Source organism: Ensifer oleiphilus (genome assembly GCF_013371465.1).
In the GTDB taxonomy this organism is placed as follows: Bacteria; Pseudomonadota; Alphaproteobacteria; order Rhizobiales; family Rhizobiaceae; genus Ensifer; species Ensifer oleiphilus.
The window spans coordinates 115,343-173,013 of record NZ_JABWDU010000010.1 but is presented as its reverse complement, the minus strand read 5'-3'; the positions used below and the strand labels follow the sequence as shown (position 1 = coordinate 173,013).

Genomic DNA, 57,671 nt, shown 5'->3' with positions numbered 1-57,671 from the left:
CTTGAGAACGTCGAAGTCGCCGACCTGAGGGATTTCGCCCAGAACTCCGATATCGGCCTCATAGGCGTGCAGGCTGGTAATGACTGTCTCGGTGTTGCCGGCGTCGATTGACACCTGAACGGTCGGGTAGGCGCGCCGGAAGGCGGCCAGGATGTGCAGCAGATGGTGCGCGGCGTCGGCGACGATCCGGAGCTTTCCGGCTCTCAACGCGCGTGATTCCGAAAGAAGATCTAGCGCTTGCTGCTCGACATCGAACATCCGGCGAGTGACTTCCAGAAGCTGCTGGCCGGCATGCGTCAGCGTCACCTGCTTCTTGTTGCGGTTGAAGAGCAGGACGTCATACTCCTCCTCCAGCTTGCGCACCTGGTCGGAGACGGCGGGCTGGGTCAGAAACAGCGCCTCGGCTGCCCGCGAGAAGCCGCCGTGAATGGCCACATTGTGGAAGGCACGGAGCTGGACATAGCGCACGGTAACACCCTCAAAAGATAAGTTCTGTCGATGGAACCATCAGAACGAACGATTTGATTTATGTAAAGAGGCAAAAGATAGTTTCCGGAGCCAACCTTTTCCGGAGCGCGCCCATGAACCTCTCGGCTGTCGCCCTCGAGCTTGCCGCAGCAACAGTCCTGCTGCTTTACGCTGTCAGTCTCGTCAAGAAGGGTGTCGAGGCCGCCTGTGGCGATGTCGTCACCCGGGCCGTCGGCGGTGCCGGCGGTAGACCGCGCGCAGCAGCTTACGGCTGTCTGATCGCGATCGCACTGCAGAGTTCGACGGCGGTCGCCATGCTCGCCGCGGGCTTTGCCGTAAGCGGCGCGCTGGCGCTCGATGTCGGCCTGGCGGTGCTTCTCGGCGCTGACCTCGGCTCGGCGCTCGTCGTGAAAATCTTGAGTTTCGATCTGCACTGGCTTGCGCCGCTCTTGATCGCCGGCGGCGGCCTCCTGCATCTCAAGGCGCGGGGCCGCAAGCCGGTCGAGGCGGGACGTGCGGTTCTCGGCATTGGCCTGTTGCTGCTGTCGCTTCAGATGATCGGGCACGCTACCCTCCCACTCGGCCAGAGCCCGCTCCTGCCGGCGGCGATCGAGATGCTGAGCAAGGACGCACTGACGGTGATGATCGTTGCCGCGCTCTTCACCTGGGGGCTGCATTCCAGTGTCGCGGCGATCCTTCTGATTCTGACCTTTGCGGCCAAGGGCCTGCTGCCGCTCGACGTCGGCATCCCGCTCGTTCTTGGCGTCAATCTCGGCGGCGGGCTGATCGCTCTGTGGTTGACGCGCGGTCTGCCGGTGGACGGCAGGCGGCTGCCACTTGGAAATCTGATCTTTAGGGCGCTGTTCAGTGCGGCGGTCTTCGCGCTGTTTTCCCTGCAAGTGTCTTTTGCATGGCTGCCCGGTGCGACGGTCGCCGCCAAGCTCGTCAATCTGCATGTGCTGTTCAATGCAGCATTGGTGCTCCTGGGGCTCGCGTCGTGTGGCCTGATGGCGCGCTTCATTCGTCTGCTCACCCCGCAAAACGGCGCGGAAAAAGAAGCCAGCCTCCTGGCGCATGTCAGCGCGCTGGACCGGTCTCTGATCGACAAGCCAGCTCAGGCCTTGGCGGCCGCCGCACGGGAAGTGCTGCATATGGGAAACCTGATCACGCGCATGCTCGAACCGGTCATGGAGGTGATCGCCTCGCCGACGCCCGAGACCGTCGAAGCGCTGCGTCGCATTGATGCAGACATCCATCGCGCCCATAGCGAGATCAAGCTCTTCATCGCCGAAGTCAACCGGGGCATCCTGACAGAGGAGCAATCGCGGCGCGGCATCGAACTCACCGAGGCAGCCATTCATCTGGAATATGCCGGCGACGTCGTGTCGAAGAGCCTGCTGCGCATGGCAGAGGAGCGACTGGAGGGTGCCGGCGCCTTTTCGCCAGCGGGTTGGCACGAATTGATGGCGCTGCATGTTGCCGTGTTTTCGAACGTGAAGCTTGCCGCCAGTCTGCTCGTTTCACCCGAACCGGTGATTGCCCGAGAGATGGTGCGTCAGAAGGAACATGTCCGCCGCCTGGTGCAGGAAAGCAGCCAGAGCCACCTCGAGCGGCTCAGGCAGGGAATATCCGCAAGTATCCAGTCGAGCGACATGCATCTGGAGATCGTGCGCGCGCTGAAGGAACTCAATTCGCTGGTCACGACCATGGCCTATCCACGCCTTCGCGAGACCGGGGATCTGCTCGAAAGTCGTCTCGTGTCGGCAGCATAGCAGTATAAGTCAAATCGATAGATTCATACAAAAGAACGATTTTACATATATATCAAGCCGCCGCATTGTCATTCCCGGAGACGCCAACGTGAGGACGGACAATGCCAAACACCGCTTCTGACAGAACCATCGCACCACTGGAAACGCCAAGACTGGGCGAACCCTATCTGCTCACGCCCGGCCCGCTGACGACGGCCTATGAAGTCAAGGAGGCTATGCTCCGCGACTGGGGCTCGTGGGATGGCGACTTTCGCGCGATGACGGCGGAACTGCGCCGCCAGCTTCTCGACATTGCCGGCGATGCCAAGGGCGAGTTCGACTGCGTTCCGATGCAGGGTAGCGGCTCGTTCTCGGTCGAGGCCATGCTCGGCAGCTTCGTTCCGCGCGACGGCAAGGTCCTGGTGCTTATCAACGGTGCCTACGGCAAGCGCATCGCACAGACGCTCACCTATCTCGGCCGCGACCATGTGACGATCGACAAAGGCGATTACATGCCGCCCCGCGGCCCCGAAGTCGCCGCAGCGCTCAATGCGGATCCGGATATCACCCATGTCATCGTCGTTCATTGCGAGACCAGCTCCGGCATCCTCAATCCGCTGAAGGAAATCTCCGAGGTCGTTTATGCTAACGGGCGCAAGTTGCTGGTCGACTCCATGAGCGCCTTCGGCGCCGTTCCGGCCGGAATTGCCGATCTGCGCTACGAGGCGATCGTTTCGTCCGCCAACAAATGCATCGAAGGCGTGCCCGGATTCGGCTTCGTCATCGCCCGCAAGACCGAGCTGGAGGCCGCCAAGGGTCGCAGCCATTCGCTCAGCCTCGATGTGCACGCGCAGTGGGACGCCATGAACAAGACTGGCCAGTGGCGTTTCACGCCGCCGACCCACGTTGTCGCTGCGTTCCTGGAGGCGCTGCGGCTGCACCGTGAGGAAGGCGGCGTTGCCGCCCGCGGCGCCCGCTATGCCCGCAACCGCGACGTCATGGTCGCCGGCATGCGCGAGGCAGGCTTCGAAACGCTGCTTGCCGACCGCTGGCTGTCGCCGATCATCGTCACCTTCTTCAGCCCGGCCGATCCGGCTTTCGCCTTCGATCGCTTTTACGAGCTGATGAAGGAGAAGGGTTTCATCATCTATCCCGGCAAGCTGACGGTCGTCGACAGCTTCCGCATCGGCTGCATCGGCCGCATGGATGAACATGTGATGCGCCGCGTGGTCGAGGCCGCGCGCACATCCCTCACCGAAATGGGGGTTGCCAGCGCCGCCCCGCCGGCGGTCGCCCTTGCCGAACGCAGCCGTCTCGCCGCCTGAATGAACGATAGGATTTTCCCGATGAACCAGATGTCCAAGATCAACGTTGCCGTCACCGCCAACCGGCGCAGCTATCCCTGGCCGAACGTCCCGGCCATCGCCATCTGCCTCGACGGCTGCGAGCCGGCCTATCTCGACGAGGCCATCAAGGCCGGACTGATGCCGACGCTTGCCCGCATGCGCCAGACCGGCACCGAGCGCACGGCGCTCAGCGTCATCCCGAGCTTCACCAACCCCAACAACCTGTCGATTGCAACCGGTCGTCCGCCGGCCATTCACGGCATCTGCGGCAACTACCTCTACGAACCGCAGACCGGCAAGGAAGTGATGATGAACGATCCGCGCTTCCTGCGCGCTCCGACCATCTTCAAGGCGTTCTACGATGCCGGAGCCAAGGTCGCCGTGGTTACCGCCAAGGACAAGCTGCGTGCGCTTCTTGGTGACGGGCTCAAATTCGATGAGGGCAGGGCGATCTGCTTCTCGTCCGAAAAGGCGGACAAATCGACCAAGGCAGAACATGGCATCGACAATGCCTCGGCCTGGCTGGGCCGGCCGGTGCCGGAAGTCTACTCGGCGGAACTGTCGGAATTCGTCTTTGCCGCCGGTGTGAAGCTCTTGAAGGAGTTTTCTCCCGACGTCATGTACCTCACGACGACCGATTACGTGCAGCATAAATATGCGCCCGGCGTTCCCCAGGCGAACGCGTTCTACGAGATGTTCGACAAGTATCTGACCGAACTCGACGCGCTGGGAGCGGCGATCATCGTGACGGCCGACCACGGCATGAAGCCGAAGCACAAGGCAGACGGTTCGCCCGATGTCATCTACGTGCAGGACGTGCTCGACGAATGGCTCGGCAAGGATGCCGCGCGCGTCATCCTGCCGATCACCGACCCTTACGTCGTGCATCACGGCGCACTGGGTTCGTTCGCAACTGCCTATCTGCCGGAACGCGCCGACAAGGAAGAGATCATCGAGCGGCTCGCGGCGATCGACGGCATCGATGTCGTACTTTCGCGACCCGAGGCCTGCATTCGCTTCGAACTGCCTGATGATCGCATCGGCGATATCGTGCTCATCTCCTCGGAGAACAAGACGCTCGGCACCAGCGAGCATCGCCACGACCTCGCCGCGCTGAACGAGCCGCTTCGGTCGCACGGCGGCCTCACCGAACAACAGGTGCCTTTCATCTCCAACCGCAAGCTTCCCGAGCTGACCTCCGCCGCTTCCCTGCGCAACTTCGACGCCTTCTATTATGCGCTGGTCGCCGCAGCGCAGCCGGCAAATTGAGGAGCGGATGATGACCAAGGTGGAAACGACATTTGCTTTGCGCCACGAGCCCATGCGCATTGCCGGCAAAACGGTCGATGCCGAGGGCGTGATCGAGGTGCACTATCCTTGGAACGATGCCGTCATCGGCACGGTTCCAGCGGGTAATGCCGAGCATGCGCGCAAGGCCTTCGAGATCGCGGCGGCCTATCAGCCGAAGCTGACCCGGTACGAGCGCCAGCGCATCCTCTTGAAGGCGGCCGAGATACTGGTCGCCCGCAAGGAGGAGATCTCCGATATAATCACGCTGGAACTCGGCATATCGAAGCAGGATTCGCTCTACGAAGTCGGGCGCGCCTTCGACGTTTTGACGTTGTCGGGCCAGATGTGTATCCACGATGACGGCGAGATTTTCTCCTGCGATCTCACCCCGCATGGCAAGGCGCGCAAGATCTTCACGATGCGCGAGCCGCTGACCGCCATTTCAGCGATCACGCCATTCAACCATCCGCTCAACATGGTGGCGCACAAGGTGGCGCCTGCGATCGCCACCAACAACTGCGTGGTGCTAAAGCCGACGGAGCTGACGCCGATGACGGCGCTCGTCTTCGCCGACATTCTCTACGAGGCCGGATTGCCGCCGGAAATGCTGTCGGTGGTCACCGGCTGGCCGGCGGATATCGGCATGGAGATGATGACCAACCCGAACTTCGACCTCATCACCTTCACCGGCAGCGTGCCGGTGGGCAAGTTGATCGCGGCCAACGCGCACTACAAGCGCCAGATCCTTGAGCTCGGCGGCAACGATCCGCTGATCATTCTCAACGACCTGTCGGACGACGACCTGGCAAAGGCGGCGGACCTGGCGGTTGCCGGCGCGACGAAGAACTCCGGCCAGCGCTGCACGGCCGTCAAGCGTATCCTGTGCCAGGAGAGTGTCGCCGACCGCTTCGTGCCGCTGGTGCTGGAGCGGGCCAAGAAGCTGCGCTTCGGCGACCCGATGGATCGGTCGACCGAACTGGGTACTGTGGTACATGCCCGTGCCGCCGAAATCTTCGAGCGTCGTGTGCACAAGGCGGCCGAAGAGGGCGCGGAGATCCTCTACGATCCCGGCCGCCGCGGCGCCCTGCTTCCGCCGATCGTGGTCGATCGTGTGCCGCATTCGAGCGAACTGGTGATGGAGGAAACCTTCGCGCCGATCATTCCGATCGTGCGGGCGTCCGACGATGACGATGCGCTGATCGCGCTTTCCAACTCGACCGCCTTCGGCCTGTCGTCGGGGGTCTGCACCAACGATTTCCGCCGGATGCAGAAGTATATCGCCGGGCTCAGGGTCGGCACGGTCAACATCTGGGAAGTGCCCGGCTACCGAATCGAAATGTCTCCCTTCGGCGGCATCAAGGATTCTGGCAACGGCTACAAGGAAGGTGTGATCGAAGCCATGAAGAGCTTTACCAACGTCAAGACGTTTTCCCTGCCCTGGTGAGTTGGGTCCCGGTGATCCGGGTGTCCCCTGCCTGGCCACCATATCTGGGAGCTGCCGATCGGCAGCTCCCTTTTTTCTTGGTCTGTTGCAGCCCTTTTTGGCAAATGCCGCCGGATGATGCAGCCGGTGGCGGTTTCATCATCGATTGCTCCGCAGGTGCCGAATAAAGCGGCAGCAGATCCATAGTTTTTACTTTGCCAACGATAAGAATAATAAATTTTACTAATTGAAATCACCCACGCAGAATGCCTCCTGAAGCGTGCAAGACAAGGGCAGCGACAGATTGCCAGCCATGCTTCCCGGAATTTTTTCCAGGCCTCCAGAGGAGATTTTCAGCATGAACAGACACATGTTTTTTATGCTTGCCGGCGCCATGTCCGTGGTGCTTCCTGCCATTGCTTCCGCCCAGACAGAACTCACCGTTTACACCGCTGTCGAGGCTGTCGACCTTGATCGCTACAAGGCGACGTTCGAGAAGTCGCACCCCGATATCAAGATCAACTGGGTCCGGGATTCGACCGGCGTGATGACGGCCAAGCTGCTTGCCGAAAAGGACAATCCGCAAGCCGATGTCGTCTGGGGGCTTGCCGCAACATCGCTGCTGCTCCTGAAAACGGAGGGCATGCTGGAAGCATACCAGCCGAAGGGCGTCGAGGCGCTCGACAAGAAATTCGTCGACAAGGACAACCCGCCGAGCTGGGTCGGCATGGACGCCTATGTCGCGGCCCTTTGCTACAACACGGTGGAGGGCGAAAAGCTGGGCCTGAAGGCTCCCAAGAGCTGGGATGACCTGACAAAGCCCGAGTACAAGGGGCATGTCGTCATGCCGAACCCGGCCTCATCCGGCACAGGGTTCCTCGACGTGTCGGGCTGGATGCAGATGTGGGGCGAGGAGAAGGCCTGGTCCTTCATGGACAAGCTGCACGAGAACATCTCCGCCTATACGCATTCCGGCTCGAAGCCGTGCAAGATGGCAGGCGCCGGCGAGGCCGTGATCGGTGTTTCCTTCGAGTTCCCCGGCGCCAAGGCCAAGAGCGCCGGCGCGCCGATCGACATCATCTTCCCGACGGAAGGTTCCGGCTGGGAAGCGGAGGCAACGGCGATCATCGCCGGCACGGCCAACCTTGAGGCTGCAAAGACCCTGGTCGACTGGTCGGTCACCAAGGAGGCCAACGAAATGTACAATGCCGGCTATGCTGTGGTCGCCTATCCGGGTGTCGCCAAGCCGGTCGAGCATCTGCCCTCCGACATCGCTGCAAAGATGATCGACAACGACTTCGAATGGGCCGCGAACAATCGCGCCACCATCCTGAAGGAATGGCAGAAGCGTTACGACGCCAAGTCGGAACCGAAGAGCTGACATCGATCGCCCGGGCGGGGTGCTTCGCGCTCCCCGCCCATCGCATTCTCGAAAATTGCCTGACAGCCAGCGGAGCTTGCAGATGAGACATGCCTTGTCGATCGAACCGACGCCTACGGGCATTGCCCGTGCCCCGGAAGTGGCGGCGCCCTATCTGGAAATCTCCGATCTCTGGAAAAGCTATGGCGACTTCGTCGCCCTTCGTGACATATCGCTGAGCATAGCCAAGGGGGAATTCATCTGTTTCCTTGGTCCCTCGGGTTGTGGCAAGACGACCCTCCTGCGGGCGATCGCCGGCCTCGACCTTCAGTCCGCTGGCAGGATCCTGCAGGGCGGCCGCAACATCTCGACACTGCCTGCCTCCAACCGGGACTACGGCATTGTCTTCCAGTCCTATGCGCTCTTTCCCAATCTCACCATAGAGCAGAACATCGCCTTCGGTCTTGAAAACACCGGCCGCTCAAGAGCCGAGATTGCCACGCGCGTCACCGAGCTTCTGGCAACGGTCGGACTTTCTGAACAGAGCAAGAAATATCCGGCCCAGCTTTCCGGCGGCCAGCAGCAGCGCATCGCCCTTGCACGCGCTATCGCGATATCGCCTGGCCTGCTTCTGTTGGACGAGCCGCTGTCCGCCCTCGACGCCAAGGTGCGGGTGCACTTGCGCCATGAAATCAAGTCGCTGCAGCGAAAGCTCGGTGTTACCACCATCATGGTAACGCACGACCAGGAAGAGGCGCTGGCGATGGCGGACCGGATCGTGGTGATGAATCACGGTGTTATCGAGCAGGTCGGATCACCGACCGAAATCTACAGCCACCCGAAAACCCTCTTCGTTGCCGACTTCATCGGCGAAACCAACCAATTCCCTGCAATGGTGTTGAAGGACGGGGCGGTCGAGATTGGCCACTCGGCCTTCGATTGTTCAACGAAAGATCTTGCAGCGGGCGCTACGGCGACGGCGGTGGTGCGCCCGGTCGACATCATTCCGCATGGGGCCCATGCCCACGTCGTTAGTGCCGTCGATCGGCCTGCGACGCCACAAAACCTTATCGATGCCGAAGTACGGGAGATGGAGTTCCTGGGCATGTTCTGGCGCACGCGCCTGACGGCGCCGCGGCTTGGCGAGCGCACGCTGGTTGCCGACTTCTCCGTCAATGCGGTGCGCCGACTGAACATAGAGACGGGCGGGGTGATCCAGGTGGAAATCCCGCGCGATCGTCTGCTGCTCTTTCCAAGGAGTGCCTGAGGATGAACATCACCCTCGAAGCACCATACCTGCCGCTGACCGGCAAGCGACTGCGGCAGGAAACGTCCCGCGACGACCGCATCAAGTTTGGCCTCATGGCCGTCATCGGGCTCTACCTGATCGTCGCCCTGGGGGCGCCGCTTTTCGTCATGTTGTCGAAGTCGCTGTCGACCTATCGCTTCGATCTCGCGGCCTTCGAGTTCCAGGTCAGCGACGAAACGCGCACGAAATGGGGGCGGGTCGTCACGGGAGATGCCCTCAACAGGACGCTTGCCGCCGTGGCGGAAGCTGACCTTGCGAGCAGCACCGATGGCCGGCTTGCAGCCACAAAATTCTTCCCGGACTTCAGCTTCCGCAGCCCGGTCCACTACCGTATTCGTGGCACCACGGATGATGCGGCCTTTCTCGTCGGTTCGACGCTGGAGAAAGGCACCGAATGGCGTGAATATGATTCCGGCACCTTCAGGCGCATCATGCTGCGGCCGGCACGAACGCTCGGCCTCGACAATTTCAAGACTTATTTTTCGACGCCGGCACTTGCCCGCTCGATCTATAACTCGGTGCTGATGGCGGCGATCAGTACGGTGGTGACGATCTCCATCGCCTTCGCTCTCGCCTATGGGCTGACGCGCAGTTGCATGCCGCTCAAAGGCCTGTTCCGCGGCATCCTCGCCATCCCGATCCTCGTGCCGTCGCTCTTGCCTGGCATCGCGCTCGTCTACCTCTTCGGCAACCAGGGTATCTTCAAGGATTGGCTTCTCGGCTACTCGATCTACGGCCCGATCGGCATCGTCATCGGCTCGGTGTTTTTTACCTTGCCGCATGCCTTTCTGATTATCTTGACCGCACTCTCCATCGCAGACGCCCGCCACTACGAAGCTGCCGCATCGCTCAAGGCCAGCAAGTGGCGCACGTTCACGACCGTCACCTTGCCAGGCGCCCGCTTTGGCATCGTCTCGGCCGCCTTCGTCGTCTTCACGCTTGTCATCACGGATTTCGGGTTGCCCAAGGTGATCGGCGGACAATACGGCATGCTCGCCGTCGATATCTACAAGCAGGTGATCGGCCAGCAGAATTTCGAGATGGGCGCGGTCGTTTCGGTCATCCTGCTGGTGCCCGCCATCCTCGCCTTCGCCGTCGACCGCCGCATGCAGAAGCGCCAGGTGGCGCTGCTTTCGGCGCGGGCGGTGCCCTATGTGCCCAAGCCCAATGCCCGCATGGACGGCATCTGTTTTGCCTTCGCATGCCTCGTCAGCTTCTTCATCCTCGGCATGATCGCCATGTGCCAGATCGCAGCGGTCGTGAAATTCTGGCCCTACGATCTGACGTTGACCGCGAAGAATTTCGCCTTTGACCTGATGGACGGCGGCGGCTGGTCTGCTTATGCCAACTCGATCAGGCTTGCGCTGCTGACAGCGTTGTTCGGTTCGGTGATCGTCTTCGCCGGCGCCTATATGGTGGAGAAGGCGGATGCTTTCCGCTTCGGCCGGAACGTCTTCCATTTTCTGGCGATGATGCCGATGGCCGTGCCGGGCATGGTGCTCGGACTTGCCTACATCTTCTTCTTCAACAATCCGGCCAATCCGCTCAACGCCATCTACGGGACGATGACGATCCTCGTCGTCTCGACGGTCACGCACTTCTACACCGTCGCGCATCTGACGGCGCTCACGGCGCTGAAGCAGATGGATCCGGAGTTCGAATCCGTCGCGGCTTCGCTAAAGCAGCCCTTCCACCGGCTGTTCTTCCGGGTCACTTTGCCGGTCTGTCTGCCGGCGATCCTCAACATCGCAATCTATCTCTTCGTCAACGCCATGACGACGGTCTCGGCGGTGGTCTTCCTCTATGCTTCCGATACCAAGCTTGCATCGGTCGCCGTGCTCAACATGGATGATGCGGGCGACATCGCACCGGCGGCAGCCATGGGCATGATGATCTTCTATACCAACGTCGCCGCCAAGCTCATCCATGCGCTGCTCGCCCGTGGTCTGCTGGCCCGTACGCAGGCGTGGCGATAGGCCGACACATCGCGGGCGGAGGTTTCCCCCTTCGCCGGCGTGCCGCCGCCTCTGGTAAGTCAAACGTGTTGGATTGAGACTGATACGTCGGTCACACGAATTGATGTGATGTTGTTAGTGGAGAACCGAACGAGGGCATCGTCCGGCAGATCCGTGGTGATTGGCCTCGCAGTGATAGCACTCGCGATTGTTCTCGACGACCATCTTCCAATTCACTTCAAGTTCGCTGTCGCGGATCAGGGCTAGCTTGGCCCTTGCCATGCCCTGCGACTTCAGGATCGGTGACAGGTGGTCGCGTGCCGAATTCCTCGCCCATGATCGGCGCGCCGATGAGCCATCCATCATGTCGTCTTGCTCGGCCGTGCAGCACTTGTCGAGCGTGAACTTTCGAGCGGCTTGCTGGTGGAGCCTTTCGGCGACCGGCTTCAAGCCGCCGGGTCATACTGGTTCCTGACGTCGGGGCCCAAGGCGAAACTGCCGAAAGTCAGGGCATTTCGGGATTGGCTGTCCGAAATGACCGCGACGTAGGAGACCTCAAGGAAGTTGGCTGTGACGCGCTTGGCGCGTCAACGACCGAGCGGTTGCGAAGAACGCCTGGATTGACTTGCTGTTGCGACGATCTTTCAGGCAGATCAGCTTCTCATGCATCGAAAGAGGCTGGTGTTCGAGCGCGATTTTTACCAGCCGCGGGTCGTTGTCGAACTCTGCCTCGGAAACGATCCCAAGACCCCCGCCGGCGGCAACGATCCGCCGGACCGCTTCGCGGCCTTCGGCCTCAATGGCAAAGCACAGTGGCACGCCTTGTGCCTCGGCGAGCTTCTCGAACATCTGCCTGGTGCGTGAACCCTGCTCACGCATGACCAAAGGCCATGCGCTCAACGCTTCGAGGGGAACGCTCTGCTGCGTCGCAAGGGGATGAGAGCGTGCGGCGAAGAGGACAACCGGGGAGACATTGAGCGAAAAAACGTCGAACGGGCGCTCGTCGGGCAGCTCGCCGAGGACGCCGACATCCACATCATAGGCAAGCAGAGCTTCCACGATGCTGTGAGAGTTGCCGCCTACGACCTTGATCTGGATGCCGGGAAACCGCTCCCGGAAAACGGTAAGGACGTCCAGCACATGATCGACCGAATCGGCGGCAATCCTGAGCGCGCCCGCCCGCAGCGACCGTTCCTCCTGCAGGACATCGAGCGCCTCGCCTTCCGCATCGAAGAGGCGACGGGTCGTGACAAGAAGCCGGGAGCCCGCGGGTGTCAGCTCGATTTGCCGACGTTTTCGCACAAACAGGGCAACGTCATATTCCTCTTCCAGCCAGCGGACCTGGTCCGAGATGGCAGGTTGCGTGAGGTGCAAGGCGCGCGCGGCCAGTGAAAAGCTGCCGGTGAGAGCCACGTGGTGGAAAGCCCGAAGCTGGACATAACGCATGAGAGGACGAGACCGTTGGTGTGAGATTTCCTTGTATCGAGAGAATCTTAATTCGTCGCTATAATATCGATTTTGTTCCTCTTCCGATAGGTGCGATAGGTTACGCGTCCAAGCACGATATCGCGTCGATCGGAGAGAAGATGAGAGCCACAGCATCCGCACTGGTTCACACGGAGGGCGAAGCCAACACCACGGCAGCCAGGGGAACGTGGAACGCTCGGGCGAACGATGCGCGGACGAGATCCCTGGTGGAGCGGGACGCAGATGCGTTTCTCCACCAGAGCCTTTCCAGCCCTTGCCTGACGGCCATCGCCAAGGCGGAAGGCATATGGATCGAGGATACCGCCGGCCGCCGCTACATGGACTTCCACGGTAACAGCGTTCACCATATCGGCTACGGGCATCCACGGCTGAAACAGGCGATCAAGGCCCAGATCGACGACTTGTGTTTCGCGCCGCGCCGTTTCACCTGCGAACCCGCCGTCGAGCTTGCAGAAACGTTGGGCCGACTGGCGCCAGGCGATCTCGGCAAGGTGCTGTTCACCACCGGCGGTTCCGATGCGATCGAGGTCGCACTGCGACTGGCGCGCGCTGCGACAGGCCGCTTCAAAACTCTCTCCTTTTGGGATGCCTTCCACGGTGCCGGTTTCGGCGCATCGAGCGTCGGCGGTGAGGCCACCTTCCGCTCCGGGATCGCCGGACCGCTGCTGCCGGGCGCCGAACACGTCGCGCCCTGGGCCAGCCGCCATTGCGCCTATGGCCAGGACACGCTCGAAGCTTCTGCCCGCGCCTGCGCCAGCATGGTCTCCTATGTGCTGGCCCGCGAAGGCGATTTTGCCGCGCTGGTTGCCGAGCCAATGCGGGCAACGCCCAATCCGCCGGCGCCGGGCTTCTGGAAACAGGTACGCGAGGCTTGCGATCGGCACGGAACCCTGCTGATTTTCGACGAAATTCCGACGGGGCTCGGCAAAACCGGGCGCTTTTTCGCCTGCGACCATGACGACGTCGTCCCCGATATACTCGTACTCGGCAAGGCACTCGGCGGCGGTATCCTGCCGATCGCCAGCGTGGTCGCCCGGCGCGATCTCGACGTAGCGGGCGACTATGCCATCGGCCACTACACGCATGAAAAGAACCCGGTGACGACGCGCGCGGCACTGACCACCATTTCGATCATCATCGAGGAGGGCCTTGCGGAGAGGGCAGCGGAACTCGGGAGCTATGCGATGGAGCGGCTCAGCGCATTCGGCGAACGCTGCGCGGCCATTGGCGATGTCCGCGGCCGCGGCCTGCTCTTCGGTGTCGAGATCGTTCGCGACCGCACAGACTTTGCGCCCGACAATGCGCTGGCCGAACGCGCCTATTATCGCTGCCTGGAGGCGGGGTTGAGCCTGAAGATCAGCGGGGGGAACGTCATGACGCTCTCGCCACCCCTGGTGATCTCGCGCCAGGAGCTCGACCGGGCACTGGCGATCGTCGAGCAATCGATCCTGGCGGGTTGAATTGACCGCTATGGGACGCATCAGGAGCAATGCAATGAAAGCCGTTCGGACGGACCAGGAAATCGAATGTCCGGAAATCGAAGTTGGGCTTCGGGCGCGCGGCGTGGACCTCGTCACTTTGCCCGACGGCGTTTCGCAGGACGCGCTGATGCGCGAGGCGGCGGACGCCGATCTGCTGTTGACGTGCTACACACCGATCACTGCCGCAATAGTCGCTAAGTCAAAGCGCCTGAGGGGCATTGTCAAATATGGCGTCGGTATCGACGCAATCGACATATCGGCCGCTATGGCCCGCGGCATACCTGTCGTCAACGTGCCAGACTACGCTGAGGAGACCGTCGCCGAAGGCGCCTTTGCGCTGATGATCGCGCTTGCCCGGCGCCTGCCGGAGGTCGGTCGGGCCATGGAGCGCGACGGCTGGATCTGGCCCGAACGGCGTTGGCTCGGACGCGATATCGCGGGCGCGACCATCGGGTTGGTCGGAACCGGAAGGATCGGCCGTAGAATGGCGCGCATGGCGGGCGCCGGGTTCCGGGCGCGTGTTCTCGGCTACGACCCGCATGTCGATGCGTCGGTAATGGCAGGATACGGAATCGAGAAGGTCGACGATCTTCACGCGATGCTGCGGCAAAGCGCTTTCGTTTCGCTGCACACCGTCTTGAACGCGTCGACGCGTCATCTGATCGGCAGGGCGGAGCTTGCCTGCATGAAATCTTCGGCAGTGCTGGTCAACGTTTCACGCGGAGCGCTCATCGACGAGGCGGCGCTGGTCGAAGCGGTGCTGGCAGGCCGTCTCGGAGGCGTCGCGCTGGACGTCTATGGCCAGGAACCGCTGGCGAAAGAAGGCCATGCCCTCAGCGCCCTCTTCGGACGTCCCGACGTTATCCTCTTTCCGCACCTGGCATTCTTCACCGGCGAGGCGATGCATCGGCTTTCGCAGGAGACGCTGGCCCGTTGCTTCGAACTCCTGGAAGGTCGGCCTGTGACAATCCGGTCGCACGACCCACGCCTGCGTGCACAGGAACGTAACGTCCTGTTCGTTTGATCTATCCTTGCATGTCGTCTCTCGCCTCTGCCCAAGGACATGGCAGCGGTCGATTGTGATGCGTCGGATGCGGTGTCGACGCCGGATATCAGGCGACGCGACGCTCCTGCAGGACCGTCCGGCCCATTTCCTTGCCGTCCGAAGGCAGGCGGCGGCGCTCCAGTTCTGCCGTACGCGTGTGCTGCGGCGTGCAGCCATATATCTCCCTGTAGGTCCGGGAGAAATGCGAAGCCGAGGAAAATCCGCAGGCCACCGCGATCTCGAAGACCGGAAGCGTTGAATTGACGAGAAACAGGTTCGCGCGCTCCAACCGCATCTGGAGATAGTAGCGTTTGGGAGAGCGCCCCATCTCCCGCTTGAACAGGCGTTCGACCTGACGGCGCGAAAGGCCCGTCGATGGGGTCATTTCGGCCAGTTTCAATGGTTCGGCTATGTTCGCCTCCATCTGCTCGATGATGTCGATCAGCAGTCGGTTGTCGATGCCGACGCGGGTCTGAAGCGGCAGCCGCTGGCGTTCTCCGGCCTCGCGCACCCGCTCCGACAGCGCCACTTCGCAAACGCGGTTTGCCACGTCGCGGCCAAGGTCGTCTTCGACGATGCGCAGGAACATGTCGAACGGGGCATTGCCGCCGGCGCAGGTATAGAGTTCACCGTCGATCTCGAATGCCGTCTGGCGGGCTTTCGTTTCGAAGAACCGCTCGGAGAAATCAGGAAAGTGTTCCCAATGGACGGCACAGCGACGCCCGTCGAGCACGCCGGAGCGCGCAAGGCTGTAGAGGCCGCCTGCGAGCCCGGCGATGGGGACCCGGCCTCGCCGCGACATCCGCAGCCAGCCTTCGGCCTTTCCGTCCGCCGGAGGAACAGCACTGCCGCCGCAGACAACGGTCATGTGAGGACGATCTAGCTCCTGCAGTCCGTCCTGCTCCGAGGCGAGCGCGCCATCGGCCGCCATGCGCATTCCGCAGCTTGACCGCGCCGGTTGGCCGTCGCGTGTCAGCAGTCGCCAGCTGTAGTAGGGCCGGCCCATCACGGCATTGGCGAGCCGCAGCGGCTCGAGCGCTGAGCTGAATGCGTGCTGGGTGTAGCCGTCGAGAAGGTAGAAGGTAAACCGGCGACCTTGTGCGCATGCCTTTTGCACTGCTCTGCCTCCTTTTGAGTTCATCAGCGCTCGGCACATGATGCAAATAATAGTTACATTATGCAACATAAATGGACTTATCAGTGCGCGATTTTGCGCGACCGTGCGATGTGGCAGGCTTCCCTGCGCGAAATACGAAGCAATCAAGATGGTGGCAGGTCCCGAGATGCGCATCTTGTCAAAAGGCCAGAAATGGTCGCAGATAGCGACATGTCAGATAGTCAAAGCGCTCGCGCCCTCGCTCCCCGCCGCCATGGCGAAATCCTCCGCCGCCTGGCTGCGGATGGCACCGTCAGCATTACCGAGCTTGCCGTCCACTTCGATGTATCGCGGCAGACGATCCGCCGCGACCTGAAGCAACTGGCGGACCGTGGGCAGCTTGAGCTCGTCCACGGCGGGGCGACGTTGTTTGAGCCGACCGAAGCGGCCTTCACCGAAAGACGAGGTGAGAACGCGGCGGCTAAGGCATCGATCGGCCGGGCGGCGGCGGCTCTCGTGCGCGACGGCATGGTGGTGTTTCTCGATTCGGGGACCACCACGCTTGCTGTGGCACATGCGCTGGCGGACCGGAAAGATCTAACGATTTGTACAACTTCGCTGTCGATAGCGCTGCAGATGTGCCGCCAGCCGCAGGTGCGGGTGCATATGCTCGGAGGCGAGATCGATCCGGCGGAAGAGGCGGCCGTCGGTATCGACGCGTTGGAGGCAATCAGCCACTTCCGGGTGGATGTTGCGTTCCTCGGTGGCGGCGGATTGTCTCCTGATGGTGACGTGACGGACTTTACCCGCAACGGCGCCGAGCAGCGCTCGCGCATGGTAGCGACAGCGGGCAAGGCATATTTCGTGCTCGACAGCTCGAAGTTCGGCCGGCTGACACCGCTGCGGATTCCAAGATTCGAACTTGCAGCCGGAGTGATCGTCGACCGGCGCCCACAGGAGGCGATATGTGAGGCGCTGAAGCGCAAGGGCCCCGCCGTGATTGTCGCAGAGTGATCGAATGTAATTTTTTGTAACATTTTGTCTTGTTATCCGCTCTCCTGTTGTTATGCTGTGGCCTTCCATGGTTTCGGGAGGTTGCTTCATGGCGCAGAATTTTCCAACGCAGGCACAGGTCGTCATCATTGGTGGCGGCATTATCGGTTGTTCGGTCGCCTATCATCTGACCAAGCTCGGCTGGACGGATGTCGTACTCCTGGAGCAGGGGCAGTTGAGCGGCGGCACCACCTGGCACGCGGCGGGCCTTGTCGGCCAGTTGCGAAGCCATGCCAACATGACGAGCCTCATCAAATATTCGACCCAGCTCTATAGCGAGCTGGAGGCAGAAACTGGGCTTGCGACCGGCTGGAAGAACTGCGGTTCCGTTTCGGTGGCAAGGTCTGCCGATCGCATGACGGTGCTGAAGCGGACTGCCGCATCCGCCCGCGCCCAGGGCGTCGCGATCGAGGTGATCTCGCCGAAGGAGGCTCAGGATCTCTGGCCGGTGATGGCGATCGACGATCTGGCAGGCGCCGTATGGCTGCCCGGCGACGGCAAGGCCAACCCGACCGACCTGACCCAGTCGCTGGCAAAGGGCGCGCGCAACCGCGGTGCTCGCATCATCGAGCGCGTCCGCGTCACCGGGATTTCTGTTGCCGGTGGCGTCGTGACCGCCGTCGAGACTGACCAGGGTAGGATCTCAGCCGAGATCGTCGTCAATTGCGCCGGCCAATGGGCGCGCAAGGTCGGGCAGATGTGCGGCGTCTCGGTGCCGCTGCATTCTGCCGAGCACATGTACATCGTCACTGGCAGGATCGAAGGCGTGCATCCGGACCTGCCGGTCATGCGCGATCCCGACGGCTATATCTACTTCAAGGAAGAGGTAGGGGGCCTGGTCATGGGCGGTTTCGAGCCTGAGGCGAAACCCTGGGGCATGAAGGGCATTCCCGACGATTTCGAATTCGCCTTGCTGCCCGACGACTGGGACCAGTTCGAAATCCTGATGCAGAGCGCCCTGCAGCGCGTGCCGCAGCTGGCGACAGCAGAAGTGAAGAAGTTTTACAATGGGCCTGAAAGCTTCACCCCCGACAACAACTTCATGCTTGGCGAGGCGCCGGAGCTGAAGAATTTCTACGTCGGCACCGGCTTCAACTCGATGGGCATTGCCAGTGCCGGGGGCGCCGGCCGGGCGCTGGCCGAATGGATCGTCAACGGCGCGCCGACCATGGACCTCTGGCCGGTCGATATCCGACGCTTTGCAAACTTCAACAACAATCCGCGCTGGCTGCATGACCGCGTCAAGGAGACGCTCGGGCTGCACTACGCCATGCCCTGGCCCAACCGCGAGCTGGATACGGCGCGGCCCTTCCGCCGGTCGCCGCTCTATGACCGGCTTGCGGCCAAGGGCGCCTGCTTCGGTTCGAAGATGGGCTGGGAGCGCGCCAACTGGTTTGCGGCCGACGGCGAAAAGCCGGTCACGGACTATGCCTTCGGCCGGCAGAACTGGCACGAGGCGGTCAAGCGCGAGATGAAGGCGACACGCGAGGCGGCCGGCATCTTCGATCAGACCTCCTTTGCCAAACTGCTCGTCCAAGGTCGCGATGCCGCATCCGCCCTCAACCGCATTTGCGCCGCCGATATCGACGTTGCCATCGGCCGGTCCATCTATACCGGGCTCCTGAACGGTCGCGGCGGCTACGAGAGCGACCTGACGGTCATGCGTCTTGCGACCGACCGCTTTCTTCTCGTCACCGGTTCGGCGCAAGCGGTGCACGACGCGGACTGGATCCGCAAGAACCTGCCGAAAGACGCCCATGTGACGCTAACCGACGTGACCTCGGCCTATTCGGTCCTGGCGCTGATGGGGCCGAAGTCCCGCGATATTCTCAGCCGTCTGACCTCTGCCGACCTTTCCAACGAAGGCTTCCCCTTTGCCACGATCCGCGAAATCGATATCGGCTACGCCACGGCCTACGCCAACCGCATGACCTATGTCGGCGAACTCGGCTGGGAACTGATCGTGCCGACGGAATTCGCCGTCGGCGTCTACGAGGCGCTGCACGAGGTCGGGCGCGATTTCGAGCTGACCGATTGCGGCTACTACGCGCTGGAGGCAATGCGACTGGAAAAGGGATATCGCGCCTGGAGCCGCGAGCTGACGCCGGATATCACGCCTTATGAGGCCGGTCTCGGCTTTGCCGTGTCGCTCGACAAGCCTGATGGTTTCATCGGCCGGGATGCGCTCGTGGCGGCAAAGGCTAAGGGAACGTCGTCCAAGCGTATCGTGCAATTCACCGTGGACGATCCTTTGCCGATGCTTTGGGGCGGCGAACTGATCCTGCGTGATGGCCAGCCGATCGGGGAAGTCCGCTCGGCCGCCTACGCACATACGCTCGGCCGCTCCGTTGCCCTCGCGCTTGTCGACAATCCTGCAGGCGTGGACCGGGCGTTCCTGGAAGCCGGCCGTTTCGAGGTTGAACTGGCCGGAGATCGGTTCCCTGCAACGGTGCATCTTTCCCCCGCGTATGACCCGAAAGGTCTGAGGGTGAAGGTGTAGAGCTAACCGAAGCCGTCCATGCCTTGGTATCGACGTGAAGAGTCGAAGGGATTGCCGCCGGCGCGGCATCCCACCATCGATGGAGACGCGAGGCTCCGGAAGAAGTGCTGAGCCGGACTGCGCACGCCACGAAGGACACCATCGGTATCGTGGCGCTCGGCATGAGCCAAATCGCTGGCTGCGGCGCCTTCGCTGGAAACATACAGCAATTCAGAGCACGACAGGGCCATTCGCGGTGGCGGCAACGATGGATCGGCGCGGTAGAAGTGCTTTTTCACCGTCGTCGCGGCGACGAAGCAAGTCTCTTCGTCGTCCTCAGATTGCCAAACTAGCCTGTGGGCTGCCGCTTTGGCAGCAGCCCAATGATGAGGACCAGCCTGCGCCGGGAAGGGCGGTGTTGCCATCCGTGGCGCCGGCCCGCACGTGACCTGTTCTACGGGCGGATGCGCCCGCCGGACGGATCATAGGCGCAGCGTTCGACGATTGTCGCCCTACAGCGGCGGCCGAACCTTCGACTTCGATTTCACGGAGCGCCATGTCATCGCCATTGAGATATCCGAAGACGAGCGAAGCGCCGACGGTGTATCCGAAATCGCTACTTGTGGTCATGCCGACGATGCGGCCGTCCACCGCGCGGCGTTTCAGACGTCCGCCTGGGGTGGTGGCCAATCAGGGCAGACGGGCCAGATGGCCGACTGCGCCGGCGTCTGTCAGTTCCGACAGGGCCAGCGACTGGTCCAGATGCCGCGCGCGCCAGGCTAGGAGCCGCTCTGCGCATTCGAGCCGAACGGACAGCCAGGCTGGGTCGTTGGCGAGGTTGCACGTCTCGCCAGGATCATTGGCGAGATCGTAGAGCAATGGCGGCAGCCCGGCGCCGAAGTGCACGTATTTGACCGTCTCGGTGCGGACCACAGCCAGGTTGAGGGCACGTGAGTCCAAGCCGAAATGGGCCTCGGCTGCCCCCTTGGCAATCGAGCGGAAGTCGTATTCCCAGAACGCGGCGTCGCGCCAGGTATCGGGTTCTGCGTTCTCGAGGAAGGGCTTCAGCGACTGGCCATCGAGATGCGGCAGGGCCTTGCCCCCGATAAGGTCGAGCAAGGTTGGCATAATGTCCACCGCACTGGTGAAGCGATCGACTTTCGTGCCAGCAGCCTGAGCGTGCCCGGGCGCTTTGATGATGAGGGGGATGTGGTAGCTGCCGTCGAACCACCCGCCCTTTCCGAGCATGAAGTGGTCGCCCATCATCTCCGCATGGTCCGAGGTGAGGATGATGATGGTATCGTCCCAGGCGCCTTTGTCCTTTATGCCTTTCCACATGCGACCGAGCTGAGTATCGACCTCCGATATCATGCCGTAGTAGAGGACGCGGATCTTGCGAAATTCGTCCTCGGTCCAGTCGGCGACCTTGCCGACAGCGCCAGGAATGAATCCCGACTTGTTCTGGTTGTGCTCGAGCTGATAGGCGAGGAAAGGGTGGTGTGCCTTCTCCGCGTCGACCGTGGAAGCGCGATGATAGCCTGGCCCTTCTGACGGGTCGTACATCGTGTTGAACGGCTCTGGCACGATGAACGGCGGATGCGGGCTGAGGAACGAGACGTGGGCGAACCAAGGCTCGCCTTCATCCTGCTCACCCAGCCAGCGCAGGAATTCGCCGGCAAGGAAAGCCGTGGGTGTCTCTTCCTTGGAGTAGGCGGGAACGGCAATACTGACCTCGGGCGCATCTGATGCAACCGGCCGATGGATAGCGGGGAAGCCGGCGCTGGAATCGATGCCCCGTGCCACCAGCCAGGATAGCCAGGCCTTCTGATGCTCGGGCAAAAGCTGGCGGGTGGTGAAGCCGGGCAGAACTCCCTCATAGGTGCGCAGAAACGGGTCGGCGGACGCGTGGTTGCGCGGGTCGGGCGAAACATCCGTATAGCCGAAAAGCGTTGGGTCATAGCCCACTCTGCGCGCAGCGCGGGCAATGTTGTCGTGGCGGTCGTCGAGAGGCGTGCCGTTGCGGCAGACACGATTGTTCATCTGGTAGAGGCCGGTGTAGAGGCAAGCACGCGCCGGTGAGCAGGGTGCGGTGCCCGCATAGTGCCGCTGAAACAGCACGCCCTCTTGGCCCAACGCATCGGCATTGGGCGTTCTTACGACGGGATGGCCAACTGCGGACAGGCTATCGCCGCGCCATTGGTCGCACGTAATAAGAAGTATGTTCGGCCGTCCAGCTTTGTTTGCCACGCGCGCTCTCTGGAAATTGAAACAGGGTCAGGTAAGCCAGATTCATCCGGGCGTGCAAGCGTCTTCATACGCAATGTTCCATGCCGCGTGTAAGCCCACTTTCGTGAATGGTTGCGCCACCAACGGATGCTGTCGACGAGCCACCTGACGGCAGCAAACATCGGCCGACGACGACGCTCGGGCTCACCCGGTTGCCCTGGCTGAGCGGTGCAGTGGTCGCCCGCCCTGGCAAGAATTCTCTAGGCTGGGCTGAAACAGCTATGCTGGTTCGGCGGAAGGTTCTCTTGGCAATGATCCGCCCGCCAGCGTTTGCCATGGCCGGCTCCGGCATCTTTGCGGTCCAGGTGGCCCTGAACATGGCGGCCCCATCGACTGGGCCTTCTTCGGCAAATAGGGAAACGGGACGTCATCGACTTCGAAAACGTCACGGGTGCTGGCGATGTCATCTACGGCGTCTGCGTGCCGTCAAGGACCGCAACGCTCGGCCTCAACAATCTCAATACGCAGATCGCCTACGCCTGCGGCTTCGACAGCCTTGCGACATTTTACAGGCTCTTTGCCGGTACTTACGGGATGGCGCCAGGTGAACTCCGTGCAGCGGAATCTGCCCCAAGGACAACGGGGCAACCCAATCGAAGCGCGTCACGCCGGCTTTGAGGGCAGGGTGCAGCCTCCTTCTTGCAAATGTGGCGCGAATACTTCTGTCGGTGTCCTGTAGCTTAGGCACTTTCCCATCGGCAGCTGGCGAAGTGTCCAGTACTTCGCCAGCTGCCGATGGGTGTTGAAGTCAAGCTATTGCGCGCGCGGGCGACATGATCGCATGCATCTCGCCGTATATCCCCGCAGCAATGTCCGTGCGGGTCATCGCCATATGCAGATTGGCCGCGACGAAACCTGTCGGATTTCCGCAATCGAATGTCCGGCCGGCGAATTCGAACGCGCGGATCTCCTGATTTGCCATTAGCGAGATCATGGCGTCAGTTAGTTGGATCTCGCCGCCAGCACCTGGTGTCTGGTTCTCGAGGATCGAGAAGATCTCGGGCTGCAAAATGTAGCGGCCAGAAATGAAAAGGTTGCTTGGCGCTGTACCCGGGGCAGGCTTTTCCACGAGGCCATCGACAAGCGCGCCGGCCATCGTCTGCCTCAGGGAAACGATGCCGAACTTGTGGGCCTCTTCCGGCAAGCACCGTTCCACGGCCACCACATTGCCACCATGTCGCTGGTACAGATCCGTCATGGATTTGAGGCAAGGCTCGTGATCGACCATCAGCATGTCCGGCAGCAGAACCGCGAAAGGTTCGTCGCCGACGATGTGACGCGCAGTCCAAACGGCGTGTCCAAGGCCACGGGCCTGTTGCTGACGGACGAACGAGATGCTTCCGGCATCTGGCGTCGCCGTCGCCAACTGGTCGGCAAGCGGGTTCTTGCCGGCCTTGCGAAGCGTGGCGTCGACCTCGAATGCGTGATCGAAGTAGTCTTCGATCGCACCTTTCATGCGACCGGTGACGATGATCACGTGTTCGATGCCTGCGGCAAAAGCTTCGCTGACGATGTAGTCGAGGATGGGACGGTCGACGATCGGGAGCAGTTCCTTGGGAACGCTTTTCGTCGCCGGCAGCATTCGGGTGCCGAATCCGGCGGCCGGGATGATTGCCTTGCGCACTCTATTGGGGATCTTTGCGTTTTGCATGTTCACGCCTCTTCGCTTCAAGCAACTCGGGAGATTTTCGCCTGTGGGATCTTCAGGATGTCGTGCATCTTGTGCGCGACACCATTTTCGGTGAGGAACCGGCACATTTCGCCGTAGGTGTGGAACCAGGCGCGGTTGTACCGATCGAAAAGGGCCTGGTCCCAATAGTCCTCGAGGCAGAACGTCGTCTGCCTGAAGATGTCAAAACTGGGGATCTTGAACGTGTCTGCGAATTCGGCCGTCCGGCTGTCGTAGGTGCAGTAGATCGACGGGACGCCGTTCGCCAATGCCATCAGGTTGCCGTGCAGGCGATAGCCGAGAACCAGATCCTGGCCGCGGATCAGGCGTTCGTAATCCGCAACCACATCCGAGTAGAAAAGCCTTTGGCGGTAGAGACCGAGCATCTCCTCATCGAAGTACCAGGATGATGCCCAATGGTCCGCCCTGAGCGCGGCAATCGCTTCTTCGCGTTGCGCCTCGCCGCCGAGGACGAGCTTCTTCTCCTCGACTTCGCCTTGCGCCAAAAGCACCGTCTCGAAACGTCCGGCGATCGTTTTCACCAGATCACGGTGGAAGGTCAGATAACGTTCGATGTCCTTGGCGTAGGCGCCGGAGACTTCTCGCCTCACGGTAACACCGACGTTGCGGACCTGCTCCAGCGGCTTCAGCGTGATGCGCAGTTCCGGGTCGTTCCGCCGGAAGGCGGTGGGGCAGCCGACGATCCTGATGTTGCGGATGCCGAGGCTCCAGAGAACGTCGGCCGAATAGGCCCCACGCACACCGATTGTGGTCGTCGATTCGGACATCAGCTGCAGCACGGCGCGGGTGTCGTCGGAGGTCCTGATTTTTCCGTCCACCGGCGCCTGTGCGCCAATACCGAAGCCGATGATGGGCAGGCCGAGCGCCTTCAGGACCGTCGCTGCAGCCTCCCAGTTCATGGCATCGTGAATGTAGTTCGATCCCCGCAGGAACACGTAGTCGTATTCCTCCCGAAGACGGGCAATTTCGCGTGGCCTGAACTCCGATATCTCCAGAACACCGAATTTTTCGAAGCGCAGCAGCTTGAGCGACGAATCGAAAACGAACGCATCTCCCATATTGTGGTAGCTGTTGATGTGAGACTGGATGTCTTGATGTTGGTACCAGCGAACGTTGTCATGTGCGTAGACTTCGCCGGCAGGGATCATGACCAATATGCGTGCCAAAAGCTTATTCCGTCATTGGAACTGTCACGAGACGCGCATCTCGACGCGACGGTCGCGTTGCGCGGCACTGTTCTTTTCGCTGAGGAGGCTGCGATAGACGGCGAGGTGTTCGCGCGCACAATCCTCGGCGCTGAAGGGTGCCCGCATTGTGCTGCGCAAACGGTCCCAAACCGTGTCGTCGTTCAGGACTTCGACCATCCGGTCGGCAAGGTGCTGGCCATTGCCGGCGCGGAAATGCAGGCCATCGGCGCCATCGCGGACTTTTTCGGCCATGCCGCCAATGTCGGAGCAGATGATCGGCCGGCGGTGGAGCAGCGCCTCCTGGATGACGACCGGTGAGTTCTCCCACCAGATCGAAGGAAAGACTACCCAATCGACGGAGCGCATGAGCTTTGGAAGTTCCGCGTTCTGGTAGCTGCCATAGAAGCGCACGCGGCGACCGGCGCGCTCGATCAGCGACTTCATCCGCTCCTGGAAATCGACCGGCTGGCGCTCAAGATTGGCGCCGAAGATCATCAGATAGGCGTCGTCACCCCATGCTTCGTCCGGCACCCGGCCCACGGCATCAATCAGCACGTCCACGCCCTTGAACGGCGTCATCTGGCCGAAGAACGCGAAACGATTGCGACGCCCGTCACTTCTCGCAACGTCGCGGGCGGGGGCTGGTTCCTTGCCCATGATCCCGTTTTCGATGACCCGAATACGTTGCCGATCGATACCCCACTCGGCGTAGCGCTTGGCGAGAAAGGCGCTCGGCGAAACGAATGCATCGACCATGTCGAGGAGCATGGTGCGCACGAGCGCCTCGCGTCGCAGGAACCTTGATGCTGGGATATCCGGAAAGCAGCTGTTGCAGGCCGTGGGCGAAGCCTGCTCGCAGAGCTGACCTGTCGGCCGCTTCACCATCTGACCATGGTTGTGGCAGATCGGCACGAATTCGTGAAGCGTGAGAAGCACTGCGGCGTCCGGCAGAGCCGACCGTACCGCGTAGAGCGCTTCAAGACCGAACCCCAGAACGTGATGGAAATGAACCACATCCGGCCTGACGTCGCGCACGAAGCGCAGTAGATCGCGTTCGATCGCTTCGACGTCCTCGTTCGCCAGGTGAAAGTGATCATAGGCATCCGCGTGGAACAATACTTCTTCCTGCGGCAAGCGCGCACTCATGAGCGCTGATGACGCGTGGCGTTGAAGCGGAGGGGAGGCAGCCGCGAGATACACGGATTCCACATTTTCCATCGCGTTCAGGCTGCGATGCAGGTTGTGCGACGCGACCTCCGCTCCCCCAAGCGAGAACGAGGGATGCGCATGCGAGATTACCAGGACGCGAAGCTTTTGCCCCATCATGCGGAAATCCTGTCAAGTGATTGGTGGGGCTCGTGGCCGTTCCGCCACCGCGACTTAAGTATTTCCGCATCGATGCGTTCGGCGAGTGCGGCAAGCTTGCCGTTCTGCTCTCCCGACAACGGTTCGTCGCAACCGAGCAATTGGATCGACGGCAGCAGCCAGGCCGGGATGCCCGCCTTGTTGATCCTCAGGCCGATTTCGCGGGCCTTCTGTGTTGAGCCGAGATAAACGCCGCAATCGCGCATCGCGTCTCTCAATACCGCGCGCGGCATGATGCAGCATTCGAGCGACGCGACGTCGACCCGCGTCAATTGCAAGGCCGCAATCGCCATCAGTGGATAACCGGCATACCGATCGAGCAGCAGTTGATCGCCGCCCTCCGAAAGCCAGCATCCCGCCCATTTCACCGAACGGTCGTCATAGGCGAGCATCGGCGAAATCACGCTTCCAATGTGGTCCAATCCGACCGCCGTCAATGCGCCGTACCAGCCCTTGGCCGCCGGTATGAGTGACCCCGACATCGTTATGATTGTCTCGCTTGAAACCTCTTCTGCCCCAACGGACAAGAGATCGAAGCGATCCAGCGCTCCAGAGGCACAGACCAATCGGACCGAGAGCCCGTAAAACCGCGCTAACTGTCGCAACCGGACGAGATCCCTTTGGAAAGCGGACTTGCCGACAACGATCACGATCGGAGCGCAGTGCGTCTGCGGATCGAGCGCGAGCAGCGCAAGAAGCGGGCCGACTTCCGGCATGCCGACGGTGGAGCCGACGATTATGGGAATGCCGGTATTCTCGTCGAACACTCCGACGTCGACGACCGCTTCCATGCGCGGTGCGGCGACGGCGGCGTTGCAAAGCAGCGGTACGATCTGGTCATCGACAATCGCCGGCAGCGCCCAGTTGGCGGCATCGAACAGCGACAATTGCTGGAGCGCGGCCGTCCGGGCGGGCATCCGCTTGGGCACCAGGGGCAGAAAGGCACGGCGCCCTTCTCGCAAGGTAAGCTCTAGAAATGGCGCGGCGTCGAGTTTGCCGCCAGACAGTTTGGCATGGGCGACAAATCCATGGGCCTGGTCGTCGCTGTTGATTGACGACCGGAACGCGGGTTGATCGGCGAAGCTTTGCGAAACGTCGGCCCGATCGAGACGCGTCCACATTTCGTCGAGCCTGGCCTCCGTGCCGGACCGCCTTAGCTTGACCGCGGTGACGTGGTTTTCCGGGTCAAGCAGCCAACCGGAAATCAGCATGTCGCCGCCATCGGTCTCGAAAACCCGATCTAGGTCCATGCGAACCGGGAAGGGAAGGCTCGATACCGTGTCCTTGCCGGTAAAGCCGTTTGCTGCCGACCGCAAGCGCAGCATGGCTTCCGGCGTGGCCCGGGCTTCAAGCAGCACGGACCGGATATGGTCAGGGGTGTCCAGGGGCGCGCTGACCTGCACGCGAGGATGGGCCGGCGTCAGGTGCCAGCTGCCACCGGCATTGTATATCATGCCTTTGAGTGTGTCGGCGCGCACCCTTCCGTCTGTCTCCAGAACGGCAATGAAGCCCAGTTCGCCCTCCGGTAAATCGGGTCGCGCAAAATTGGCAACGAAACAATCGGCAACGGTCGTTGCGCCGGCAACAAGATAGGCTTGGAAACGTCCGGGCACGAACGCGCGGCTCCAGCCCATGATGACGATGACGCCGTCATGGGTCTCGCCGACCAGTTCGATGAAGCCGTCGGATGGCTGCAGCGCCCTGATCAGGGAAAGTCCGGCAGAAACCCTGCTGCGGTTCGTCGGCTGCGCCATGAATTGGTCGGCGAGGCGACTGATGATGGCGCGGGTCTCTAACGCAGCAGTCTGCGCAATGAGGGTTGCCGCCTCTTCGATCGAGATCGGCCTTGGTGCGACAAGGAAACGCTCACGCGTGCGCCCGTCGTCAACGTCGATCATCGAGATGGGCACGTCGGGCTTTGGCTGCGTCAGAAGCGCCGCGAAGCCGCGTGTCGCTGAAGGCGTCGATGCCGACAAGGCCCAGCTTGCCGCAATGGAGCTGTCCCGCAAGGTCGCCGCACCATCAGCCCTGACCGAAACCGCATGGCCCCTCAGGTGGCCGCTGCCAAGGACCAGGACGGTTTCCGGATCGATCCGACAGGAAAAGGCTCGGCCCTTTCCGAAGCGCGGCGGCTTAGCGGCGATCTGGGAGCCGATGGGGCCACTGGTCTTTTCGTCGATTGTCGTTGCCTGCCGCATCATCATCTCGCCAGCAAGCTCAGCAGCGCGCCCGCTGCAAATCCCATTAGAACGAAGAGGAGCAGCACAAGTGGCTTGATGTCGCCGCTTGCCCGCTTCTGCAGAGTGGTGAGTGTCTTCTCCATGCCCGCCACGACGCCATCCATCCGCAACAGGTGCACGTCCAGTTCGTCAAGCCGCCGGCTCATCTCGGCACGAAGACCTTCGATGCCGGCGCTCGAGTCTTCTGCACCGTCAGCCTCCGCCGCATCCGCACCGATCTGCGGTACGCGCTGGAGGGAACGCTGAGAAATCTGCAGCTGACGCTGCGCAGCCATCAGAACGTCCAGCTTGTCGAGCACCCGGGTCAACGGTGCGGCGATCAGCGCTTCGGCTGCTTGCTCGTCTGCCTGCGGCACGCGCAGAGGCTGGCCCGCGCCGTCGCCCGTCATAGCCATGACGACGAGGTCGCGGCCGCGTTTCTGCACGGCCTCCGGAAGGGCGATCTCGAAAGCGTGCTTGCCGTCTCCGATCCCGTTCCGCTTGAGATCCGGGCGATTGCGGTCGGCAATTGCTTCGGCGACCGGTGCGCCATCGAGGAGGACACGGACCTTCAGCCGTTGATCCGGGGCAGCAGGGTCGAACGCCCAGCCGAACAGACGTCCGCCATCGATGGCATCGACGCGACCGTTGACGGGCTTGGCGCCATCGTTCTCCGGCGGCGTATCGAGTTTTTCTGCGACTTGAGCCATGGATCCTCTTTATGCGGCCTGAACCTGCTGGAGATTGAAAAGAGCGAGGTAACGCCCAGCGGTCGTGTCGATGTCGTCAGGTCGAACGGCTCGGCCTGCCAGTTGGCGCAGAAGCGTCGGCTTTTCGATGATCTGGCGCATGGCCGCTGCAAGCTGGCGCGGATCGTTTGGCGCCACCGTCAGGCCATTGACGCCGTTCCGTACAAGCTCGGCCATTCCGCCGATGTTACTGGCGATCACCGGACGGCCCTGCGCTTGTGCTTCCTGGATCACGAGCGGCGCATTCTCCCACCAGATCGAGGGCACGACGGTGCAGTCAACTGCGCCGATAAGGGCGGCAACATCCTCCCGCCGATAAGATCCGCGTCGCTGCACCTGAGGTGCCGTTTCGGAGAACAGGCGCTCGATGTCGGCGATGAATTCGGGGCTCTGAAACGGAGCGCCGCCATGGACGCGCAGCTCGAAGTCGACGCCATCTCCGATCAGCTGACGCGCCGCTTCCAAAAGCACTTTGGTTCCCTTCCAGGGGTTGAGGTTGCCGAAGTAGCCGAAGGTGGGCCGGCCGGCCTTGGATTTGTCTTTGCTGGTCTCGAATGCTCGTGACGGCAAACCATTGGCGATGACCGAGATACGGTTCTCGGCAATTCCCCATTCGACATATCGACGCTTCAGGAACTCGCTCGGTGCGACAAAGCTGTCAATCGTGTTCAAAAGCGCCTTGAGATGTTGTTCGCGCAGGGCGAAGCGATCCGGCTTGATGTCCTTGAAACAGGCATGGCATCGGTCCGGGCTCGAGCCATGGCAGAGTTCGCGCTTGTCGGTACGCACCATCAGGCCGTCGTGATGGCAGATGGGGTAGTAGTCATGCAGCGTCATGACGATCTTGCATGCCGGCAGCGTCCTGCGCACGATATGTGGAAACTCGGCGCCCATCAGCAGGATATGGTGGAGATGCACCACATCCGGTTGGAACTCGCGCAGCAATTCGGTGAGATCGGGCACGAAACCGTAGAGATCGATCTGGCTCATGAAAAAGCGATCGAAATGACCGGCCCACAGCAGGATTTCGTCGCCCGTTGGCCCAATGGCCTGGAAACTCGTGCCCGGTCTTGCCTCGCGATGAACCTGGTTGACCGCACCCAGGAACAGCGCCTCGTGTCCTGCGCGCTGGTAGGCGCGGAAGAGGTCGTGCGCGAACACTTCCGTGCCGCCGGGATGGAGCGCCGGATGATTGTGCGCCACCACGAGAATGCGTTTGCTCATACGCGGCTCCGTCGACGCTCGCCCACGAGAATGTCCTGATAGTGGGTACCGCCCGGTGCACGCCAATGGCCGAAGGATTTGAGCACGACCGAGAGACCGGTGCGAGCGAGAGCGCCCTCCAGAAATCCGTCGTCGAAGCCGACCGCTGCCAGCGGCGGCTGATCCGGCACGAACCAGCAGGGGCCCTGGCCGGCGCGCGCAAAGGCAAGGCGCGGATCGCGCCGGCCCGTGGCATTTCGGTTGGCAACGTCGTCGACGATGAACGCGGTCATGAACAACCGGCCGCCCTGCGCCAGCACCCGGAAGATTTCAGCCAGATAGGCCATGACCTCGTCTGCCGGCAGGTGCGTGACGACCGAAGTCATGATGATGAAATCGAACTGACCGTCGGCAAACGGCAGTTTCAGCTCACGCCCTTTAATTTTCCCAGCGGGGTTGTAGAGGTCATGGGCGATGTCGAGGCGCTGGAAGCTGAAGTTGGGGTAGGTGGGCGTCACAGACGACTTGCACCAGCGGATACCGCCCTCCACAGGATCGAGGCCGTCATAGCGGCCGCGTTCGCCATCGAGATACTGGGTGAGCGGCACGGCCATACGGCCGATGCCGCAGCCGATATCGAGGACGCGATGATGAGGCCGCAAGCCACCCATCCGGACAAAATGCCCGAGAAACTCGGCGCCGATCGCCCGGAAATCGCCGTCACCGACGAAAATGCTGTTGGCATCCGGCTGCGGAAGGAACCGGTTGCGCGAAATGCTGTCGGTCAGCCAGGAAAGATGCGCGTCGTCAAGGGGCGGGGGCGTACCGACTTCATCGCGCGGCAGGGCATCGATCATGCATTCGTCCATTCAAGTGTGCGGTCATCGGGGGATGCGGACTGGGGTGAGCCTGGCGAACGATTATCGCGCGCCATCAGCGCGGCGATGTCGTCGTCCCAGCGCTGGGTGTGGAGCCAGGAGTTGTATTGGCTGGCGACGCCGCGCATATAGTCCTGGCTGCGCCGGATCGACTGGCGCTCGAAATGATAGAGACACGCCGACGGCTCGTAGCCGATCTCGAAGCCGGCGCGGCGGATCTTCAGGCACAGGTCGCTGTCTTCATAGTCGCCAATGATATAGTCCTCGGTGAAGCCGCCGACGCTGTCGTAGATGTCCCTCGATGTGACGAGGCAGGCACCGGTCACGCCCGGAACGGTTCGAGCCAGTTGTGCCGGAACGTAGTTGCTGGGCATGCCCTTATGGAAGTGGTGGTTCAGCCAGATCCCGCGCTGGTCGCGGCCGAAATAGAGGCCTGCATGCTGCAGAGACCTGTCTTCGAAGATCAGCCTTGGGCCGACGGCGCCGAAATTTCCGCTCATGATCGGCGCTATCAGGGTCTGCACCCAGCCTGGATCGCAAGGGACGACATCGGAATTGAGCATGACAAGCATGGAGCCGCGCGCCATGCGCGCGCCGGTGTTGCAGGCTCGCGCGTAACCGCCGTTCCGGTTCATCACCACGAGGCGCATGGGAAAGCCATGCAAGAGGTGCAGCCCGCCGAGCAGATGCTCGGTTTCGTCCTGGATCTCCGGGGAATCGAGCACGAAGACCAGTTCGGCATTTTCCATCAGCCAGGGATCGGTAGCCATGCCCGACAACTGGAAACGGAGAAAATCGAGGACCTTGTACAGCGGGATGACGATGGAAACGAGCGGCGCCTGCTGCGGCAGGCCGTAGTCTCGCGTCCGCTTCACCTCGACCGTCTTTCCGAGACGCTGCTCCACTTCCCGGAGCGCCGGCGCGAGGATGGTGCGAAAGGCATCGTCAATCGCGTGCTGCGGCGGCACTGCGCGCAGGATCTGGTTTCGCTGCAGTGCCGGTTCGAAGGGCTGCGGCGGCGGGATCAGGGGCTTCACCGCCCCTGATGCGAACCGCATCTGAAACCGCGGCTGCAGCAGAGGGCCGAGCGGCTGATCAAGCGGGAGGCGGGCGACGAAGCCTGTCACATCGGTCTTCGACTTGTCTGCCTGCGTCTGCGCCCATCCGGGAAATTCGTAGATGTTACCGTCGAGCGGCACGGCTTTCCCATCCGCCTGCAGATAGTCGATGCCGGCGAGCATGGAGGACGGATCGTGATACCAGCCGCCGACGAGCAGGCTGTCCGAAAGTGCGAGCGCCAGATCGACTTGCCCGGAAGGCTGTTGTGCCGCTCTCTGGACGTGACGTTCTTTGAGGGGCGCGCGGATCTGCAGGTCGATCGCGGTGGCCGGTCCGCCGTTCGGCCAGGTTGCAAGGTGCTGAACGAGCAGCTCGCGTAGTTCGACTGCCTCGCGGTTGTCTGCCCACCAACGCGTCAGGCTCGGACATTGCGCTTCACGCTCCGAAAGCTGCCTGATGGCGGCGCCGTTCTTGCTGAACAGCACGAGCTTAAGAGGGGGGCTGAGGTTCGGCATCTCGGCGATGAAGTGGCAGGTCTGCCAGGCTCCCCGCGTGCGGCGCCGGACGATGGCCTTGGGTCGCAACTGGCTGACACTTTCCGAAGCGGCGACGTAGATTGAAAGCTTGTCGTCAAACTCCACATTGATCGTCGTCTCGATCAAGTACCGTCCGCGGCCAAGTTCGCAGGTTATGCGCGCCGGCCGAGGCAATGGTGCCAACGCATTGAGAGCGTCTTCGACGATCAGACAGAAATAGGGATCTCCGGCAACTTTGAATGCGCTTCGCCAGGTCGTCAGCAAGATGTTGAGAAACCGGATGCGCGCTTCCGGTGCAAGCTCCAGAAACAGCTGCTCCATGTCGAGGGGAGGCAGGTTGCTTGCCGGCTCGATGTTGACAGGAGCCACGCTATCGCCGCGTTCGGTGGCAATGACGGCCGGCATCGGCACCCTTGCCGTGCGCATGGCCCATAGCGTTCGCTGCTGTCCGTCGGCGAGTGACAGCGTGACGCTGACAAGCGGGACGGACGGTTTTGCCATCGTCAGCACCGGCCGCGTCTGGGTTGGCGATACCGATACCGGCGGCAGATCCCAGATCAGAACCGCCAGGTCCGATCCCAGACGGAACGTCTTTGCGCGCGGGTAATCGGCACTCGGCTGCTTGATGTCGCTGAACGGCAAATTCGATCCCTCTTGGAGTGCGCGCCCTGCGGGAGGAATGCAGGGCACGCCTTGTCCACGCTTAGTGAACCGTGAAATAGTTCTCGGGATTTGCGTGAATGTCGTCGATGTCGACATTGACCAGGGTCAGTGAATCGCCATGGCCGAGGTCGATGATGACATTGCCGCCGACCTGGGTGATGCGCGAGGCGAGGTCGTCAGGCGAGGTGATGTCGAGACCGTTGATGCCCTTGGAGATCTGCAGCAGATCTTCGCCGGGTGTGAAGTCGAGAATGACGTCGTTGCCGCCGCCGCCGTCGAAGACGAAGACGTCGTTGCCGGCTCCACCGACCAGGAGGTCATCACCAGCGCCGCCGTTGAGGATATCGTTGCCATCACCGCCGAACAGCGTGTCGCTGCCTTTGCCGCCGGACAGGAAGTCGTTGCCCTGGCCGCCGAGCAGAATGTCGCTGCCGTTACCGCCGAACAGGAGATCGTCACCCCAACCGCCGGTCAGGATGTCGTTGCCGTTCTCGCCATAGAGAACGTCGTCGCCTTCGCCGCCAAACAGCGAATCGTTGCCGTTTCCGCCGAATAGCTGGTCGTCACCTTCGTCACCGAAAATGATGTCATGTCCGTTGCCGCCGCTCACGAAATCATCACCCGCTCGGGCGTGGATGAAATCGTTGAAGCGAGAGCCGAACAGCGCGTCGTCGTATGCGCCGCCTTCTAGTGTGGCCATCTGCCTCTCCTCTTGGTGGATAAATCGCATTTCCACCGACCGGGTCGATGTTGATGCGTCGGGAGTGTGCATCGGCCTGCAGTATATTTCAACCGAGATTCCATGATTAAATCGTGAAATATTCACGTTGTTGTTGTCACTATTTATGGGTATTTGGTGCGTGAGTAAATGTATACTTATTTTGCGTGAACTACGTCGGTATTTTACAGAAAAACTAGTTCAAAATTTGTAGCATTTTACCGCATCCTTCGTCGTCGCGGGCGTAATTCAATCTTCCCTGAAGGCGCGATTGAAGCTCTCTGTCAGCGGAGAGACGAGGTAGTCGATGGCACGGCGCGCCTTGTGCACGATCAGCACCTCCGCCGGCATGCCAGGATAAAGTCGTACATCGGGATCTGCGGCAAGGGATGTCGCATCGATCTTGGCGCGCGCGGTGAAATAGGAGACGCCCGACTTCTCGTCGACCGACTGGTCCGCGGCAACATAGGTCACCTCGCCATTGAACGGCAGGCGTGAGCGCTGATTGTAGGCGGTCAGCCTGATCTGCGTCGGCGAGCCCACCGCTATGCTGTCGATGTCCCGCGGGTTCACCCGCAATTCGACGACCAGTGGTTCGTCTTCCGGGACAATTTCCAGGAGCGGCTGGCCGGGCGTAACAGCGCTTCCAGGGGTGCGCAGCCAGATATTGCTGACCACGCCCGCTTGCGGAGAGCGGATCTCCATGCGCCGCAGCACATCCTTTGCAGCGATGATCTGTTCTTCGACGTCCGTCAGGTCGATGCGCGCCGTCGTGATCTCTCCGGCAATCGTCGATTGAAACTCACTATCGATACCAATGAGGGCAAGCTGGGCGCCGGCCTTTGCCTTCTCCGCCCGCGCCTTGTCGCCTGCCAGTTCGCCGCGTGTTCGGGCGAGCTCGCTCAGCCGCGTGTCGACCTCTATGAGCTTGGCGCGTTGCACGAAGCCTTTCTCGACCAGCGTGGCGATCGCCGTGCGCTGTTCAGTGATGAGGGCGATCTGACGATCGGTCGCTTCGACCTGGGTGAACAGCGATTTTGTCTGTTCGCCATATTCCTCGATCGTTTTCGCCTGCACGTCGACACGTCCGGACTTGGCCTCGTGCCGCTTGTCGAAGAAGACATTCTCCGCCTTGATCGCTTCATCCACGGCGACCCCGCCTGCATCGCCGAAACTCTGCGGGAAGGTGATCGTTGCCGCGCCGTCCTGCTCTGCCTTGAGCCTGGCGAGCCTTGCAATCAGGCCGATACGACGGCTGTTGAGTGCATTCAGGTTGGAGCGCGCCCGGGTGTCTTCAAGCAAGATGAGCGGCTGTCCCACGGCGACCTGTTCGCCCTCCTGAACCATCAGGCGTCCCATGACGCCGCCTTCGAAGTGACTGATCGTCTTGCGCTTGGAATCGACGATGACGCTGCCGTTGGCAACCGTCGCGCTGCTTAGTTCTGTCGATACCGCCCAGGTGAAGAAGCCGCCGAAGGATACGAAAATCGTTGCAAACCCCGCAACCATCAGGCGGCGAAGCGCGCGATCGGCATACGCCTCGTCGACCTCGGATGGGGTCGGCGCCGGTCGGGTGGTTAACTTTACCGGAGAGCGGAGATCGAGCCCGGATGGCTGCGAACGGAGCGGAAGCGTGTTTTTCTCGGTCATGCGGAAGCAACCTCGCGCAAGGTTTCGCCAGGCGCTGGCACGGCGGTCAAGATGTCCGTTCGCGGTCCGAACTGACTGATACGGCCATTTTCAAGGACGAGCAGCTTGTCGGCGACCTGCATGATCGATGGCCGATGGGCGATCATGATGACGATGGCGCCCTGGTCGCGCATGCGCTGGATCGCCCGAACCAAAGCACGCTCGCCCAGCGAATCGAGATTAGCATTCGGCTCGTCGAGAACGACGAGACGCGGGCGATTATAGAGGCAGCGCGCCAGTGCAATGCGCTGTCTCTGTCCACCGGAAAGTGTGAGGTGACCATCGCCGACCGGTGTGTCGTAACCGAGGGGCAGGCGACCGATCATCTCGTGGACTTCCGCCAGTCGTGCCGCTTCGATGACCTTGTGAGGATCGCCATCGTCCATTCTGGCGATGTTTTCGCGGATCGTGCCCTCCAGCAGAGACACCGATTGCGGCAGATAGCCGACCTTCTCGCCGAAAGACCCGCGCTCCCACAGATAGGTATTGTGGCCGTCGAGAAAGACACCCCCCGACGTCGGCCTTAAGATGCCGACCAGCAGCCGGGCAAGCGTCGACTTTCCGGCGGCCGACGGGCCGACCACGCCCAGCACCTCGCCGGGGGAAAGCGAGAAGGAGACGCCCTTGATGATCGGCACCTCGACGCCCGGGACGGCGTAGACGAGTTTATCCACAATCATGTCGCCGGCCGAATGGGGCGTCGGCGTCGTCTGGCGGATCGCCAGGTCTTCGCCGATCGCCGCCTCGATCCGTCGCCAGCCGGCCACGGCGAGCACCCATTGGCGCCAGTTTTCGATAATCGTGTCGAAGGGTATGAGCAGCCGACCGACGAGGATGCTCGAAGCCATCATCGCGCCAGGGGTGATCGCCTGATCAAGCACCAGCAGCGCACCTGTTGCAAGCGTGATGACCTGGATCGAGTACCGCAGGCTGCGCGTCAGCGACGTCATCGCCTTGCTTCTGCTTCCGCCGGCTTCGAGCGCACCCAGCGCGTGGATTTGCAGCGTTCGCCAGCGCCTGGCAAGTGCGGGCAGCATGCCCATCGCTTCGATCGCCTCGGCATGCCTGAGCGAGCCGGCGATCTTGGAAACCGCTTCGACATTCGCCTGGTTGGCTTCCTTGGTCAGTTGGCGCGTTAGCATGTCATTAACCAGCCCGCAACATATGAGCACCGCCACTGACACAACCCCAACGAGCCCGAACAGTGGATGAAGCAGGAACAGCGCCCCCAGAAAAATCGGCGACCAGGCGGCGTCGAGCGGCGCGACCACAGCTGACGATGTGAGAAAACCACGCAATTCCGACAGGTCGCGAAGGGACTGTGCCGCGCGCGAAAGCCCTTGATTCACGGAGGCTTGGACCGCCGATGCCAGAACAGGGGCGTTCAGCCTTCGCACGATGGCGCTGCCCATTGCTTGAAATGCAAGGGCCCGGATCAGATCGAGGACACCATAGACGACCAACGCGCTGATCGCGAGCAGGGTCAGCATCGTCAGCGTATCGAAGCTCTGACTGTTGAGAACCCTGTCATGAATCTGCAGCATGAACAGCGGTATCGTGAGCTGAAGCAGGCTTATGCAGACACTCAGCAATGCGGCGTAAAGTGACACGGAAAGAAACACACGCTTGGCTTGCAATATTAGCAATCTTGGATTGATAATCTCGTCCTGGCGCATAACCCCTAAAATTTGACCGTTGCTTATCGTCTCGTTCCGAACAGTATCACGCATGGGCGGTTGCCTGAAGTTAACGTTAAAGCCATCCGTGGAGGACGTCTGGCTTTAATTTGGGGTGAAGCATAGTATTGCTTCGATATGTGTGGCACGAAAGTAAGAGGTAATGCAAGTTTAAGGTCACAGGGAGGGGGTTTTAGTAGTTGAATTTACTTCAAGATTTGAAGTAAATTTTGAAATGGAGAGTTGGATGAATGAAAGAGTACTCTATCCGTCCACGGGGATCAAAGATGTGTCGTTGCTCCAGCAGGAGGACCAGGCATCGGCGGCGGTAGGAGCCCAAGATCAAGCGGACGCGGCGAGCGATTGCCGACAGCTGACCTATTTCGAGCTTGCGCGCTTGATGGAACGAGTGAGCAGGCGATTTTCCGGCTTGGTTCGCGCCGAGCTGACCAAGCTGCGTGTCGACGACATCGGACCGGCTCAGGCCATGGTCCTGCTGGCGATCGGCGATGCCGAGCTTTCGGTCGCCGAGTTGCTGGATCGCGGGCACTATGTCGGCTCGAACGTGTCGTACTACCTGAAGCAGCTGGCAGATGGAGACTACATCGACCGGGTGGCCTCCCAGCGCGACAAGCGTTCGGCGCGCATCAAACTGACGGAAAAGGGCCGGATGCTTCGGGCGAACTTGCGCGACGCGGCGATGGCCTATGAGCGGGCACTCAATCGCGGCCATCAGGATCGTCAGAACCTGGAGACCGCCTTCCAGACCCTGCATCAACTCGAACTCGTCTGGGGCAGCGCGTCACGGTACGACATGTGACCGGGCGGAACCCAATGTGCACGTCATTCAGGTAGCGGATTAGATAGCATGCATGTGGCATTTGTTCATCGGCGCGGCTTCGGCCAGTTCGCCGCGTTGGCGGCTGACCTGGTTCGGTCGGGCAACAGCGTCAGCCTGATCACCGAAACCGTGGATCAGAAGATCCCATCCGTTCGCGTCATTCGCCACCGGGCCGAGCCTGGCCCTAGGGCTTCCGCAGCGATTGCTCGACACATGGCTGTGCCGGATCACCACACCCGGATCGGACACCGGGTCGCCGAAACGCTCGACGCAATGACGCGGCAGGACATGACGCCCGACATTGTCGTCGGTCACATCGGTTGGGGCAGCATGATGTTCGTCAAGGATGCGCTGCCTCACGTTCCGGCCCTGGGATATTGCGAATTCTTCTATCGATCACACGGCGCCGACATCGGTTTTGCGGCCGACGATCAGCCTGATCTCGAAGAGCGCAAGCGATTGCGGCTGCGCAACGTCGCACAGTTGCTGTCGCTGGAATCAATGGATGGAGGCATCAGCCCGACCGAATGGCAAAAAAGCCTCTATCCCGCCGATACGCGTGAGCGCATTGCCGTCTGCCACGAGGGTATCGATACGGCGCTGTTTCGTCCCAACCCTGCGGCTTCGGTCAGGCTCCCAGACGGCCGCGTGCTCAAGGCCAACGATCCGCCGGTCGTCACTTTTGTCGCCCGCGATCTCGAACCTTATCGTGGCTTTCCCCAGGCGCTGCAGGCTGCCGCTCAAATCGTGCGCAAACGTCCCGATACGATTTTCGTCTTTGTCGGAGGGGAGGGCACCAGCTACGGACCTCCTCCTCCTGGCGGCGGCTCATGGAAATCCCATCTGCTCGCCTCCGTCGACGTGCCGGCGGACAACATCATCTTTCCGGGCGTTGTTCCGCATCACATCCTTCGTCAGCTTTTCCAGGTCTCGGCGGCACATGTCTACATGACCTATCCCTTCGTGCTTTCCTGGTCTGTGCTGGAAGCCATGGCCTGCGGCGCCTTGATCATTGGCTCCGACACGCCTCCGGTTCGCGAAGTGATCCGTACGGGTCACAACGGTATCCTTGTGCCCTTCTTCGATGCCGACGCCCTCGCCGAGGCAGTGCTTGGAGCGCTGAGCAATCCACAGGCCTCCATCAGCATGAGGGCGGCCGCGCGAAGAACCGTCGAGCGGCGCTTCCGCCTGGAGGACTGCCTGCTGCGCCAGCGAGAGCTGATGGCGGCGATGACAGGTCGTTCGGCGGCGTAACGGCAATACCGGTCAATACTTCAAATATTGAAGTATATGTGAAGTTTATTCCTGCGGAAGTCATGTATTTTGTCGTTGTGCATCGCAAAATTCACTGCTACGTAATCAGTGTGATGAATGGTTTCGATAGTATAGATGTCGCCCATTCGGAACTCCACCGATATGCGTTATCGTTTCTTCTGAGGGCGTTACGTGCAAGAAGTAAGACAATCCGCCTTGGGCCCACGGCTCGGTTTGAAGAAGCTGCTGCTGGCGTCGGATCGCGATCGGGCGATCCTGCAGGGCAGCAACATCGCCCATCTCGTGGATTACCTGGAATCTGATGACAGCTCCTTCGACATGCTGAAGGATAGTTTTCCGATCGCTGCCGTCGCATTTTCCGAAAAGGGAGAGGCGGATCTGAAGAAGGGGCTTGCGCGCCTCTCGGCCTTGCGCACAGTTCCGGAGTTGGCGGTCCTGCGTCTTGATCCTGTCAATGTGGCGGAGAGCTCTGCCCTTCTGCGGGCACTTGTCGAAGACGGCGTCGGTCGTCTGGCCAGATACACGTCGTCGATCACGTCTGAGCTCGCAATGCTTCGGCGCGAGCGTGAAGAGCTCTTTGAAAACTATCGTCTCTTGGAAGACGCCTTCCACGCCCGAAACTGGGAGCCGGTTGCCGAAGTCTTTGCGCACGATCCCTTTGCCGATCCGAAGGACGAGGGCGTGGGACAGCTGTTGAGCAGCGCGTTCATTGAGCAACTTCTGCCCGTCTCAAGCCTCGGCGTCGCCGGCTTTTCCCTTCACCTCCACGCATTGCCGAAGGGCAGTGGCGAGCTGATCGTTACATTGAGCTATCTGGAAAGCGGTGAAGGCATTGCGGAATGGAACGTTCCCTATGTCGGCCTGGTCAACGGCTGGAATTTCTTTTCGCTGCCGCGTGCCTGCGGTGGCGCGGCAAGGACCCTTCGTCTGCGGGTGTCCGCCAGCGGCTCGGACGCGCTTGCCCTTTCGCTTGGTCATCATATCGCCAGCGAGCGATATTCGGCGCGCTCGGAACATCCCCATCCTGACCTCGACCTGCGCCCGCTCGCGTTCAGGGTGTTCACGGGCTTACCCGGGGTCAAGCCTGCCAGCACCGCGAACATGATTGCTCCCACCAGCTTGCTGGAAGGGCAATTCACCGTCGATTACAGGCTTGGGCTGGACAAGCTCAGCCAGATTGCGGACGTCTCCGTCACTCAAATCGTCCCGGATTTCCAGACCATCCGGTTTCTCGACCATGAACACGCAATCGTCTGTCATCCCCTGGCAAGCGGCATTTCGGCCGGTACGATCAATCGCGCCATCGAGCCTGGCACGGTCTCGTTGTCGGCAAGCGCCATTATCGATCACCCCAAAGGCGCGCCGGCAGCCGTCAGCTTTCTCTTGAGCCCGGCCAGTTCGAACGCCCGCGCGGAGGTCGCCGAACTCGCACGCAAGGGCACGGTGAAACCCTCGACGCTGTTCAGCGGTTGGCGAGAGGTCGGTGCTCAGCAATCCATCAGCATCACCATGCAGATGGACGAAGCGATCCGTGTTCCGATGGATCTGATCATCCTCAGCCGGGCGGCGGGTGACAGCGTCGATTTCTGCTGGCTCAAGGTGTCGAGCTTCCGACTGGTCAAGCAATCGACGGAGGCCCTGAATGTCCGGTAACCCGGAGGCTGATCTCATCGCTATCGCGATGCCGCTCTACGGTCATGCGGCGCTTGTCCTGGAAGCCATCGAATCTGCACTGGCGTCCGACCTCAGCACATCCCGGCTTGCGATCGTGGTTTCGGTCGATGGAGACCCCTGCCACGAGACATTCGACCAGCTGTTGCTCTACGCCGCGGCCCATCCGTTCATTCACGTGATATTCGGCCGCAATGCGGGACCGGGTGGCGCCCGCAATCGCGCCATCGACTTCATTGTCGAGCAACTGCCTGAGGCTCGGGCGGTGTACTTCCTCGATGCCGACAACCGCGTTCTTCCGCGCACGATCGAAACACTTTACCAAAAGCTCATCGATACTGCCTGTGGCTGGGTCTATACCAATATCGACACGTTCTCCGTATCCTGGCGCGCGCATTACGGCAATCAATACTCGCGGCTGGCGCATTGCATCACGGACAATATTTGCGACACGGGATCGCTGATCTCCATCGACGTTTTCCGCTCAGGCGTGCGCTTCAGCGATGACCGGCAGAACGGCTTCGAAGACTGGGAATTCTGGTTGTCCTGCATTGAGAACGGCTTCGTCGGGGTCCCGTGCCACGACACGGTCTTCGAATATCGCTTGCGCGCCGAAAGCCGATTCAAGGAAGCCAACCGCGAACGCGCCACATCGGTCAGCTACCTCAGAAAACGCCACAAAGCGCTCTACCGACGGCCGATGCTCGTGGATTTCGAGCATGAGGAGGCCCCCCGGTATCTCTTCGCCCGCACGGAAAATGCATCGATCTCGTTGTTTACCGATCCGAGCAAATCACCGACCGTGCTTCGCCTTGATGATATCATCCCGGCGTTCTGGGCGAATGTCGGCGAGCCAGACAATGTGCACTTCCCCCCCTTTCTCGTGGCGGGCAGTGGTTCGGCTTTCGATCTGCTGCTGCGCTCACGCATGCTTCCGAACATTCTCGCCCACCTGGAGCGGTTGAGCGAAAACACCAACGCATTGTTCGTGCAACTCGCCAATGACGGCGCGAAGCGCGGCATCGAGGCGATTGCCCTGCCGGCAGGATCTCAAAATGTAGGATCCGCCGACCTCGTTTTCGTCCCGACCCCGCTCGTCAGGGACGTGATCCTGAACAATGCGGTGGAGTGGTTCGCATCGATCGGCAACCAACAGGTCTGGCCGACGGTGACTTTGCTGAAGGTTCGCTTTCCCTTCCCCAAGAGCCTGCCGCGCCGATCGCTGATCACGCCGCAGCAGATGATGGTCAATTGCATCAACGCGATTGCCTCAAGCCCGTTGCGTCACACCTCGGGCAAGCGTTGGACATGGCGGCCTTCGCGGCTGGTTCCCTATGGCGAGCTCTATCGGGAACTGCGCAGGGAAGTCGGTGGCTCGCCCGTCCTGCCGCTCGGGCACAGCGCCGGCAAGCGGACCGCAGCACTTCTGGTGCCGAACGCATCTTTCGGCGGCGCCGAGAAGGTCGTTTATGCCGTTGCGCGCGAACTGAAGCGCACCGGTTTCGAGACGCATCTGTTCGTACTCGGCAGCGCGAAGATGGACGTCATCGACGAGTTCGATCAGAGCTTTGATCACATCCACTTCTGGGATCTCGGCGTTCCCGCATGGGGTGGGTCGGGCTCCTTCCTCGGCCAGGACTTCATCGCTGAAGAGCACGGGGTCGACTGGCAAGCTTTGAAGGGCCAGCTTTCAGGTTTCGACCTGGTGATCAACAACCATGTCATGGCCGTCCACCCCCTCATCGCGCGGCTGCGCTCCGAGGGGACGCGTACCGCATGTTACCTACACGTCGTCGACAACACGGCGTTCAAGCGTCCCGCGGGCCAGCCTTTTGCCGCGATCGCCCACGAGCATTGCTACGACGCGTTTCTGACTTGCTCGGAGCAGCTCAAGACTTACCTGCACAGTTTCGGCGTGCCACACGCAAAGGTCTTCGCCGTCGCAAACAGCGCGGGCTTTTCTGTGCCGCCAAAGGTTCAGACGGAAGTCTTCTCAACTAGGAGACAGCCGCGCGGCGACGCGCCGTTGCGCGTGCTCTATCTGGGTCGTCTCGACCGGCAGAAGGGCATCGATCGGCTGGCCGCGACCCTGTCTGAGCTGCGCGCAAGGAATGTTCGGTTCGAAGCGCGCGCCATCGGCGGGGAAATTCTCGCCGATACCAGCGCCTCCTGGACGGAGCGACTGAAGGATCTCTCGGTCGACGTCCGCCCGCCGGCCTTTGCGAGCAAGGAACTCATCAAGGCGCTGTCCTGGGCGGATGTGCTCGTCATGCCCTCGCGCTGGGAAGGGGCTCCGCTCGTCATCGCCGAGGCGCAGCAGCTCGGATGCGTGCCGATCGCCACGTCGGTTGGCGCCGTCGATGAACTGATCGTCGATGGCGAAGACGGCGTGCTGATCCATGCGGCGGCCGATCCCGAAGTCGTCCGATCGATGGCCGACGTTATCGAAAAGGTTGCTCGCAACCCGGACCAACTTGCTCCGCTGATTGAAGGTTGCATCAAGACTGCAGCCCGTCGTTCGTGGACATCCTCGTTTTCGCAGTTTCTCGCGTGGTGCGACACCTGGGTCGACAACTCGTCCCAGGCAAGAACCGCCGTCTTTCCCTCGGACCCGGCGGTTGACGCCGGCATCCGGGCGGTTGGTTGAGCCCACGCCTTCTTTTAAGCAGAAAGGTCGATTGCATGCCTGCAAGGATTCTCGTGACGGGTATTCCCGGTCACTATACGCGCCTCGTGAATGGCGCTCACGGTTTGTCCGTCTCCTATGCGGAGCGCCAGAAACAACCGGAGACGAAAGAGGAATTTCTGCAGGAGCTGCGCAATATCAGCAACACCGGCAACTACCTCATCGGCGAAGGTGCGCTCAGGGCGCTTTCACCCCACGCCAAGCATGTGCCGTTCTGGCATCTCTACAATTGCGCCAAGAATGGCGTCGGCCTCGACGAGTTCAACGCCAACTTCGATATCTGCGTCTTCACCTGCGCCAATCTGTTGCGCAAGGGCCTGTCGGCCGACGCTGAAGCGGACGTGCTCGAGAAGCTCAAGATGCCGATCGTCATGCTCGGCATCGGACAACAGAACCGCAAGGACCTGGAGAACAATCTGCCGGAGGGTACCAAACGGCTCCTTGCCATCCTCAAGGAGCGGGAGCACTTCTTCCTGACGCGCGGCTTCGAGACCGAAGGTTTTCTCAAGGACCAGGGCTTCAAGTTCGTGCGGCCGACGGGCTGCCCATCTGTCTACTTCATGCCGGACAATATGCGAAAATCGCTCAAGAAACTGCCCGAGGTCGACGTCTCCAAGGCACGCACGATTTTTTCCGGCTACCTCGGCGGCAACCAGGATACGGTGCTCGATGCCAAGGCTCTGCCCGGCGGCGACAGCGTCCCGCAATACGTGGTTCAGGATGAGTTTCTCCATTTCGACATGAGTGTCGAGCCCAATGGAGAGGGACGGGTCTACGACACCGCCTCGGGCACGATGGTCGGCAATCTCGCCTATCCCGGCGCCGACAGGCTCGGCAAGCCGTTCCAGGTGCGCACCTTCTTTGACACCAACCAGTGGAGGGCCTGGGCGTCGTCGATGGATTTCAACCTGGGCCGCCGCTTCCACGGCTCGATCATTGCCATGCAGGCAGGCGTCCCGAGCCTGATGGTGGCAGTGGACGACCGGATGCGCGAAATGCTCGGCTACACCGGATTGCCGGCGGTCGATATCAACGAGATCGACAGCGCCGACGATCGCAGCGACTTCGTCGCCGGCCACCTGAAGAAGCTCAATGCCTCAGAACTCGTCGACAGATATTCCGATCGCGAACGGGCGTTCCGTTCGACGCTGCGGGAAATCGGCATCGGTCAGTAGAGCAATTCCGGTCCAGCTGCGTCCCGGTCTTTTCGCCAGGACGTGCTTGCAAACAGACAGCCAGAGCGTTCTGGGCGGCCTCCGTTCATGCCGGAAACGCTCTGGCTGCACCCGGCATCCTCCCAAGGGCTCGTTCAAAGGACAGTTATGCGTATCTTACTTACTGGGATTCCCTCGTATCTGCAGCGCACGATCGGCTCGGTTTCGGGTCTGACGGTGCATCATCGCCCGTATTTTGACGAGGTGACGGCAAAGAAAGACTTCCTCTCCCAGGTGAGGAAAATTGCCAACACCGGCAATTACCTGATCGGCGAGGGAGCTGCCCAGAGCCTGCGAGGGCACGATGTCACCTATGTTCCGTTCTGGCACCTCGTCAACAACCGTGCTTCGGACGATCTTTACGAACAAGCCAACCGCGAATTCGACATCTGCGTCTTTGCGTCCGCCAACCTCTTGCGGCCCGGATATTCCGCCGATCTCGAGGCCGAGGTATTCGCCAAGCTGAAGATGCCCGTGGTGGTGATGGGCATCGGCATCCAGCGCAAGGAAGGCCTCAAGGAACTGCTGCCGGCCGGAACGCTCAAGTTCCTCGATGTTCTCAGGAACAGGGAAAGCTACTTCCTGACACGGGGCTATTTTACCGCGGAGTTCCTGAAAGAGCAGGGAATGAAATTCGTCAAGCCGACCGGCTGCCCCTCGCTCTACTTCGCACCCGATCAAATGGTCCGGTCGCTGATGGCACTCGCCAATCCAGCATTGGCTGATGCGCAGAATATCGCCTTCGGCGGTTATCTCGGCAGCGTCGCCGACACGATCGTCGACGCCCACGCACTGCTAGGCCCGAAATCCGTTGCGAGCTACGTCGTCCAGGATGAAGTCATCGCCTACAATCTGGAACTGCCGGGTGACGATGCTACGCCGGTCTACGATCGCGCCCGCGGACGCATTACCGGAGCGACGCAATACAAGCACAAGGAAAAGTGGCAGCGCGAGCACGAGCTGATCGCCTTCTTCGACACCAACCAGTGGCGCACCTGGACCACGAGCAGGGACATGTGCTTCGGCCGCAGGTTCCATGGTTGCATCATCGGCATGCAGGCGGGTGTTCCCGCACTGATGATCGCCGTGGACGACCGCATGCGTGAAATGCTGGAGTTCATCGGCTTCCCCTATATCGAGGCGGCGACCTGGAACCGCGAAGCGGACAAGCGCACCTATCTCTCGAATTTCCTCTCCACGATCGACGCAGAGGCGGCGATCGACCGTTACAGCGCCTGTGAAGCCAACTTCAGAAATGTGCTCGGCCAGATTGGGATCTGAGCGCTGGGTGTGGACTGCCGTAGCGCGCAGAGTCCTTCTTTGCGCGCTGCTTTCGCTTTTTGCCATCGAACCTGTCACGGCGATCGAACGGGATCGAAACGCCACCGGCATCTTCGGGATCAACAGGGTCAATCTCGCCTGGCTGACACCGGATGAGCAGAGGAAAGTCCTGGGTGAGATCGCCGCGAGTGGTGCAACGCATGTGCGGCTGTCCCTGTCGGCCCCGGTCGCCAGGAGCATCGACGCCGTCGAGATCGCTCATGGCCTCGGGCTGAAAATCCTGCTGGAAATCCAGCTAACGAACCCCGATTTTTATGCCGACGATGTTGACGCCCGAACGGGTTACGGGCGGATCTGGGACATACGTCGCCTTTCCGATATCGATTTGGAGAGATATCGGGAAAACCTCAAGGCGGCACTTCGCCGAATGGACGATGCCGGCGTCCCGCTCGTGGCGGTCGAACCTGGCAACGAAATCAACTACAGCGCCTACAATGGCGACCTCATCGTGTTTCGCGAACCCGGCGCCGTTACGCCGCGCCGCGTGCCCGATATCCGCAACCGCGAAGCTTTCGAGCGTGGATTGGCGATCTATGTCGAGATTGCCAGAATGACGAGGCAGGAGTTGAAGGCGACGATCTTCAGCAGGAACGCGGTGGTCGTCTCCGCCGGCCTTTCGGACATGAATGCCGGGGAGTCCGACCAAAAGGGCATGGAGCGCCTCGACCCGGAAGACGTGATCGCACTCCTGAAATCGCTCGGGCTCGACAGGTATGTCGACGCCTATGGCATTCACGTCTATCCGGGACGCAAGGCGGGGCCGAAGCTTGCCAATTATATCCGCGAACTCCTTCGTTTCTGTACGGCCGGAGATAGGGGAAAGCCCTGCTGGGTCACCGAATGGGGGGTGGCAAACGCCGCCCGCTCATGCCCGTTCGACGACCGAAACCGCGCCGACGCAATTGCGGCGACGCGGTCCGTGTTTCAAGCCTTGATGTCGTCGGGGCAATTGATGGCCGCGTTCTACTACGACTGGGACACACACGACGCTTATGGCGTCTGGCGATGCGGTCGCCTCAGCCCTGCCGGCGTGAGGGCGATCGCCCCGAACTAGGCCGACGCATCGCTTTCAGCCATCGTGCGCAGCGACACAGGTTGTGGCGCGACGACGCTATACACCGGATACCGCGCCGCCCTTCTTGCGGGCGCCATCGGGTCGACCTTCGCGGCGTCGAACGCACGGGCGTTTTAGAGAAAGTCTGCCATCTCGGCGTTATAGTAAAGCTTGGTCCGCGGACCAGCCAGAATGGGATCAATAATGCGGACGCATTCCTTGTAGTGCTCAGTCTTGCGATGGTCTTCCAGGGCCTCTGCAGATTGAAAGACTTCGTAGATCAGAAAGGTGTTTTCGTCCTGCGGGTCGCGTAGGACGTCGAAACGCAGGTTGCCCGGCTCTTTGCGCGTACCTTCGTAATTGATCCGAAAGGCCTCGAGAAATTCGGCGGCATGGCCTTCCTTGACGTTGATGCTGACCATCTGAATGAGCATGTCGTATTCCTTGGTAACGTTAGAGCGGCACGCTGGTGCGTGCGATGAAAGGGTTTACAGACCGGGAGCCTTCCACATGGCCGTGGTGACGCCCTCATCGACCAATTGACGCTGAAGAGCGTAGGCACGGGCCCAACGCTCGCCAGCGTTATCGTAGATCGCCTTGTGTTCGAGATTGGGTTCGAAATGCCGGTCCCAACGAACCCAGCTTTCGGCAGCCTCGACGAAGTCGCGGTGGAGCCCGACACCGATTGCCGCTGCGGCCGCACAGCCGAGAGCCGTCGCTTCCTTGACCACAGGCGTGACAACCGGCAGTCCGGTTGCATCCGAAAGAATCTGAGACCAATGGGCGGACTTGGAGGCGCCGGCCGCAAAGACGATCTTTTCAGGCGACTTGCCGGAAAGCTTGAAAATGGCGGCGAGGTTGCGGGCCGCGACGATGGCCGCGTTTTCCTGCAGGGCGCGAAAGATTGCTGCCTTGCCGGATTTCTCCGGGTCGATGGAGAGGTTCAGCAGTGACGGGGCCGCGTGATACCATTTTCCATAGTGCATCACGTCCGAGAACACAGGGATAATGCCGTAGGCGCCTGGGGGAACAAGCGCCGCCTTCTGCTCCAGCAAACGATAGGCGTCGCCACCGCTGCCGGCAGCGGCGATTTCCTCTGCGCCGAAGCTGTCGCGGAACCAGCGCATGACGATGCCGACGAAGAAGCTGATGGCCTCGGCCTGGTTGAGACCCGTCACGACATGCGGGTTGATGCGCAGATCCATCGACGGATCCGTAACGGATGGCGCCACATTGACTACCTGCTGCCAGAAAGTGCCGCCGAGCACGGCGCAATCACCTTCGTTGACGACGCCGAGACCGGCCGCGCCGATCTGGCAGTCGCCGCCGCCCATCACCACCGGTGTACCTGCTGCAAGCCCGGTTTCATCGGCTGCCTTCGCCGTCACGTCACCGATCACGGTCCCCGGCTCGGCGCTCGGCGGGAAGATATCGTGGCGAATGCCGGCTCTCGCCATGGCATCCGGCAGCCAGTTGCGTGCCGTAAGGCTGTAGAGGCCCGTCGTGCCGCCATTGGAAGGATCGCTGGCGATCACGCCCGAAAGCCGGGCGAGCACCCAGTCTGAAAGCATGCTGACACGATGCACACGATCATAGACATCAGGAAGGTTACGTTTCAGCCAGAGCAGACGGGGAAGGGCGCCGAGCGCAAAGGTCTGTCCGGATTGAGCATAGAGTTCCGCCTCAAGCTGCGGGAAATCCTGCTTCAGGTCGCGCACCTCATTGTTGGCGCGACTGTCGACATTGGCGCAGGCCCAGATCTCCTGGCCGTCGCGATCATAGGCGACAATGGCCTCGCGCATGCTGGTGGCACTGACGGCTGCGATGTCGGTTGCCCGAATCCCCGCATCGGCAATGACGCGCCGGATCGCCCGCGCCAAAAGGGCCCAGTTGCCTTCAACATCGAAATCCATCGAGCCGGCAAAGCGCGGATCGGGCTTGTGCCACCACTCATGCTGGGCGCTGGCGATTTGATTGCCGTTGTGGTCGAAGAGGACGGCGCGTCCGCTGCCCGTGCCGGCGTCAACGGCGAGGAGATATCTTGCATTCATTGTAATGCTCAGTCCTTGATCTCGATCAGTCCGGCGGCGGTCGTTTCATCGGTGATGAGGATGCCGACGAACTTTCCCAGCAAGGCGGAATGGATGGCTTGCAACTTTTGCAGGCCACCTGCCGCGGCCACGACTTTCTCTGCGCGCGACAGGGCCGCAAGCTTCACCCCGATGACGCGATCGTGCAGCGGCAGATCGAGCACCTCGCCCTGTTCGTTGTAAAACTGGCAAAGGATATCGCCGACCGCACCCTTGCGGCGCAGCGGCTCCACTTCGTCAGGAGTGACATAACCGGAGCGCACGACCGTCGAGGCCGGCGAAAGTTCGCCGATGCCGACGAGCTGAAAGGAGGCGTTGAGCGCCATATCGAGCAGGTTGGCAACGGCCGGTTCGGAGGAGAGGTTGCTCGCAACCTGCGGATCCCTGACGACAAGAGGGGCCGGGACAAGATGGACGCTGCTGCCCCAGTTCGCCGTGCGCATACCGTCCACATAGGTTCCGACGCCGCCGGTCAGGCTGACGAGACCGATATCGCGTTCATTCGCGAGATGACCGAGCCGTTGAATGGTGTTGCTGACGGTGGCGCCCCAGCCCACCGCCAGGAGGTCGCCATGCTGCAGGCGTTGCATGAGGAATTGCGCGGCCGCCTGACCCAAGCGATCGCTCGGGTCCTGGTCGGGCAATTGCGGCACGACATAGGCCTCCAGCAGCCCGTAGCGTTCCTTGATCTCGCGTTCGAGCGTAAGGCATCCCTGATAGCGTGAATTGATGCGCACCTGGATAATGCCGGAACGGCGGCCGCTTTCCAAAAGGCGAGACACCTTGATGCGCGACATGTTCAGCCGCTCGCCGATCTCGTTCTGGGTCAATCCGTCGTTGTAGTAGTACCAGGCAATGCGGGTGAGGGTCTCCTCGTCCGCATCCGCGTAACTCCACTCGCCATTGTCCGAAGCCATGCGGCCCATTCCTTTGGGTTGCCCTGATCATTTGAGTATCGCGAAAACATTTGATACGTCAACGGTATTGAGGCCGAAAAAATCCATCGCCTTCCAACCGCCTGTTTTTGCGCATAAATTTGCGATTATGCCAGTACTTCCGCCAATCTCTGTTCGCTTTGCTGCTGATGACCATATTGACGGGATACAGTCGTTATGATCACATGATGGCAGATGAATACATTTGAACAGGTGGGGAATGGTGAAGGAACAAGCGGCCGGGAGGGTCGCCCTTCTAGAGGACATCTGGAAATCCTACGGTGCGGTGCCGGTCCTCAAAGGCGTGTCACTGGCCCTCGAAGCCGGAGAGGTGCACGCGCTGCTTGGAGGCAACGGCGCCGGCAAATCCAGTCTGATGAAGATCATGTCCGGAGTGATTCCCGCCAATTCCGGCCGCATCGAAATCAACGGCCGGGCGTTGACGCACGCCTCCCCGGCGCTCGCCCAGGATCTCGGTCTCTATCTCGTACCGCAGGAAGCACATATCCTGCCAAACCAGACGGTGCTGGAAAATATCTGTCTGGGCTTAAGGCCATCGCCGCGCTCGCTGCGGCCGCGCGTCGAGACACTCGTCGCCGAGCTTGCCGTTGCCGTGGATCTCGATGCACAGGCTGCCTCGCTTGAGATTGCCGAGCGGCAGATCGTCGAAATTTTGCGCGGCCTGGTGCGGGACGCGCGCGTCCTTATCCTCGACGAGCCGACCTCGGCTCTGACCCCCTTCGAGACGAGCGCGCTTTTCGAGCGCGTGCGCAAACTGCAGGGCCAAGGCGTCGGCATTTTCTTCATCTCGCACAAGCTGCGGGAAATCCGGGAGATCTGCAGCACCATCAGTGTGCTGCGGGACGGCGTCATCGTGCTCTCGGGACCGCTCGACGAGTATACCGACGCAGAGATCGTCGAGGCGATGAGCCGCGTACAGCTTGCAGCCGACGGCGGAACCGCCAAGGCCGGGCGCAAGGTGGCGCAGATCGGTCAACCGCGGCTCACGGTGCGGGGGTTGTCGGGAGAGGGCTTTGCCGATATCGACCTCGATGTCAGGGCGGGGGAAATCCTCGGCCTTGCCGGTGTCGTTGGTGCCGGACGCACGGAGTTTGCAGAGACACTTTTCGGCCTGCGCAAACAAAGTGCCGGCAGTGTGCACTTGGAAGGCAAGGAACTGAAAAGCCGGTCGCCAAGGTCGTGCATCGATCATGGCCTCGTCTATCTGCCGGAAGACCGCCAGCAGAACGGCCTATTCCTCGAAGCACCGCTCTATTGGAATGTCTCGTCCTATCTGATCCATCGCCTGCCGTTTTTCCTGCGGTCGGGAACCGAGCGCCGAATCTTCGACGGCTTTCGCGACAGCATGGGCATAAAATGCACCGGCGCCGGGCAGTCGGCCCGGGGGCTTTCCGGGGGCAATCAGCAGAAGGTCCTCATGGCAAAGTGCCTGTCGGCGGGACCGAAGGTACTGATCCTCGACGAGCCGACGCGCGGGGTCGACGTTGCCGCCCGAAATGACATCTACGCGCTGATCCGCACGCTTGCCGGCAAAGGCGTCGCCATCGTCCTCATATCCTCCGACTTCGACGAGATCGAGCAATTGGCCGATCGCGTACAGGTCATGGCCTTTGGCCGGGACGGCGGCCAACTTTCGGACGCGATCAGCGTCGATGCAATCGCCAGACTGGCCTTCGGCGCCTCGGAGCCCAATCATGCTTGATCTCTTTGCCCGCAACCGCGTTGTCACGCTCGTCCTCATCCTGACCCTTGCCTACGCCGCAATTGGCGCGGCGGCGCCGGGTTACCTCTCCGGCGCGACACTCTCGACCGTGCTGTCGAGCAGCCTGGTGCTGATGCTGATTTCGCTCGGCACCATGGTCGTGATCCTGACGCGCAACATCGATGTATCCAGCGGCTCGGTGCTCGGCCTGAGTGCCGCCGTGCTTGGGCTGCTGTTGAACGCGGGGGTCGGCCTGCCGCTCGCGATCGTGCTTTGCCTGCTCACCGGCGCCCTGGCCGGTGCGTTCAACGGGCTGATGGTCGCCTATCTCGGCATACCGTCGATCGTCGCCACGCTTGGGACGCTCGGCCTCTACCGCGGCATCATGTTGGTGATGACCGGCGGACGCTGGATCGAGGATCTGCCGCAAGACTTGAAGGCCCTATCCACCAATCTCGGCTTCGGCTTTTCAGCGCTGACGGTCGTCGTCGTTCTATTGATCGTCACCCTCTGGCTGTTCCTGCGCAAGACGCGTTTCGGTCGCTTCTTCTATGCGGTCGGCGACAACAAGGCGGCAGCGCACCACCTCGGCGTGCCGGTCCGGCGGGTGCAATTCGCGGCTTTCGTTGCCGCAGGAACTTGCGCGGCGCTGGCCGGCATCGTCTTTGCTGCCCAGATCGGCTTCATCCCGAACCAGGCGGGCAACGGCATCGAACTCAAGGCGATCGCGGTCAATGTTCTTGGTGGCGTCAGTCTTCTCGGTGGCACCGGCTCGGTCGCAGGCGTTGTCGCCGCGGTGATCTTCATCACCTCGATCGACAGCGCACTCGTCTTCCTGAAGATCCCGGCCTACTGGAACGATTTCATTGCCGGCGCGCTGTTGCTCTCGGTGCTCCTGCTCGACGGCCGCATCCGTCAACTGATCGAGCGGCGCATTCGTGCGCGCCGCTACGCCATCCATGATCGTGCGCCCGTTCCCGATGCCACGTCTTCAACAACCAGGATCGCGGAGGCGAGCCGATGAAAAAGTTGATCTTCCGCTGGGAGACCGCGTTGCTCGCCATGCTTTTGGCGGAGCTTGCAATCTTCGGCCTCATCAACCCGCGGTTCCTCAATCCCGCGAACCTGATCTACGGCACCTCGGATTTCGTCCAGATCGGCATCGTCGCCTTGCCGCTGACCTTGGTGATCATTGCGGGCGGCATCGATGTGTCCTTCGCGTCGGCAATCGGCCTTGCGGCCATCGTATTCGGGGTCGCAACATTCTACGCCGTACCGCTGCCGCTATCGATCCTGCTGGCGCTTGCGACCGGTGCGCTGTGCGGTCTCTTCAACGCTACCGTTATTCACCTGTCGAAGATTCAGCCGCTCGTCGTTACACTCGGCAGCCTCTATCTCTTTCAGGGAACGGCGACCGTCGCCTCGGGCCTTGTCGGGGCTGGCGGCTATGAGGGGATCGGCAACTTTCCGGAAGCCTTCAATGGCTTCGGTTACGCGCAGTTGTTCGGCTTGCCTGCAACGCTTGTCGTGTTTCTCGGGCTCGCCTTCGTTCTCGTCGTCCTGTTGCATTTCACGCGCTTCGGCCGTGTCGTGTTTCTTGTCGGACAGTCGGAGAGTGCGGCTCGGTTCGCCGGTATTCCAGTCGCCACCGTTCAGACCATCACCTACGTCGTCACCGGGCTCTGTGCGGCGATAGCAGGGCTTGTGATGTCCGCCTATTTCGGTTCGGCGCGCGTCGATCTCGGCGCTGCGACATTGCTGCCGGCTGTCACCGCGGCGGTGCTTGGAGGTGCATCCATCTACGGCGGCCAAGGTTCCATTCTCGGAACGCTGATTGCCACATTCGTCATCGGCTACCTGCAGCAGGGCCTGCAGGCGAGCGGTGTTTCAAGCCAGATTTCCAGCGCACTTTCGGGAGGGTTGCTGGTTATAGCGGTCGCATTGCGCCACGGAAGCGCTTTGCTTGCCGATTTCGTCGCCGTTGCCAGGCAGCAGAAGGGCCGGGCGGCAATTACTTCAGGAGGAGAAAGAAAATGACCAACACAATGATTAAGACCGCTGCCCTTGCGGCCAGCCTTCTTGCCGGCACCATGCTCGCGTCCGGAACGGCACAGGCCGAATCCCAGATCGCCTTCATCCCCAAGCTGGTCGGGGTCGGTTTCTTCACCAGCGGCGGAGCCGGAGCGGTGAAAGCCGGCGAAGAAGTCGGCGCCAAGGTGACCTACGATGGTCCGACCGAGCCGAGCGTCTCAGGGCAGGTGCAGTTCATCAACAACTACGTCAATCAAGGGTACAACGCCATCATCGTTTCGTCCGTTTCGCCGGATGGACTTTGCCCGGCGCTGAAGCGTGCGATGGAGCGCGGTGTGCTGGTGATGACGTGGGACAGCGACGTCAATCCGGATTGCCGGAGCTACTACATCAACCAGGGCACGCCCGAACAGCTTGGCAGCCTGCTCGTCGACATGGCCGGCGAAGGCGTGAAGAAGGAAAAGGCGAAGGTTGCCTTCTTCTACTCGAGCCCGACCGTCACCGACCAGAATGCATGGGCGGAAGCTGCCAAGGCGAAGATCGCTAAGGAGCATCCCGGCTGGGAGATCGTCACCACGCAGTATGGCTATAACGATGCGCAGAAGTCGCTGCAGACGGCCGAAAGCATCCTGCAGACGTACCCGGATCTCGACGCGATCATCGCGCCCGACGCCAACGCTTTGCCAGCCGCTGCCCAGGCAGCCGAAAACCTGAAGCGGGCCGACGGCGTCACCATCGTCGGATTCTCGACGCCCAATGTCATGCGTCCCTATATCGAGCGCGGCACGATCAAGCGGTTCGGCCTCTGGGATGTGACCCAGCAGGGCAAGATCTCGGTCTTTGTCGCCGACCACGTCTTGAAGAACGGCCCGATGAAGGTCGGCGACAAGCTGGAAGTTCCAGGCGTCGGCACGGTCGAAGTGTCGGCCAACAAGGTGCAGGGCTACGACTACGAGGCCGAAGGCAACGGTATCGTGCTCCTGCCCGAGCGTACCGTCTTCACCAAGGACAACATCGGCAATTTCGACTTCTGATCCTGAACACACCATACCGGGCGGCCTGCGATTGGCCGCCCGTTCTCAATTGCTGAAAAAATGGAAAACCATCATGAAAAGCCGCTGGAACGATATCGAAGCCGACCGCTACGTTGAGGCCGCAGGGGCAGCCGGCCATAGCGAAGCGTTGGGGCTGCGCATCTATACGTCGCGCATCATCGGTGGCGATCCGGACCTAGTGCTGCACGGCGGAGGCAACACCTCGGTCAAGGTAACAGGCGAGGATGGCTCGGCGCTCATGCATATCAAAGGCAGCGGCTGGGATCTCGACACCATCGAGGCGCCAGGCTTGCCGGCGGTGCGGCTGCCGGAGCTTCTGGCCGCGCGCGACGGGCCGAGGCTTTCCGACCCTGATATGGTCGCGTTGCTGCGCGCCAATCTGCTGGATGCCAGCGCACCCAATCCTTCGGTGGAGGCGCTCTTGCATGCCTTCATACCCCACGACTTCGTTGACCATACGCACGCGACCGCGATCCTCGCTCTGGCGGATCAACCCGAAATGCGCGATACCGTTGCACGCATCTACAGCGGCCGGGTCGCCTATGTGCCATATGTGATGCCGGGCTTTGACTTGTCTATCGAAGCAGATCGTATCTTTCAGGCGCAACCGGATTGCGAAGGCCTCTGGCTCGAAAACCATGGCCTGTTCACATTCGCCGGTACGGCTCGCGCATCCTACGAACTGATGATCGAATTCGTCGATATCGCGGAACAGGAGCTCGCCCGAAAAGAGGTTGTGCTGACGGGCCCCCAGCCAAATGATCGCGTGGCTGACGCCGGCCTGACGGCGCGACTGGCCAAGGCCTTGGCTGGTCCCGGCTCTCCCTTCGAACATGCGGCTGCGGTCGACTTTCGCTCGACGCCAGCCATTCGCACCTACGCGTCGCGGGGCGACCTCGAGAGCGTTTCTCGTAGAGGTACGGTAACGCCGGATCACGTCATCCGCATCAAACCGTGGCCGATGATCATCGAGCCAGACGCGGATGCGGACGAGATCGCGGCCGCCGTCGAACGTTATCGAGCCGAATATCGCGCATACTTCGAGCGGAATTCCGGCCTGACGCCCATAGCAAAGACCATGTTGGATGCTTATCCACGCGTCGTGGTCGTGCGCGGCGAAGCTATGTTCGCAATTGGAGGAAACGCCAAAGCCGCGCGGATCGCAGGGGACCTGTGCGAGCAGGCAACACGGGCGATCAATGCTGCCGAATCCTATGGCCGCTTCACGCCGATTGGAGAAGCTGATCTGTTCGATATGGAATACTGGGTGCTCGAGCAGGCGAAGCTGAAGGTCAATCAGGCGTCCTGACCTCTTGGGCATAAGCCCCCGGAGGCAGACAACGAAAGAAAACAAAATGGCGCTGTGTCATGACGGCGCCGGATAACACATCCGGCTGCTTCGCCTCCATCGGGAAGGCAAGTGGCGGTCCTGCCCAGTTGCGGCATCACCGCGAGCAGGATTTTTGGCCAGGTGCGAGCCCATCGAGCAGGAAGTCGAGACCTTTCCTGAAGGCGCCGTCCCAATCGCTGTCCAGCAGCAGACGAGAACGTTCGATCGTCGGATAATGTTCGCTCAGGCGTGTAATGCGCTGCTGTGCGGCGGTTCTGTCGTCTTCCGAGAGATCGAAGCTCGCGCGGGTGATCGTGGCGCCCATCACATAGTTCCACAACGACCATATCGCGACGTTCAGATCTGCGTCCGCTACACCGGCTCTCGACAGGATCTTTCCAAGCAGTTCCAGGCGATTGAGGATGTTCGGGCCAAGCGCCCGGCGCGAGAGCAGTGACGCCGACCAGGGATGGCGCAGCATGCTCGCCCGCCAGTCCTGGAGCAAATGAACAGCTTCATCGCGCCAATCTTCTGGCTCAAACACTTGCGGTCGTCCGCTGTATTCAATCACCAAGTCGAGCGCCAGATCAAAGACCTCCTCCTTGCTGCCGACATGCCAGTACAGGCTCATCGCGCCCGCGCCGAGCCGATCGGCCAGCCGACGCATCTTCAATCCGTCGACCCCTTCGGCGTCCAACAGCTCGACCGCGGTGGTCACGATCCGCTCCAGAGAGAGGGGCGGGTCGGCGTGTGGGGGCTGCGCGGATTGGACGGGTACATACTGCCGTTGAGACCGTTTGCCTCGGGTGTCGCTGTGTTTGGCTGCCATCGGCTTTCCCTGCTGATCAGAACGTCGTTCTAAGCCGACAATGCAACGTATGTCGATACTCACCAATTGACTCGTACGCCGTACGATGCAATCTAATCGTACGGCGTACGAGTCAATCTTGTGCCGAGCTGAAA

44 protein-coding genes and 1 pseudogene (1 of these 45 cut by a window edge) are annotated in these 57,671 nt (G+C 61.3%); 24 read left to right on the top strand and 21 right to left on the bottom strand.

Translation table 11 applies throughout. The features are described from left to right. Window positions 1-468, bottom strand: partial view of a LysR substrate-binding domain-containing protein gene (locus HT585_RS27900; protein WP_176356045.1) — the 5' portion only. The gene continues 423 nt to the left of window position 1, outside the view; 468 of the gene's 891 nt are visible here — the first part of the coding sequence; its start codon is at window positions 466-468; its stop codon lies off the left edge, out of view. Window positions 469-581: 113 nt separating this feature from the next. Here HT585_RS27900 and HT585_RS27895 point away from each other — a divergent pair, with 113 nt between their 5' ends. From HT585_RS27895 to HT585_RS27865, 7 genes are all read left to right on the top strand, one after another. Beyond that, the gene (locus HT585_RS27895) at window positions 582-2,240 is read left to right on the top strand and encodes a Na/Pi cotransporter family protein (protein WP_176356044.1); all 1,659 of its coding nucleotides are present in this window, start codon (window positions 582-584) and stop codon (window positions 2,238-2,240) included. A gap of 101 nt (window positions 2,241-2,341) precedes the next feature. Further along, a complete protein-coding gene (locus HT585_RS27890; protein ID WP_176356043.1) occupies window positions 2,342-3,544 on the top strand; it encodes a 2-aminoethylphosphonate--pyruvate transaminase in 1,203 nt (400 codons plus the stop codon). Window positions 3,545-3,565: 21 nt separating this feature from the next. Next, the gene (phnA, locus tag HT585_RS27885) at window positions 3,566-4,834 is read left to right on the top strand and encodes a phosphonoacetate hydrolase (RefSeq protein WP_176356042.1); all 1,269 of its coding nucleotides are present in this window, start codon (window positions 3,566-3,568) and stop codon (window positions 4,832-4,834) included. A 10-nt stretch (window positions 4,835-4,844) separates the two neighbouring features. Beyond that, window positions 4,845-6,299 (top strand): phosphonoacetaldehyde dehydrogenase, encoded by a 1,455-nt coding sequence (phnY, locus tag HT585_RS27880; protein WP_176356041.1) that lies wholly within the window; start codon window positions 4,845-4,847, stop codon window positions 6,297-6,299. A gap of 337 nt (window positions 6,300-6,636) precedes the next feature. Next, window positions 6,637-7,659, top strand: coding sequence for a putative 2-aminoethylphosphonate ABC transporter substrate-binding protein (locus HT585_RS27875; protein ID WP_176356040.1), 1,023 nt, complete (start codon window positions 6,637-6,639; stop codon window positions 7,657-7,659). A gap of 82 nt (window positions 7,660-7,741) precedes the next feature. Beyond that, window positions 7,742-8,905, top strand: coding sequence for a putative 2-aminoethylphosphonate ABC transporter ATP-binding protein (locus HT585_RS27870; protein WP_176356039.1), 1,164 nt, complete (start codon window positions 7,742-7,744; stop codon window positions 8,903-8,905). 2 nt (window positions 8,906-8,907) lie between these two features. Beyond that, window positions 8,908-10,923 (top strand): putative 2-aminoethylphosphonate ABC transporter permease subunit, encoded by a 2,016-nt coding sequence (locus HT585_RS27865; protein WP_210270592.1) that lies wholly within the window; start codon window positions 8,908-8,910, stop codon window positions 10,921-10,923. 114 nt (window positions 10,924-11,037) lie between these two features. On the opposite strand, the gene HT585_RS31925 is transcribed toward HT585_RS27865, so the two are convergent. Then, a complete protein-coding gene (locus tag HT585_RS31925; protein ID WP_246707986.1) occupies window positions 11,038-11,127 on the bottom strand; it encodes a hypothetical protein in 90 nt (29 codons plus the stop codon). 330 nt (window positions 11,128-11,457) lie between these two features. Continuing rightward, a complete protein-coding gene (locus HT585_RS27855; RefSeq protein ID WP_176356038.1) occupies window positions 11,458-12,348 on the bottom strand; it encodes a LysR substrate-binding domain-containing protein in 891 nt (296 codons plus the stop codon). Window positions 12,349-12,488: 140 nt separating this feature from the next. Between HT585_RS27855 and pbfA the strand changes: the two genes are divergently transcribed. Both pbfA and HT585_RS27845 read left to right on the top strand, forming a co-directional pair. After that, entirely contained in the window at window positions 12,489-13,850 is a 1,362-nt protein-coding gene (gene pbfA, locus HT585_RS27850; RefSeq protein WP_176356037.1) for a (R)-1-hydroxy-2-aminoethylphosphonate ammonia-lyase, read from the top strand. A 34-nt stretch (window positions 13,851-13,884) separates the two neighbouring features. Further along, on the top strand, window positions 13,885-14,895 hold the full coding sequence (locus HT585_RS27845; RefSeq protein WP_176356036.1) for a 2-hydroxyacid dehydrogenase: 1,011 nt from the start codon (window positions 13,885-13,887) through the stop codon (window positions 14,893-14,895). Window positions 14,896-14,983: 88 nt separating this feature from the next. Here HT585_RS27845 and HT585_RS27840 read toward each other — a convergent pair whose 3' ends face one another. Continuing rightward, entirely contained in the window at window positions 14,984-16,033 is a 1,050-nt protein-coding gene (locus tag HT585_RS27840) for a GlxA family transcriptional regulator (protein ID WP_343214100.1), read from the bottom strand. 210 nt (window positions 16,034-16,243) lie between these two features. Here HT585_RS27840 and HT585_RS27835 point away from each other — a divergent pair, with 210 nt between their 5' ends. Both HT585_RS27835 and HT585_RS27830 read left to right on the top strand, forming a co-directional pair. Continuing rightward, window positions 16,244-17,026, top strand: coding sequence for a DeoR/GlpR family DNA-binding transcription regulator (locus HT585_RS27835; RefSeq protein WP_176356141.1), 783 nt, complete (start codon window positions 16,244-16,246; stop codon window positions 17,024-17,026). 88 nt (window positions 17,027-17,114) lie between these two features. After that, entirely contained in the window at window positions 17,115-19,565 is a 2,451-nt protein-coding gene (locus HT585_RS27830; protein WP_176356034.1) for a GcvT family protein, read from the top strand. Window positions 19,566-19,567: 2 nt separating this feature from the next. Here the strand turns inward: HT585_RS27830 and HT585_RS27825 are convergent, their stop codons facing one another. Further along, window positions 19,568-19,969: a hypothetical protein gene (locus HT585_RS27825; protein ID WP_176356033.1), complete on the bottom strand. Its 402-nt coding sequence runs from the start codon at window positions 19,967-19,969 to the stop codon at window positions 19,568-19,570. A 265-nt stretch (window positions 19,970-20,234) separates the two neighbouring features. Then, on the bottom strand, window positions 20,235-21,791 hold the full coding sequence (locus HT585_RS27820; protein WP_176356032.1) for a sulfatase-like hydrolase/transferase: 1,557 nt from the start codon (window positions 21,789-21,791) through the stop codon (window positions 20,235-20,237). A 501-nt stretch (window positions 21,792-22,292) separates the two neighbouring features. Between HT585_RS27820 and HT585_RS31920 the strand changes: the two are divergent. Beyond that, window positions 22,293-22,448, top strand: a pseudogene (locus HT585_RS31920) (AraC family transcriptional regulator); the annotation flags it as partial. Window positions 22,449-22,578: 130 nt separating this feature from the next. On the opposite strand, the gene HT585_RS27815 reads toward HT585_RS31920, so the two are convergent. The 11 genes from HT585_RS27815 to HT585_RS27765 all read right to left on the bottom strand — a co-directional run bounded on the left by HT585_RS27815 (window position 22,579) and on the right by HT585_RS27765 (window position 37,516). Beyond that, entirely contained in the window at window positions 22,579-23,481 is a 903-nt protein-coding gene (locus HT585_RS27815) for a UTP--glucose-1-phosphate uridylyltransferase (protein ID WP_176356031.1), read from the bottom strand. Between the two features lie 17 nt (window positions 23,482-23,498). Continuing rightward, complete coding sequence (locus HT585_RS27810; RefSeq protein WP_176356030.1) at window positions 23,499-24,686, bottom strand: polysaccharide pyruvyl transferase family protein; 1,188 nt, start codon at window positions 24,684-24,686, stop codon at window positions 23,499-23,501. A 24-nt stretch (window positions 24,687-24,710) separates the two neighbouring features. Further along, window positions 24,711-26,030 (bottom strand): glycosyltransferase family 4 protein, encoded by a 1,320-nt coding sequence (locus tag HT585_RS27805; RefSeq protein ID WP_176356140.1) that lies wholly within the window; start codon window positions 26,028-26,030, stop codon window positions 24,711-24,713. Continuing rightward, window positions 26,030-28,270, bottom strand: a complete 2,241-nt coding sequence (locus HT585_RS27800) for a hypothetical protein (RefSeq protein WP_176356029.1) — start codon at window positions 28,268-28,270, stop codon at window positions 26,030-26,032. The genes HT585_RS27805 and HT585_RS27800 overlap by 1 nt, the downstream gene beginning before the upstream one ends. Before the next feature lie 2 nt (window positions 28,271-28,272). Further along, a complete protein-coding gene (locus tag HT585_RS27795) occupies window positions 28,273-29,001 on the bottom strand; it encodes a hypothetical protein (protein ID WP_176356028.1) in 729 nt (242 codons plus the stop codon). 9 nt (window positions 29,002-29,010) lie between these two features. After that, window positions 29,011-30,264 carry a glycosyltransferase family 4 protein gene (locus HT585_RS27790; protein WP_176356027.1) on the bottom strand — a complete coding sequence of 418 codons (1,254 nt, stop codon included), beginning with the start codon at window positions 30,262-30,264 and terminating at the stop codon, window positions 29,011-29,013. After that, entirely contained in the window at window positions 30,261-31,100 is an 840-nt protein-coding gene (locus HT585_RS27785; RefSeq protein ID WP_176356026.1) for a class I SAM-dependent methyltransferase, read from the bottom strand. Before HT585_RS27785 ends, HT585_RS27790 begins: the two co-directional genes overlap by 4 nt. Further along, window positions 31,097-33,358, bottom strand: a complete 2,262-nt coding sequence (locus HT585_RS27780; RefSeq protein ID WP_246707977.1) for a glycosyltransferase family 2 protein — start codon at window positions 33,356-33,358, stop codon at window positions 31,097-31,099. Before HT585_RS27780 ends, HT585_RS27785 begins: the two co-directional genes overlap by 4 nt. Before the next feature lie 61 nt (window positions 33,359-33,419). Beyond that, the gene (locus HT585_RS27775) at window positions 33,420-34,079 is read right to left on the bottom strand and encodes a calcium-binding protein (protein ID WP_176356024.1); all 660 of its coding nucleotides are present in this window, start codon (window positions 34,077-34,079) and stop codon (window positions 33,420-33,422) included. 267 nt (window positions 34,080-34,346) lie between these two features. Continuing rightward, window positions 34,347-35,747: an HlyD family type I secretion periplasmic adaptor subunit gene (locus HT585_RS27770; RefSeq protein WP_176356023.1), complete on the bottom strand. Its 1,401-nt coding sequence runs from the start codon at window positions 35,745-35,747 to the stop codon at window positions 34,347-34,349. Then, window positions 35,744-37,516 (bottom strand): type I secretion system permease/ATPase, encoded by a 1,773-nt coding sequence (locus HT585_RS27765; RefSeq protein WP_176356022.1) that lies wholly within the window; start codon window positions 37,514-37,516, stop codon window positions 35,744-35,746. Before HT585_RS27765 ends, HT585_RS27770 begins: the two co-directional genes overlap by 4 nt. Window positions 37,517-37,709: 193 nt before the next feature. Between HT585_RS27765 and HT585_RS27760 the strand changes: the two genes are divergently transcribed. From HT585_RS27760 to HT585_RS27730, 7 genes are all read left to right on the top strand, one after another. Next, a complete protein-coding gene (locus HT585_RS27760) occupies window positions 37,710-38,282 on the top strand; it encodes a MarR family transcriptional regulator (protein WP_176356139.1) in 573 nt (190 codons plus the stop codon). A 48-nt stretch (window positions 38,283-38,330) separates the two neighbouring features. After that, window positions 38,331-39,557 carry a glycosyltransferase family 4 protein gene (locus HT585_RS27755; protein WP_176356021.1) on the top strand — a complete coding sequence of 409 codons (1,227 nt, stop codon included), beginning with the start codon at window positions 38,331-38,333 and terminating at the stop codon, window positions 39,555-39,557. A 192-nt stretch (window positions 39,558-39,749) separates the two neighbouring features. Continuing rightward, window positions 39,750-41,231 carry a DUF6212 domain-containing protein gene (locus HT585_RS27750; protein WP_176356020.1) on the top strand — a complete coding sequence of 494 codons (1,482 nt, stop codon included), beginning with the start codon at window positions 39,750-39,752 and terminating at the stop codon, window positions 41,229-41,231. After that, window positions 41,221-43,896, top strand: coding sequence for a glycosyltransferase (locus HT585_RS27745; RefSeq protein ID WP_176356019.1), 2,676 nt, complete (start codon window positions 41,221-41,223; stop codon window positions 43,894-43,896). Before HT585_RS27750 ends, HT585_RS27745 begins: the two co-directional genes overlap by 11 nt. Before the next feature lie 35 nt (window positions 43,897-43,931). Further along, window positions 43,932-45,110 carry a polysaccharide pyruvyl transferase family protein gene (locus HT585_RS27740; protein WP_176356018.1) on the top strand — a complete coding sequence of 393 codons (1,179 nt, stop codon included), beginning with the start codon at window positions 43,932-43,934 and terminating at the stop codon, window positions 45,108-45,110. 147 nt (window positions 45,111-45,257) lie between these two features. After that, the gene (locus HT585_RS27735) at window positions 45,258-46,430 is read left to right on the top strand and encodes a polysaccharide pyruvyl transferase family protein (RefSeq protein ID WP_176356017.1); all 1,173 of its coding nucleotides are present in this window, start codon (window positions 45,258-45,260) and stop codon (window positions 46,428-46,430) included. A gap of 7 nt (window positions 46,431-46,437) precedes the next feature. Next, complete coding sequence (locus tag HT585_RS27730; RefSeq protein ID WP_343214099.1) at window positions 46,438-47,544, top strand: glycoside hydrolase; 1,107 nt, start codon at window positions 46,438-46,440, stop codon at window positions 47,542-47,544. Between the two features lie 134 nt (window positions 47,545-47,678). Here the strand turns inward: HT585_RS27730 and HT585_RS27725 are convergent, their stop codons facing one another. Genes HT585_RS27725 through HT585_RS27715 form a run of 3 tightly spaced genes read right to left on the bottom strand, consistent with a single transcriptional unit; the run spans window position 47,679 to window position 50,551 of the window. Then, complete coding sequence (locus HT585_RS27725) at window positions 47,679-47,978, bottom strand: antibiotic biosynthesis monooxygenase (RefSeq protein WP_176356015.1); 300 nt, start codon at window positions 47,976-47,978, stop codon at window positions 47,679-47,681. A gap of 54 nt (window positions 47,979-48,032) precedes the next feature. After that, complete coding sequence (gene lsrK, locus HT585_RS27720; RefSeq protein ID WP_176356014.1) at window positions 48,033-49,595, bottom strand: autoinducer-2 kinase; 1,563 nt, start codon at window positions 49,593-49,595, stop codon at window positions 48,033-48,035. Between the two features lie 8 nt (window positions 49,596-49,603). Further along, a complete protein-coding gene (locus HT585_RS27715; RefSeq protein ID WP_176356013.1) occupies window positions 49,604-50,551 on the bottom strand; it encodes a sugar-binding transcriptional regulator in 948 nt (315 codons plus the stop codon). Window positions 50,552-50,789: 238 nt separating this feature from the next. Between HT585_RS27715 and lsrA the strand changes: the two genes are divergently transcribed. The 5 genes from lsrA (at window position 50,790) to HT585_RS27690 (ending at window position 56,687) form a co-directional block, all read left to right on the top strand. Further along, complete coding sequence (gene lsrA / locus HT585_RS27710) at window positions 50,790-52,292, top strand: autoinducer 2 ABC transporter ATP-binding protein LsrA (protein WP_176356012.1); 1,503 nt, start codon at window positions 50,790-50,792, stop codon at window positions 52,290-52,292. After that, window positions 52,285-53,316, top strand: a complete 1,032-nt coding sequence (lsrC, locus tag HT585_RS27705) for an autoinducer 2 ABC transporter permease LsrC (protein WP_176356011.1) — start codon at window positions 52,285-52,287, stop codon at window positions 53,314-53,316. The genes lsrA and lsrC overlap by 8 nt, the downstream gene beginning before the upstream one ends. Continuing rightward, the gene (locus HT585_RS27700; RefSeq protein ID WP_176356010.1) at window positions 53,313-54,329 is read left to right on the top strand and encodes an ABC transporter permease subunit; all 1,017 of its coding nucleotides are present in this window, start codon (window positions 53,313-53,315) and stop codon (window positions 54,327-54,329) included. The genes lsrC and HT585_RS27700 overlap by 4 nt, the downstream gene beginning before the upstream one ends. After that, window positions 54,326-55,357: an autoinducer 2 ABC transporter substrate-binding protein LsrB gene (lsrB, locus tag HT585_RS27695; RefSeq protein WP_210270590.1), complete on the top strand. Its 1,032-nt coding sequence runs from the start codon at window positions 54,326-54,328 to the stop codon at window positions 55,355-55,357. Before HT585_RS27700 ends, lsrB begins: the two co-directional genes overlap by 4 nt. Window positions 55,358-55,430: 73 nt before the next feature. Then, entirely contained in the window at window positions 55,431-56,687 is a 1,257-nt protein-coding gene (locus HT585_RS27690; RefSeq protein WP_176356009.1) for a class II aldolase, read from the top strand. Between the two features lie 136 nt (window positions 56,688-56,823). Here HT585_RS27690 and HT585_RS27685 read toward each other — a convergent pair whose 3' ends face one another. After that, window positions 56,824-57,537, bottom strand: coding sequence for a TetR/AcrR family transcriptional regulator (locus HT585_RS27685; RefSeq protein ID WP_176356008.1), 714 nt, complete (start codon window positions 57,535-57,537; stop codon window positions 56,824-56,826). Between the last annotated feature and the right edge of the window lie 134 nt (window positions 57,538-57,671).

Bases quoted from the DNA above. Each gene is read 5' to 3' on its own strand.
- HT585_RS27895 (WP_176356044.1), top strand. From the start codon at position 582: ATGAACCTCTCGGCTGTCGCCCTCGAGCTTGCCGCAGCAACAGTCCTG.
- HT585_RS27890 (WP_176356043.1), top strand. From the start codon at position 2,342: ATGCCAAACACCGCTTCTGACAGAACCATCGCACCACTGGAAACGCCA.
- phnA (WP_176356042.1), top strand. From the start codon at position 3,566: ATGAACCAGATGTCCAAGATCAACGTTGCCGTCACCGCCAACCGGCGC.
- phnY (WP_176356041.1), top strand. From the start codon at position 4,845: ATGACCAAGGTGGAAACGACATTTGCTTTGCGCCACGAGCCCATGCGC.
- HT585_RS27875 (WP_176356040.1), top strand. From the start codon at position 6,637: ATGAACAGACACATGTTTTTTATGCTTGCCGGCGCCATGTCCGTGGTG.
- HT585_RS27870 (WP_176356039.1), top strand. From the start codon at position 7,742: ATGAGACATGCCTTGTCGATCGAACCGACGCCTACGGGCATTGCCCGT.
- HT585_RS27865 (WP_210270592.1), top strand. From the start codon at position 8,908: ATGAACATCACCCTCGAAGCACCATACCTGCCGCTGACCGGCAAGCGA.
- HT585_RS31925 (WP_246707986.1), bottom strand. From the start codon at position 11,127: ATGGTCGTCGAGAACAATCGCGAGTGCTATCACTGCGAGGCCAATCAC.
- HT585_RS27855 (WP_176356038.1), bottom strand. From the start codon at position 12,348: ATGCGTTATGTCCAGCTTCGGGCTTTCCACCACGTGGCTCTCACCGGC.
- pbfA (WP_176356037.1), top strand. From the start codon at position 12,489: ATGAGAGCCACAGCATCCGCACTGGTTCACACGGAGGGCGAAGCCAAC.
- HT585_RS27845 (WP_176356036.1), top strand. From the start codon at position 13,885: ATGAAAGCCGTTCGGACGGACCAGGAAATCGAATGTCCGGAAATCGAA.
- HT585_RS27835 (WP_176356141.1), top strand. From the start codon at position 16,244: ATGTCAGATAGTCAAAGCGCTCGCGCCCTCGCTCCCCGCCGCCATGGC.
- HT585_RS27830 (WP_176356034.1), top strand. From the start codon at position 17,115: ATGGCGCAGAATTTTCCAACGCAGGCACAGGTCGTCATCATTGGTGGC.
- HT585_RS27825 (WP_176356033.1), bottom strand. From the start codon at position 19,969: ATGGCAACACCGCCCTTCCCGGCGCAGGCTGGTCCTCATCATTGGGCT.
- HT585_RS27815 (WP_176356031.1), bottom strand. From the start codon at position 23,481: ATGCAAAACGCAAAGATCCCCAATAGAGTGCGCAAGGCAATCATCCCG.
- HT585_RS27805 (WP_176356140.1), bottom strand. From the start codon at position 26,030: ATGGGGCAAAAGCTTCGCGTCCTGGTAATCTCGCATGCGCATCCCTCG.
- HT585_RS27800 (WP_176356029.1), bottom strand. From the start codon at position 28,270: ATGCGGCAGGCAACGACAATCGACGAAAAGACCAGTGGCCCCATCGGC.
- HT585_RS27795 (WP_176356028.1), bottom strand. From the start codon at position 29,001: ATGGCTCAAGTCGCAGAAAAACTCGATACGCCGCCGGAGAACGATGGC.
- HT585_RS27790 (WP_176356027.1), bottom strand. From the start codon at position 30,264: ATGAGCAAACGCATTCTCGTGGTGGCGCACAATCATCCGGCGCTCCAT.
- HT585_RS27785 (WP_176356026.1), bottom strand. From the start codon at position 31,100: ATGATCGATGCCCTGCCGCGCGATGAAGTCGGTACGCCCCCGCCCCTT.
- HT585_RS27775 (WP_176356024.1), bottom strand. From the start codon at position 34,079: ATGGCCACACTAGAAGGCGGCGCATACGACGACGCGCTGTTCGGCTCT.
- HT585_RS27770 (WP_176356023.1), bottom strand. From the start codon at position 35,747: ATGACCGAGAAAAACACGCTTCCGCTCCGTTCGCAGCCATCCGGGCTC.
- HT585_RS27765 (WP_176356022.1), bottom strand. From the start codon at position 37,516: ATGCGTGATACTGTTCGGAACGAGACGATAAGCAACGGTCAAATTTTA.
- HT585_RS27760 (WP_176356139.1), top strand. From the start codon at position 37,710: ATGAATGAAAGAGTACTCTATCCGTCCACGGGGATCAAAGATGTGTCG.
- HT585_RS27755 (WP_176356021.1), top strand. From the start codon at position 38,331: ATGCATGTGGCATTTGTTCATCGGCGCGGCTTCGGCCAGTTCGCCGCG.
- HT585_RS27745 (WP_176356019.1), top strand. From the start codon at position 41,221: ATGTCCGGTAACCCGGAGGCTGATCTCATCGCTATCGCGATGCCGCTC.
- HT585_RS27740 (WP_176356018.1), top strand. From the start codon at position 43,932: ATGCCTGCAAGGATTCTCGTGACGGGTATTCCCGGTCACTATACGCGC.
- HT585_RS27735 (WP_176356017.1), top strand. From the start codon at position 45,258: ATGCGTATCTTACTTACTGGGATTCCCTCGTATCTGCAGCGCACGATC.
- HT585_RS27725 (WP_176356015.1), bottom strand. From the start codon at position 47,978: ATGCTCATTCAGATGGTCAGCATCAACGTCAAGGAAGGCCATGCCGCC.
- lsrK (WP_176356014.1), bottom strand. From the start codon at position 49,595: ATGAATGCAAGATATCTCCTCGCCGTTGACGCCGGCACGGGCAGCGGA.
- HT585_RS27715 (WP_176356013.1), bottom strand. From the start codon at position 50,551: ATGGCTTCGGACAATGGCGAGTGGAGTTACGCGGATGCGGACGAGGAG.
- lsrA (WP_176356012.1), top strand. From the start codon at position 50,790: ATGGTGAAGGAACAAGCGGCCGGGAGGGTCGCCCTTCTAGAGGACATC.
- lsrC (WP_176356011.1), top strand. From the start codon at position 52,285: ATGCTTGATCTCTTTGCCCGCAACCGCGTTGTCACGCTCGTCCTCATC.
- HT585_RS27700 (WP_176356010.1), top strand. From the start codon at position 53,313: ATGAAAAAGTTGATCTTCCGCTGGGAGACCGCGTTGCTCGCCATGCTT.
- lsrB (WP_210270590.1), top strand. From the start codon at position 54,326: ATGACCAACACAATGATTAAGACCGCTGCCCTTGCGGCCAGCCTTCTT.
- HT585_RS27690 (WP_176356009.1), top strand. From the start codon at position 55,431: ATGAAAAGCCGCTGGAACGATATCGAAGCCGACCGCTACGTTGAGGCC.
- HT585_RS27685 (WP_176356008.1), bottom strand. From the start codon at position 57,537: ATGGCAGCCAAACACAGCGACACCCGAGGCAAACGGTCTCAACGGCAG.